The organism is Faecalibacterium sp. Marseille-P9312, assembly GCF_902497445.1.
Taxonomy (GTDB): domain Bacteria; phylum Bacillota; class Clostridia; order Oscillospirales; family Ruminococcaceae; genus Faecalibacterium; species Faecalibacterium longum.
The window spans coordinates 57672-114010 of the sequence record NZ_CABVEW010000008.1; the positions used below are offsets into that span (position 1 = coordinate 57672).

The 56339-nt window shown below is 57.0% G+C and carries 62 protein-coding genes, 3 tRNA genes and 2 pseudogenes (2 of these 67 cut by a window edge); 48 read left to right on the forward strand and 19 right to left on the reverse strand.

All coding sequences use genetic code 11. The features are described 5' to 3' along the window. Positions 1-232, forward strand: partial view of a LysR family transcriptional regulator gene (locus F3G95_RS07815; protein ID WP_149794515.1) — the 3' end only. 713 nt of this gene lie to the left of the window's left edge; only the last 232 of its 945 coding nucleotides appear in the window; the start codon falls outside the window, past its left edge; the stop codon is at positions 230-232. A gap of 102 nt (positions 233-334) precedes the next feature. Further along, the gene (locus F3G95_RS07820; protein ID WP_149794516.1) at positions 335-2812 is read left to right on the forward strand and encodes an ATP-binding cassette domain-containing protein; all 2478 of its coding nucleotides are present in this window, start codon (positions 335-337) and stop codon (positions 2810-2812) included. Between the two features lie 49 nt (positions 2813-2861). Here F3G95_RS07820 and F3G95_RS14055 read toward each other — a convergent pair whose 3' ends face one another. From F3G95_RS14055 to F3G95_RS07835, 4 genes are all read right to left on the reverse strand, one after another. After that, positions 2862-2987: a hypothetical protein gene (locus F3G95_RS14055; RefSeq protein ID WP_279240233.1), complete on the reverse strand. Its 126-nt coding sequence runs from the start codon at positions 2985-2987 to the stop codon at positions 2862-2864. Positions 2988-3027: 40 nt separating this feature from the next. Further along, entirely contained in the window at positions 3028-3873 is an 846-nt protein-coding gene (locus tag F3G95_RS07825) for a transporter substrate-binding domain-containing protein (protein WP_149794517.1), read from the reverse strand. 237 nt (positions 3874-4110) lie between these two features. Then, the gene (locus tag F3G95_RS07830) at positions 4111-4920 is read right to left on the reverse strand and encodes an amino acid ABC transporter ATP-binding protein (protein ID WP_149794518.1); all 810 of its coding nucleotides are present in this window, start codon (positions 4918-4920) and stop codon (positions 4111-4113) included. A gap of 18 nt (positions 4921-4938) precedes the next feature. Next, a complete protein-coding gene (locus F3G95_RS07835) occupies positions 4939-5622 on the reverse strand; it encodes an amino acid ABC transporter permease (RefSeq protein ID WP_149794519.1) in 684 nt (227 codons plus the stop codon). 338 nt (positions 5623-5960) lie between these two features. Between F3G95_RS07835 and F3G95_RS07840 the strand changes: the two genes are divergently transcribed. From F3G95_RS07840 to F3G95_RS07905, 14 genes are all read left to right on the forward strand, one after another. Continuing rightward, a complete protein-coding gene (locus tag F3G95_RS07840) occupies positions 5961-6986 on the forward strand; it encodes an NAD(P)H-dependent glycerol-3-phosphate dehydrogenase (RefSeq protein WP_149794520.1) in 1026 nt (341 codons plus the stop codon). An 18-nt stretch (positions 6987-7004) separates the two neighbouring features. Then, positions 7005-7790 (forward strand): zinc dependent phospholipase C family protein, encoded by a 786-nt coding sequence (locus F3G95_RS07845; protein ID WP_149794521.1) that lies wholly within the window; start codon positions 7005-7007, stop codon positions 7788-7790. A 12-nt stretch (positions 7791-7802) separates the two neighbouring features. Beyond that, the gene (locus tag F3G95_RS07850) at positions 7803-9056 is read left to right on the forward strand and encodes an MFS transporter (RefSeq protein ID WP_149794522.1); all 1254 of its coding nucleotides are present in this window, start codon (positions 7803-7805) and stop codon (positions 9054-9056) included. Between the two features lie 144 nt (positions 9057-9200). After that, positions 9201-11957: an insulinase family protein gene (locus F3G95_RS07855; protein WP_149794523.1), complete on the forward strand. Its 2757-nt coding sequence runs from the start codon at positions 9201-9203 to the stop codon at positions 11955-11957. Positions 11958-12185: 228 nt separating this feature from the next. Continuing rightward, a complete protein-coding gene (locus F3G95_RS07860; protein WP_149794524.1) occupies positions 12186-12470 on the forward strand; it encodes a chemotaxis protein in 285 nt (94 codons plus the stop codon). Next, complete coding sequence (locus F3G95_RS07865; RefSeq protein WP_149794525.1) at positions 12467-13915, forward strand: terminase family protein; 1449 nt, start codon at positions 12467-12469, stop codon at positions 13913-13915. Before F3G95_RS07860 ends, F3G95_RS07865 begins: the two co-directional genes overlap by 4 nt. Before the next feature lie 288 nt (positions 13916-14203). Continuing rightward, positions 14204-15976 (forward strand): hypothetical protein, encoded by a 1773-nt coding sequence (locus F3G95_RS07870; protein WP_149794526.1) that lies wholly within the window; start codon positions 14204-14206, stop codon positions 15974-15976. Further along, positions 15973-16920, forward strand: a complete 948-nt coding sequence (locus F3G95_RS07875) for a ribosomal-processing cysteine protease Prp (protein WP_149794527.1) — start codon at positions 15973-15975, stop codon at positions 16918-16920. The genes F3G95_RS07870 and F3G95_RS07875 overlap by 4 nt, the downstream gene beginning before the upstream one ends. Positions 16921-17014: 94 nt before the next feature. Beyond that, a complete protein-coding gene (locus tag F3G95_RS07880) occupies positions 17015-18034 on the forward strand; it encodes a N4-gp56 family major capsid protein (RefSeq protein ID WP_243130329.1) in 1020 nt (339 codons plus the stop codon). Between the two features lie 21 nt (positions 18035-18055). Continuing rightward, a complete protein-coding gene (locus F3G95_RS07885; RefSeq protein ID WP_015565805.1) occupies positions 18056-18271 on the forward strand; it encodes a hypothetical protein in 216 nt (71 codons plus the stop codon). 83 nt (positions 18272-18354) lie between these two features. Further along, a complete protein-coding gene (locus F3G95_RS07890; RefSeq protein ID WP_149794528.1) occupies positions 18355-18738 on the forward strand; it encodes a hypothetical protein in 384 nt (127 codons plus the stop codon). 12 nt (positions 18739-18750) lie between these two features. Next, the gene (locus tag F3G95_RS07895; RefSeq protein WP_149794529.1) at positions 18751-20634 is read left to right on the forward strand and encodes a hypothetical protein; all 1884 of its coding nucleotides are present in this window, start codon (positions 18751-18753) and stop codon (positions 20632-20634) included. 2 nt (positions 20635-20636) lie between these two features. After that, positions 20637-20825, forward strand: coding sequence for a hypothetical protein (locus tag F3G95_RS07900; protein WP_149794530.1), 189 nt, complete (start codon positions 20637-20639; stop codon positions 20823-20825). 13 nt (positions 20826-20838) lie between these two features. Then, positions 20839-22149, forward strand: a complete 1311-nt coding sequence (locus F3G95_RS07905; protein WP_149794531.1) for a cell envelope biogenesis protein TolA — start codon at positions 20839-20841, stop codon at positions 22147-22149. Positions 22150-22280: 131 nt separating this feature from the next. Here the strand turns inward: F3G95_RS07905 and F3G95_RS07910 are convergent. The 4 genes from F3G95_RS07910 to F3G95_RS07925 form a co-directional block, all read right to left on the reverse strand. After that, positions 22281-22357: transfer RNA gene (locus F3G95_RS07910), tRNA-His, on the reverse strand. A gap of 8 nt (positions 22358-22365) precedes the next feature. After that, a tRNA-Arg gene (locus tag F3G95_RS07915) sits at positions 22366-22439 on the reverse strand. Between the two features lie 135 nt (positions 22440-22574). Beyond that, positions 22575-23114, reverse strand: coding sequence for a phosphatase PAP2 family protein (locus F3G95_RS07920; protein ID WP_149794532.1), 540 nt, complete (start codon positions 23112-23114; stop codon positions 22575-22577). Between the two features lie 21 nt (positions 23115-23135). Next, positions 23136-23702 (reverse strand): DUF1643 domain-containing protein, encoded by a 567-nt coding sequence (locus F3G95_RS07925; RefSeq protein ID WP_149794533.1) that lies wholly within the window; start codon positions 23700-23702, stop codon positions 23136-23138. A gap of 168 nt (positions 23703-23870) precedes the next feature. Between F3G95_RS07925 and F3G95_RS07930 the strand changes: the two genes are divergently transcribed. The 3 genes from F3G95_RS07930 to F3G95_RS07940 are packed head-to-tail and all read left to right on the forward strand — an operon-like array spanning position 23871 to position 27997. After that, positions 23871-25793 (forward strand): BMP family ABC transporter substrate-binding protein, encoded by a 1923-nt coding sequence (locus F3G95_RS07930; RefSeq protein ID WP_149794534.1) that lies wholly within the window; start codon positions 23871-23873, stop codon positions 25791-25793. 43 nt (positions 25794-25836) lie between these two features. Beyond that, complete coding sequence (locus tag F3G95_RS07935) at positions 25837-26475, forward strand: metallophosphoesterase family protein (RefSeq protein ID WP_149794535.1); 639 nt, start codon at positions 25837-25839, stop codon at positions 26473-26475. 25 nt (positions 26476-26500) lie between these two features. Further along, entirely contained in the window at positions 26501-27997 is a 1497-nt protein-coding gene (locus tag F3G95_RS07940; RefSeq protein WP_149794536.1) for a carboxypeptidase M32, read from the forward strand. Between the two features lie 59 nt (positions 27998-28056). Here F3G95_RS07940 and F3G95_RS07945 read toward each other — a convergent pair whose 3' ends face one another. Together F3G95_RS07945 and F3G95_RS07950 are read right to left on the reverse strand one after the other, a co-directional pair. After that, on the reverse strand, positions 28057-28359 hold the full coding sequence (locus F3G95_RS07945) for a DUF6465 family protein (RefSeq protein WP_149794537.1): 303 nt from the start codon (positions 28357-28359) through the stop codon (positions 28057-28059). Between the two features lie 419 nt (positions 28360-28778). Beyond that, complete coding sequence (locus tag F3G95_RS07950) at positions 28779-29258, reverse strand: hypothetical protein (RefSeq protein ID WP_149794538.1); 480 nt, start codon at positions 29256-29258, stop codon at positions 28779-28781. A 347-nt stretch (positions 29259-29605) separates the two neighbouring features. Between F3G95_RS07950 and F3G95_RS07955 the strand changes: the two genes are divergently transcribed. Beyond that, positions 29606-29684 (forward strand) — tRNA-Leu (locus F3G95_RS07955). A gap of 64 nt (positions 29685-29748) precedes the next feature. Here the strand turns inward: F3G95_RS07955 and F3G95_RS07960 are convergent. The 9 genes from F3G95_RS07960 to F3G95_RS08000 all read right to left on the reverse strand — a co-directional run bounded on the left by F3G95_RS07960 (position 29749) and on the right by F3G95_RS08000 (position 36143). Further along, positions 29749-31245: a site-specific integrase gene (locus tag F3G95_RS07960; RefSeq protein WP_149794539.1), complete on the reverse strand. Its 1497-nt coding sequence runs from the start codon at positions 31243-31245 to the stop codon at positions 29749-29751. Positions 31246-31247: 2 nt separating this feature from the next. Beyond that, positions 31248-31613 carry a helix-turn-helix domain-containing protein gene (locus F3G95_RS07965; RefSeq protein WP_243130330.1) on the reverse strand — a complete coding sequence of 122 codons (366 nt, stop codon included), beginning with the start codon at positions 31611-31613 and terminating at the stop codon, positions 31248-31250. Between the two features lie 113 nt (positions 31614-31726). Then, a complete protein-coding gene (locus tag F3G95_RS07970) occupies positions 31727-32536 on the reverse strand; it encodes a DUF6551 family protein (RefSeq protein ID WP_149794540.1) in 810 nt (269 codons plus the stop codon). Beyond that, positions 32527-33201 carry a type II toxin-antitoxin system PemK/MazF family toxin gene (locus F3G95_RS07975; protein WP_098924522.1) on the reverse strand — a complete coding sequence of 225 codons (675 nt, stop codon included), beginning with the start codon at positions 33199-33201 and terminating at the stop codon, positions 32527-32529. Before F3G95_RS07975 ends, F3G95_RS07970 begins: the two co-directional genes overlap by 10 nt. 86 nt (positions 33202-33287) lie before the next feature. Beyond that, positions 33288-33515: a hypothetical protein gene (locus F3G95_RS07980; RefSeq protein WP_097775161.1), complete on the reverse strand. Its 228-nt coding sequence runs from the start codon at positions 33513-33515 to the stop codon at positions 33288-33290. A gap of 373 nt (positions 33516-33888) precedes the next feature. Then, complete coding sequence (locus tag F3G95_RS07985; protein WP_015565818.1) at positions 33889-34380, reverse strand: sigma-70 family RNA polymerase sigma factor; 492 nt, start codon at positions 34378-34380, stop codon at positions 33889-33891. A 533-nt stretch (positions 34381-34913) separates the two neighbouring features. Beyond that, the gene (locus tag F3G95_RS07990; protein ID WP_097784816.1) at positions 34914-35621 is read right to left on the reverse strand and encodes an ImmA/IrrE family metallo-endopeptidase; all 708 of its coding nucleotides are present in this window, start codon (positions 35619-35621) and stop codon (positions 34914-34916) included. Beyond that, the gene (locus tag F3G95_RS07995) at positions 35621-35902 is read right to left on the reverse strand and encodes a hypothetical protein (protein WP_097775158.1); all 282 of its coding nucleotides are present in this window, start codon (positions 35900-35902) and stop codon (positions 35621-35623) included. Before F3G95_RS07995 ends, F3G95_RS07990 begins: the two co-directional genes overlap by 1 nt. Before the next feature lie 43 nt (positions 35903-35945). Next, entirely contained in the window at positions 35946-36143 is a 198-nt protein-coding gene (locus F3G95_RS08000) for a hypothetical protein (protein ID WP_097775157.1), read from the reverse strand. Between the two features lie 209 nt (positions 36144-36352). On the opposite strand from F3G95_RS08000, the gene F3G95_RS08005 reads away from it, so the two are divergent. The 28 genes and pseudogenes from F3G95_RS08005 to F3G95_RS08130 form a co-directional block, all read left to right on the forward strand. Next, complete coding sequence (locus F3G95_RS08005) at positions 36353-37180, forward strand: LexA family transcriptional regulator (RefSeq protein ID WP_097776430.1); 828 nt, start codon at positions 36353-36355, stop codon at positions 37178-37180. Between the two features lie 19 nt (positions 37181-37199). Then, entirely contained in the window at positions 37200-37403 is a 204-nt protein-coding gene (locus F3G95_RS08010) for a helix-turn-helix transcriptional regulator (RefSeq protein ID WP_223383275.1), read from the forward strand. A 275-nt stretch (positions 37404-37678) separates the two neighbouring features. Further along, positions 37679-38014, forward strand: a complete 336-nt coding sequence (locus tag F3G95_RS08015) for a hypothetical protein (protein WP_015565819.1) — start codon at positions 37679-37681, stop codon at positions 38012-38014. A gap of 191 nt (positions 38015-38205) precedes the next feature. After that, entirely contained in the window at positions 38206-38994 is a 789-nt protein-coding gene (locus F3G95_RS08020; protein WP_149794541.1) for a DUF975 family protein, read from the forward strand. A 7-nt stretch (positions 38995-39001) separates the two neighbouring features. Next, positions 39002-39313, forward strand: a pseudogene (locus F3G95_RS08025) (SLOG family protein); the annotation flags it as partial. Between the two features lie 107 nt (positions 39314-39420). Next, positions 39421-39591 (forward strand): hypothetical protein, encoded by a 171-nt coding sequence (locus F3G95_RS13790; protein WP_008723379.1) that lies wholly within the window; start codon positions 39421-39423, stop codon positions 39589-39591. A 15-nt stretch (positions 39592-39606) separates the two neighbouring features. Beyond that, positions 39607-40722: a hypothetical protein gene (locus F3G95_RS08030; RefSeq protein WP_149794542.1), complete on the forward strand. Its 1116-nt coding sequence runs from the start codon at positions 39607-39609 to the stop codon at positions 40720-40722. A gap of 61 nt (positions 40723-40783) precedes the next feature. Then, entirely contained in the window at positions 40784-41062 is a 279-nt protein-coding gene (locus F3G95_RS08035) for a hypothetical protein (RefSeq protein WP_009298997.1), read from the forward strand. Positions 41063-41083: 21 nt separating this feature from the next. Then, on the forward strand, positions 41084-43099 hold the full coding sequence (locus F3G95_RS08040) for a DUF2185 domain-containing protein (protein WP_149794543.1): 2016 nt from the start codon (positions 41084-41086) through the stop codon (positions 43097-43099). Further along, the gene (locus F3G95_RS08045) at positions 43100-43333 is read left to right on the forward strand and encodes an immunity 17 family protein (RefSeq protein WP_002576934.1); all 234 of its coding nucleotides are present in this window, start codon (positions 43100-43102) and stop codon (positions 43331-43333) included. Between the two features lie 13 nt (positions 43334-43346). Next, positions 43347-43889 (forward strand): hypothetical protein, encoded by a 543-nt coding sequence (locus F3G95_RS08050; protein WP_148490655.1) that lies wholly within the window; start codon positions 43347-43349, stop codon positions 43887-43889. 31 nt (positions 43890-43920) lie between these two features. Then, positions 43921-44508 carry a hypothetical protein gene (locus tag F3G95_RS08055; RefSeq protein ID WP_148490656.1) on the forward strand — a complete coding sequence of 196 codons (588 nt, stop codon included), beginning with the start codon at positions 43921-43923 and terminating at the stop codon, positions 44506-44508. A gap of 12 nt (positions 44509-44520) precedes the next feature. After that, entirely contained in the window at positions 44521-44865 is a 345-nt protein-coding gene (locus F3G95_RS08060; protein ID WP_148490658.1) for a hypothetical protein, read from the forward strand. A gap of 7 nt (positions 44866-44872) precedes the next feature. Next, positions 44873-45952: an ankyrin repeat domain-containing protein gene (locus F3G95_RS08065; RefSeq protein ID WP_148490660.1), complete on the forward strand. Its 1080-nt coding sequence runs from the start codon at positions 44873-44875 to the stop codon at positions 45950-45952. Positions 45953-45956: 4 nt separating this feature from the next. Continuing rightward, positions 45957-46580 carry a hypothetical protein gene (locus tag F3G95_RS08070; RefSeq protein ID WP_149794544.1) on the forward strand — a complete coding sequence of 208 codons (624 nt, stop codon included), beginning with the start codon at positions 45957-45959 and terminating at the stop codon, positions 46578-46580. A 4-nt stretch (positions 46581-46584) separates the two neighbouring features. Continuing rightward, entirely contained in the window at positions 46585-47088 is a 504-nt protein-coding gene (locus F3G95_RS08075; RefSeq protein ID WP_149794545.1) for a DUF2004 domain-containing protein, read from the forward strand. A 36-nt stretch (positions 47089-47124) separates the two neighbouring features. Beyond that, on the forward strand, positions 47125-47451 hold the full coding sequence (locus tag F3G95_RS08080; protein WP_006877302.1) for a DUF5713 family protein: 327 nt from the start codon (positions 47125-47127) through the stop codon (positions 47449-47451). A 5-nt stretch (positions 47452-47456) separates the two neighbouring features. Continuing rightward, the gene (locus tag F3G95_RS08085) at positions 47457-48404 is read left to right on the forward strand and encodes a DUF4241 domain-containing protein (RefSeq protein WP_149794546.1); all 948 of its coding nucleotides are present in this window, start codon (positions 47457-47459) and stop codon (positions 48402-48404) included. A gap of 11 nt (positions 48405-48415) precedes the next feature. After that, a complete protein-coding gene (locus tag F3G95_RS08090; protein ID WP_097838502.1) occupies positions 48416-49375 on the forward strand; it encodes an NTF2 fold immunity protein in 960 nt (319 codons plus the stop codon). Between the two features lie 8 nt (positions 49376-49383). Then, positions 49384-49620 (forward strand): hypothetical protein, encoded by a 237-nt coding sequence (locus F3G95_RS08095; RefSeq protein ID WP_002576922.1) that lies wholly within the window; start codon positions 49384-49386, stop codon positions 49618-49620. A gap of 17 nt (positions 49621-49637) precedes the next feature. Further along, the gene (locus F3G95_RS08100) at positions 49638-50237 is read left to right on the forward strand and encodes a hypothetical protein (RefSeq protein WP_050005806.1); all 600 of its coding nucleotides are present in this window, start codon (positions 49638-49640) and stop codon (positions 50235-50237) included. Between the two features lie 2 nt (positions 50238-50239). Continuing rightward, on the forward strand, positions 50240-50485 hold the full coding sequence (locus tag F3G95_RS08105) for a hypothetical protein (RefSeq protein WP_173015261.1): 246 nt from the start codon (positions 50240-50242) through the stop codon (positions 50483-50485). Positions 50486-50495: 10 nt separating this feature from the next. Then, positions 50496-50909 (forward strand): annotated as a pseudogene (locus F3G95_RS13960) (immunity 51 family protein); the annotation flags it as partial. Next, complete coding sequence (locus F3G95_RS13965; protein ID WP_243130333.1) at positions 50895-51212, forward strand: hypothetical protein; 318 nt, start codon at positions 50895-50897, stop codon at positions 51210-51212. The pseudogene F3G95_RS13960 and the gene F3G95_RS13965, both read left to right, overlap by 15 nt. 15 nt (positions 51213-51227) lie before the next feature. Beyond that, the gene (locus F3G95_RS08115) at positions 51228-52178 is read left to right on the forward strand and encodes a hypothetical protein (protein ID WP_002588991.1); all 951 of its coding nucleotides are present in this window, start codon (positions 51228-51230) and stop codon (positions 52176-52178) included. Further along, positions 52175-52585 carry a hypothetical protein gene (locus F3G95_RS08120; RefSeq protein ID WP_149794548.1) on the forward strand — a complete coding sequence of 137 codons (411 nt, stop codon included), beginning with the start codon at positions 52175-52177 and terminating at the stop codon, positions 52583-52585. Before F3G95_RS08115 ends, F3G95_RS08120 begins: the two co-directional genes overlap by 4 nt. Before the next feature lie 11 nt (positions 52586-52596). Continuing rightward, positions 52597-53571: a hypothetical protein gene (locus tag F3G95_RS08125; RefSeq protein ID WP_149794549.1), complete on the forward strand. Its 975-nt coding sequence runs from the start codon at positions 52597-52599 to the stop codon at positions 53569-53571. Between the two features lie 42 nt (positions 53572-53613). After that, positions 53614-56339: the 5' portion of a DUF2185 domain-containing protein gene (locus F3G95_RS08130; RefSeq protein WP_149794550.1), read on the forward strand. 3970 nt of this gene lie beyond the right edge of the window; only the first 2726 of its 6696 coding nucleotides appear in the window; its start codon is at positions 53614-53616; its stop codon lies off the right edge, out of view.

Consider the following 56339-nt stretch of genomic DNA (forward strand, 5'->3'; position numbering starts at 1 on the left):
GGGCCTTGCCTTCGTGCCGGAACCAATGGCAAAAGAACGTCTGGCCCGCGGCGAGCTTGTCGAGCTGCATCTGCAGGAGATCATTCCCTCCCGCTCGATCTGCCTCGTCTACGACCATCACCGTCCGCTGAACACGGCGGCCCGGAAGTTCCAGCAGATGCTGACAAAAGCGGAGCCGGGCCAGACGGCAGCGCCGAAGCAGGCGGAGGGCGTCTCTTTCATATCCCAATAAAATGATTTGTCGTTGTCCCATACCGGAAAGCCGCGGCCTACAGAGGCCCGGGCCTCATCGAATTCATCTGGCGCAAAAAGGCCAAAGGGAAGGAAAAACAGAATGATAGACAAAATGCTCGTGCGCGGGGCAAAGGTACACAACCTGAAAAACATCGACGTGGACATCCCGCTGAACAAGATCGTGGGCATTGCGGGCGTGTCGGGGTCGGGTAAATCCTCGCTGGCGCTGGGGGTGCTGTATGCCGAAGGCTCCCGCCGGTATCTGGAGGCGCTGTCCACCTACACCCGCCGCCGGATGACCCAGGCCTCGAAAGCCTCGGTGGAAGAGGTGCTGTATGTCCCGGCGGCGCTGGCGCTGCACCAGAGGCCGGGCGTACCGGGCATCCGCAGCACCTTCGGCACCGGCACGGAATTGCTGAACAGCCTGCGGCTCATGTACTCCCGCCTCGCAAGCCACCGCTGCCCGAACGGGCATTACATCCCGCCGACGCTGGCTGTTGCGGCGGGCAGGGAGCTGGTCTGCCCGGAGTGCGGTGCGCATTTCTATGCGCCGTCGGCGGAGGAGCTGGCTTTCAACTCTCAAGGTGCCTGCCAGAAGTGCGGCGGCACAGGCAGCGTCCGGACGGTGGACATGGCGTCGCTGGTGCCGGACGACTCGCTGACCATCGACGGCGGCGCAGTGGCCCCGTGGAACAGCCTGATGTGGTCGCTGATGACAGACGTCTGCCGGGAGATGGGCGTGAGGACGGATGTGCCGTTCCGCGACCTGACCGAACAGGAAAAGGACATCGTCTACCACGGTCCGGCAGAGAAAAAGCATATCTTCTACCACGCCAGGAACTCGAATCAGGCCGGCGAGCTGGACTTTACCTATTACAACGCCGTCTACACCGTAGAAAATGCTCTTGCAAAGGTCAAGGATGACAAGGGCATGAAGCGGGTGGAAAAGTTCCTGCGGGAAGATGTCTGCCCCGAGTGTCACGGCTCACGGCTCTCAGCGGCGGCGCGTGCGCCGAAGCTGCGGGGCATCTCGCTGGACGAAGCCTGCCAGATGACGCTGGAAGCCCTCGTGGAGTGGGTGAAGGGCGTGCCGGGCAGCCTGCCGGAAGAGATGCGCCCGATGGCGGAGAGCATCTGTGAGGCATTCGAAAGTACCGCCAAGCGGCTGATGGATTTAGGTCTGGGTTATCTGACGCTTGACCGCTCGGCCTCGACCCTCTCCACCGGTGAGCGCCAGCGGATGCAGCTGGCCCGGGCCGTCCGCAACCGCACCACCGGCGTGCTCTATGTGCTGGATGAGCCGTCCATCGGCCTACATCCGTCGAACATCGTGGGCCTGACCGGCGTGATGCATGACCTCGTGGCCGACGGCAACTCGGTCATTCTGGTGGACCACGACACCCAGATCCTGAAAGAGGCCGACTGGGTGATCGAGATGGGGCCGGAAGCGGGAGCTAAGGGTGGACATGTCATTGCCGAAGGGACGATAGCTGATCTGGAGGCAAAGCCGGAGTCCCAGATCGGGCCGTTCCTCTCCGGAAAAGCTGAGACAAAGCTGCGCCGGTGTGCCGGGACGGGGGAGATGTTCGCAGAGGGGGGGATCCATCTCTCCACCGGCAGCATCCACACGGTCAAGCCTTTGGAGCTGGACATTCCCAAGGGGCGGCTCACCGTGGTAACGGGCGTGTCCGGCTCCGGAAAAACGACGATGGTGCTGGAAAGCCTCGTACCGGCGCTGGAAGCAAAGATAAACGGCAGCGCCCTCCCGGCACATATCCGGGAGATTCGCGCCGAGGGCATCGCGCACGTCAAGCTCATCGACGCGACGCCCATCGGCATCAATGTGCGCTCTACCGTGGCGACCTACGCAGGCGTCCACGATGAGCTGCGGAAGCTCTATGCCAGATCTCCGGACGCCAGGCAAAAGGGCTTCAAGGCCAGCGATTTTTCCTACAACACGGGCAGTCTGCGCTGCCCCGGCTGCGACGGCACCGGTGAGGTGAGCCTGGACGTGCAGTTCCTGCCGGACGTGAACATCGTCTGCCCCGACTGCCGGGGTTCCCGCTACGCGCGGGCGGCTTACGGCGTGAAGCTGATGAACAAGGCGGAGCAGGCCGTCTCCCTGCCGGAACTGATGGAGATGGACGTCAACTCCGCCCTTGGGTTCTGCGGCGGGATGAAGACAGTGAGCCAGCGCCTGCAGACATTGCAGCAGCTGGGTCTGGGCTACCTGACACTGGGCGAAGAGACGCCCAGCCTCTCCGGCGGCGAGGCCCAGCGCCTCAAGCTGGCCAGCGAGATCGGCCGCACCCAGACCGACTCGGTGTTCGTTTTCGATGAGCCCAGCATCGGCCTCCACCCGCTGGACGTGCAGGTGCTTCTGCGGGTGTTCCAAGCCCTGCTGGACAACGGCGCAACGGTCGTTGTCATCGAGCACGACCTCGATGTCATCCGCAACGCGGACTATGTCATCGACATGGGGCCGGGCGGCGGCGAGAGCGGCGGCCGCGTCGTGGCAGCAGGCACGCCGGAGGAGATCCGGGAAAATCCGGAGAGTATTACCGGAAGATATTTATAACAAAAAGGGGGCAGATGCTGCATGGCATCTGCCCCCTTCGTCGATATTCTTATTTGCTTTCCGGGACACCGCGCAGTTCGGCACGGATGGCACGGAAGTGCTCGGGAACATCTTCTTCCCGGATATTTTTGACGACTCCCAGAAGCTTTGCGGTCTCGCCTACGGGATAGACCATGATGCACTTCCGATGCTTCGCTGACGATCAAAACAAAAAGTTAATTCTCGGAAGAAATATCCTGACCGAAATATTTCTCGCTCAGCTCCTTGAGGGTGCCGTCAGCGCGCAGCTCGTCGATGGCGCTGTTGAGGGCGTCGAGGAAGGAAGAGTCTTCGCTCTTGACGATAGGGATCGCAACGTGAGAAGCATCTTCGGTCTGGGCGACCAGCTTGAAGTCGGCGTCCGGATGGACATTCAGGTAGTCGTAGAAGGAGACGTTGGCGTTCAGGGTGGCGTCGATGCGGCCAGCGGTCAGCAGCTGGATGGTCTCTTCCAGCGTGTCGATGCCCTGGACGGTCGCGCCGTAGCTCTCGGCCAGCTCCATGTAGGTGGAAGCGAGGCTGTTGGCCGTGGTCTTGCCGGCGAGGTCCTCGAAGCTCTTGATGTCCTCGTTATCCTTGCGGACGGCGAGGGCGGTGTGGATGTAGCCGTAGGGAGTGGTGAAGTCGTAGGTCTTGGCGCGCTCTTCGGTGACTTCGACGCCGTTGCAGACGAGGTCGTAGCGGCCAGCGTCCAGACCGGCGAACAGGCTGTCCCAGTCGCTCTCGACGTACTCGGGCTCGACGCCCAGCTTCTCGGCAATGGCACGGGAGACTTCGACGTCGTAGCCCACGAGGGTGTCGCTCTCATCGTGGAAGCTCCAGGGCTGCCATGCGCCTTCCAGCGCGATGACCAGCTTGCCGTTGGACTGGATGGTCTCCAGCTTGTTGGCGGCAGCAGCGGAAGCAGAAGCAGCGGTACTGGAAGCAGTGGAGGCGGAAGTGTTGGAAGAGCAGCCAGCCAGCGAGAGAACACCGGCAGCGGCCATGACGCTCATAAGAGAAATAAAGGTTCTGCGTTTCATAGGGGATGATCCTTTCTGTAGTAAAACAAACTTGGGAAAAGCAGGAGAAGGCTCTCCCTTTGGGAGAGCTGGCGCGTGAGCGCCTGAGAGGGCAAGGACGCTGATGTAGAAGCATAAGTGCGGCGATAGTATCGCTCTGACAAAGAGCCTGCATATCGCTGTGCGGTAACTCGGTCACAGGCGGCTTGCCCTCTCCGTCATTGCTTTGCAATGCCACCTCTCCCAAAGGGAGAGGCTTTAGGCTTCCGTATGGGAGATTTTCTGCAAAAACTCACGGGTCCTTGCCTCTTTGGGATGGGCGAAGAACTCCTGCGAGGGGGCTTCCTCGACCACGACGCCGTTTTCCATGAAGACGGTGCGGGACGAGACGTTGCGGGCAAAGCCCATCTCATGGGTGACGACCAGCATGGTCATGCCCTCCTGTGCCAGCTGCCGCATGACGGCCAGCACCTCGCCGGTCAATTCCGGGTCGAGGGCGCTGGTGGGCTCGTCGAAATAGATGATCTCGGGGCCGGAGGCAAGAGCGCGGGCGATGGCCACGCGCTGCTGCTGACCGCCCGACAGCTGACGGGGGTAGTAGTCGGCCCGGTCGGCGAGGCCGACTTTTTCCAGCATCTTCATGCCGACGGCATCAGCCTCCGCTTTGGGCATCCTCCGGGCGACGATGAGGCCCTCGGTGACGTTCTGCAGGGCCGTTTTGTTGCGGAAGAGGTCGTAGTTCTGGAAGACGAATGCCGTCTTGCGGCGCAGCCGCGCGATGCTGGCGCGGTCGGCGTGGGCGAGGTCGAAGGTCTCGCCGTCGAAGGTGAGCTGGCCTGCGTCCGCCGTCTCAAGAAAGTTGAGACAACGCAGCAGGGTGGTCTTGCCTGAGCCGGAAGGGCCGAGGATGGCCACGACGTCGCCCTTTTCCACCGTCAAATCGACGCCGCGCAGCACGTCCAGACTGCTGGTCGGCTTGGGGGGGCGGCCAAAGATGCCGGGATGGACGCCGGGCTTTGCGTAAGTATGGAAGGATTTGTGGACGCCGCGTATCTCTAACATTGCCATAACAGCCGCACTCCTTTCTTACTGGAAGCCGTGGGCGTTGAGCTGGCGCTCCAGCAGCCCTTGCAGCTTGGTGATGACGGTACAGAACAGCAGATACACCACAGCCACCTCACAGTAGATGGGCAGGAAGATGTAGGTGCGGGCGGCGACGCGCTGGCCGGCCATGAACAGCTCCGCTACCGTGATGTTGGAGGCCAGAGAGGTGTCCTTGATCATGCCGATGAGGGAGTTGGAGAGGGCAGGCACGGCGGTACGCAGGGCCTGCGGCAGCACGATGCGGCGCATGATCTGCCACCAGCTCATGCCGACGCAGCAGCCGGCTTCCAGCTGGCCCTGCGGCACGCTCTCGAGTGCGCCGCGCATGGTCTCGGCGCAGTATGCACCCTCGTTGAAGGCGAAGGCGATGACTGCCGCCGGGAAAGCGTCCAGCATGATGCCCACGCTGGGCAGGCCGTAAAAGATGATGAAAAGCTGCACCAGCAGCGGCGTGCCGCGGATGACCCAGATGTAGAACCGGGCCAGCTGGCTCAGCACCGGCACTTTGGCGTACTGCACCAGCGCCACGGCCACCGCCAGCACCATCGCCAGGGTGAACGAGACGAGGGTGAGGGGGATGGTCATGGTGAGGCCCGCCGAGAGGATGCGGGGAAGAGCCTCCCAGAGCACGCTGACGGTGCGGTTGGATAAGAGTGTTTCCAGCATGGATACTCCTTTTTCAAAATTTGAATAAACAGACAGGACAAGTGGGTGGACATATTATATACCTTAAAGCAGGGTCGAAGTCAAGAGGAAAAAATGAAAATCCTACAAAACCTACCAGAATACTATAACATGATTTGGAAATGAACGCAAATGGTTTCGAAAAATTGCATGGTATAGACGAAATGGACGAAAAACAGGTGCTGACTTTGTGCAGAACGGCAGAGTAGTTGACGCGGCAGAAGCTTTCGGGTACAATAGAGCTGTATAGACCTGTAAAGGTACAAACAGGCCGCACGCCCCGCCAGACGGGAGCGCGGCGGATACGGAGGACAAACGTGATGAAACGTATTGGTATTCTGGGCGCTGGCACCTGGGGCATGGCCCTTGCACGGATGCTGACTGTGAGCGGGAATGATGTGCTGGTGTGGTCGGCCATCGAGAAGGAGATCGACAACCTTTCCACCACCCGCAAGCATCCCAACCTGCCGCAGATGAAGATCCCCGACGAGCTGCGGTTCACCAAGAGCATCGAGGAAGTCTGCAAGGACAAGGACATCCTGCTGTTCGCAGTGCCGTCGGTGTTCGTCCGCTCCACGGCGGCAAAGGCCCGGCCCTATGTGGCCGACGGCCAGATCATCGTGGACGTGGCAAAGGGCATCGAGCCCGACACCCTGTACACCATGACCGAGATCCTGGCCGATGAGCTGGGCAAGGAGGGCGGCCCGAAGGGCGTGCGCCTTGTGGCCCTGTCCGGCCCCACCCACGCCGAGGAAGTGGCCATCGACCTGCCCACCACCATCGTGTCGGCCAGCAAGGATATGGAGGCCGCTGCCTATGTGCAGGAGGTCTTCACCAACAATGTCATGCGCGTCTACACCAACGAGGACATCAAGGGTGTAGAGCTGAGCGGCGCCATGAAGAACGTCATCGCGCTGGGCGTCGGCATCTCCACCGGCCTCGGCTACGGCGATAATGCCCGCGCTGCCCTCATCACCCGCGGCATCGCCGAGATCGCCCGTCTGGGCGTGGCGATGGGCTGCAATGTCCACACTTTCGCAGGTCTGGCCGGCATCGGCGACCTCATCGTGACGGCTACCAGTATGCACAGCCGCAACAACCGCGCCGGTATCCTCATCGGCAAGGGCGAGACCCCGGAAAATGCCGTCAAGGAAGTCGGCATGGTGGTCGAGGGCATGAACGCCCTGCCCGCTGCGCTGGAACTGGCCGAGCGGTATCAGGTGGAAATGCCCATCGTCCAGACCGTCAACGCCATCGTCAACAAGGGCATGAGTGCGGCAGAGGCTGTCAGGTCCCTGATGGAGCGCGGCCTGAAGAACGAGCTGCCGCAGGGCTACGAAAAATAAACGAAAAGGGGCGGTATCATGCCTTCTACCTACGCACACCGCCGCTTTGGTGCGGATGTTCTGGCCCTGCTGCCGGACGGTCTGCGCGCGACGCTGGAACAGCACCGGGAGCTTTACGACATGGGTCTCCACGGGCCGGACCTGATGTTTTATTACAAGGCCCTGCAGTCGAACCCGGTGAACCGTCTGGGCAACGCCATGCACGAGCAGAAGGGCGAGGTGTTTTTCACCCGCGCCCGCACCGTGGTGGAAAATGCAGCGGATAAAAGCGCCGCACTGGCTTATGCGCTGGGCTTTGTCTGCCACTTCGCGCTGGACAGCACCTGTCACCCTTATGTGGAGGCCTATGTCCGGGAGAGCGGTGTGGGACACTGCGAGATCGAGACGGAGTTTGACAACGCCCTGATGCGGGAAGACGGCCTCGACCCCATAAAGTTCTTCACGGCCAGCCATATCAAGCCCAGCCGGGAGCGGGCCGAGGTCATCGCGCCCTTCTACGAGGGCGTCACGGTGGACGAGACGCTGGCGGCGATGAAGGGGATGATAACGGTGCATCATCTTTTGCAGGCGGCGAACCCCGTCAAGCGCTGGGTGGTGCTGACCGGGATGCGCGTCGCGGGCAAGTATGAGTTCATGCACGGCCTTGTAGCAAACCCGCAGCCGAACCCCAAATGCGTCCAGAGCAGCCAGAAGCTCGAAGAGCTGTATAAAACGGCTGTGCCGCTGGCGGTAAGGCTCATCGAAGAGTATGCAGAGAACAAGCCGCTTGGGGCGGAGTATCAGCATACGTTTGGGGAGAACTGAGAGGAGCACCGGATGGAAAAGAGCGGTAAATTCCGCCTGACGAGCTTGGAGCGGAACTGGATCCTGTACGACGTGGGCAACTCGGCCTTTGTGCTGATGGTGGCCACCCTTATCCCCATTTTCTTCAACGCGCTGGCAGAAGCCGGGGGCCTGAGCTCGGTGGAGTATCTGGCTTACTGGGGCTATGCCAGCTCGGCTGTGACCGTCATCACGGCTGTTTTGAGCCCCATTTTGGGAACAGTGGCCGATACGAAGGGCTTCAAGAAGCCTATCTTCATACTCTGCGTCTTCGTGGGCATCGTGGGCTGCTGCGCCATGGGCGCGGCGTCGGCGTGGCTGCCGTTTCTGGTCATCTTCGTCATTGCGAAGGTGGGCTTTTCGGGCAGCCTGGTGTTCTACGACTCGATGCTCAGCGACGTGACCACTCCCGAGCGGATGGACGAAGTGTCCAGCCGGGGCTATGCGTGGGGATACATCGGCAGCTGCGTGCCCTTCGTGGTCTGTCTCGGCCTTGTGCTGGGGGCGGGGAGCATCGGCATCAGCCAGATGACGGCGCTGAATCTGGCACTCCTGCTGACGGCGGCGTGGTGGCTGCTCACGACCCTGCCGCTGCTGAAAAGTTATAAACAGCTCCACTATGTGGAGGTGGAAAAGCACGCTGTCCGGCAGAGTTTTGCCCGCATCGGCCATACCCTGCGGCATCTGCCGGAGGATAAGCAGGTGTTCTGGTTTTTGCTGGCGTTCTTCTGCTACATCGACGGCGTGTACACCATTATCGACATGGCGACGGCCTACGGCACGGCGCTGGGTCTGGACACCACCGGCCTTTTGCTGGCACTTCTTGTGACCCAGATCGTGGCGTTCCCGTCGGCCCTCATCTTTGGGCGGCTGTCGAACAAGTACCCCTCGGCAAAGCTCATCCCGGTGTGCATCGCGGCCTACGCGGGCATCGCGGTGTTTGCGTTTTTCCTGACCCGGCAGTGGCAGTTCTGGGTGCTGGCCGTCATCGTGGGCATGTTCCAGGGCGGCGTACAGGCGCTCAGCCGCTCCCACTTTGCAAAGATCATCCCGCCGGAAAAGTCGGGCGAATACTTTGGCCTCTTCGACATCTGCGGCAAGGGCGCATCCTTCCTCGGCACCATGATCGTCAGCGTGGGAAGCCAGCTCACCGGCAGCGCCAATGTGGGCGTCGGCTCCCTCATCGTGCTGTTCATCGTGGGATTCGTGCTGTTCAGGGTGTCGTGCCGTCAGGGTGAGACAGTGTAAATCGTTTTGACCTCTGCTTTGTCTTCGGACAGGGCAGAGTTTTTTGTTTACCAGCGAGTTATGATTCACAAACCATTCATTGTGTTTTGGCGGGTAGGATGATACAATAGAATCAAAATCCAGAAAATACAAAGGAGCAAGACCATGAAACAATATCCCGGCTACACCCTCGTCAAGCACGAGGACTGCCCCGAACAGCACGGAACGCTGACCGTGCTGACCCATGACGTCAGCGGGGCGGCTGTCCTGCTGGTGGAAAACGACGACGACAACAAGGCCTTCGGCATCGGCTTCGGCACCTTCCCCTCCGACGACACCGGCGTGTTCCACATCCTCGAGCACTCGGTGCTGGCAGGCAGCGAGAAGTACCCGGTGAAGTCGCCGTTTTTGCAGCTGCTCAAGAGCAGCATGGCGTCCTTCCTGAACGCCATGACCTTCCCGGACAAGACGGTGTATCCCTTCGCTACCCCCAACGAGACGGACTTCAAGAACCTGATGGACGTCTATCTCAACGCGGTGTTCTGCCCGCTGGCCATGGTGGACAAGGGCGTGTTCGAGCAGGAGGGCTGGCACCGGGACGAAGACGGCACGGTGAGCGGCGTCGTCTACAACGAGATGCAGGGGGCGCTGGCGACGCCGGACGCACAGCTGCAGAACGCTCTGAGCCGGGCAATGTTCCCGGATACGGCTTACGGCTTCGTCTCCGGCGGCGACCCGGCGTCCATTCCGGCGCTGACCTATGAGAAGTATGTGCGGGTCTACCGCCGCCACTACAGTGCCGACAACTGCTGCATCACCCTCTACGGCAAGATGGACATGGCCGAGAAGCTGGCCTTCCTCGACGAGCAGTATCTGAGCCGTATGCCCAAGAGCGCCAGCCGCCCCCGCCTGACGGTGCAGGACGAGCAGGTCGGTGCGAAGCGGAATATCCCGTACTATACCGAGAAGCCGGAGCCGGACGAGGCTCAGTGTGCGCTGGCGTGGTACACCGGTGCGTTCAGCGACCGGGAGCGCCAGCTGGGCGTGGAGATCCTGCTGGACGCCCTGCTGGGGACGAACCAGGCGCCTCTGAAAGCCGCCCTGCTGGAAGAAAAACTGGGCGCGGACATCGACGTGGGCTTCGATGACAGCACGCTGCAGCCGACCCTGGAGCTTGTGCTGCGGGGCGCGACGGAAGAGTCAGCGGGCAAATTTGCCGCCGCCGTGCGCAAGGCCGTGGACGGCATCCTCGAAAAGGGCATCCCCGAGGAGCTTCTGATGGCAAGCCTCAACTCCACCGAGTTCGCTTCCCTTGAGCGGCCAGGCAGTATCCCGGACGGCGTGCTGGACGCCATCAATGCATCTACAGGCTGGCTCCACACCGGCGACCCGGTCCTGCTGCTCCACACGAACGCTCTGTTCGCTTCCCTGCGTGAGAAGCTGGAACAGGGCTGGTTCAATGAGCTGCTGCGGGAGCTGTTCGCGCCTGCGCCGGTGGAGATCATCCAGGTGCCGACCCTGCCCAGGAAAGAGGAAGAGGGGCGCGCCGCCCGCACCGACGGCAAGCTGGTGCTGGACCATCCGCTGACAGCCGCCGACCTCGGCGAGGGCAAAAAGCAGACCCCGGGCAGCAAGGAGCTGCTGACGGGTGCAGAACTGCTGCACCACCCCTCGGCAGGCAATACCTACCTGTACCTTTACTATGATCTGGGCGGCATGGCACCGGAAGACATGTCCTGCCTGCATCTGCTCACGGATGTCATGGATGAGCTGGACACCGAAAAGCACACGGCCCGGGAACTGAACACTCTGCGGAACACCTGGCTGGGAAGCAGTGGTGCGTGGATGGACTGCTGGACGGGACGGCAGGAAGGCCGACCCTGCCACGCCAAGCTCATCGTGGGGATGAGTATGCTGGAACGCAGCCTCGAAAAGGCTGTGGAGCTGGGCAGCGAGTGGCTGTATGAGACAACGTTCAGCGGCCCGCAGGCCGAAGCTGCGATGGAGCGGGTGGCAAGCCAGCAGAAGCTGCTCATGGAGCAGAAGTTCCTGCGGGAGGGCCACGCCTTCGCCGCCATGCGGGCGGCGGCACATTTCTCGGTGGAATCCGCACTGAGTGAGCGCTGCAACGGCGTGAGCTACTACCACTATCTCTGTGAGCTGCTGGAAAAGGCCGACTGGACCGCTCTGGGCAAAAAGATGGAAGAGCTGTGGAAAAGCGTGCTGAAAAAGAACGCCCTGACCGTCAGCCTCCACGGCAGCGACGCGGCGCTGGATACCCTGAAAAAGCTTCTGCCGGGCAGTGCCTTCGCGGCAGAAAAGCGCGGAGAGGCAAAGCCCTACACGGAGGAGCTGACAGCTCCGGTGAACGAGGCCTTCATCATCGACGGCGGCGTGAACTACGATGTGCTGGTCTGGCCCATGGAGCGGCGGTTGGAGCGGAAGGTGCTGGCCCGGGTGATGAGCTACGAGTATCTGTGGCACAACATCCGCGAGGTGGGCGGCGCGTATGGTACCGGCATGGTGACCCAGAACGACGGCACCGAATATCTCTACACCTACCGCGACCCGCACCTGAAAGAAAGCTATGAGACTTTCGCAAAGGGGCCGACAGAACTGGCAGGCCGCGACTACACCGAGAAGGACATGAACGAGTTCATCGTGGGCGCAGCAGCAAAGCTGGACACCCCGCGCAAGCCCCGGGAAGAGGCTGCGTCTACCGACTGCAAATATTTCTGCGGCATCACCGACGAGATGACTGCCGCCGAGCGCAAGAGCCTGTGCAGTGTGGATGCTGCCGCCCTCAAGGCCGAGGCGGCGGACCTGTCGGCCCGGATGGAGAAGGGCGTGAGGGTGGTCTTCGGCAGCAAGGAGGCTGTGGAGGCCGCAAAGGAGCTGTTTGACCGGGTGGAGACCCTGTAAAAATACGCAGAGAGTCTCCCGGAGACTTTGCGCAGAAAATTGAGTGAAAGATCCCCTGTCTGTGGAAAAGAACACAGGCAGGGGATTTTTGCTGCTCTGAGATATTACTTACAGGATAAAATATGCGGTAAAATACGAACTTGATGGAAAAAAGTATGTACTCCTGCGGCGGAGAAAAGTGTGGTATCCTTTTGCCAGCGACAGAACGAAAGGAAGTGAGAACGCGGGATGGGGCAGGAAAAGCAGGCTGCGGCCAAGGGGCTGGAAAGTCTCCGGAAAGCCACCGACACCCTGAGCACCATGCTGGCGCAGGAGGTGAAAGATTTGAACGCCCGCCAGCGCACGGCCCGCAGAGAGAACAGCACCGACCCCGGCATCATGAAGGGACTGAAAGAAGCGACTGCCGTGCTGAAAGATCTGGCGGGCGTGTCGAAGACCCTGAACGACCAGGGCGTGGACGCAGAAGGGCGGGAATGCGGTGTGGTGCTGCTGCCGCCGGTGGAGGATGTATGACGACAGAAAACAAGAATGCGGGCGTCGTGTGGAGGCCTCAGCCGAGGCAGATGGAATTTATGCGGAGGCCGGAGCCGGAAGCACTTTACGGCGGCGCGGCAGGCGGCGGTAAGAGCGACGCCCTCGTCATCGAGGCGCTGCGGCAGGTACATATCCCGCACTACCGGGCGCTCATCCTCCGCAAGACCTATCCGCAGCTTTCCGACCTCGTGGACAAGAGTCAAAGCTATTACCGCCGGGCCTTCCCGGAGGCGCAGTACAACGCCACGAGCCATGTGTGGGTCTTCCCCAGCGGGGCAAAAATTTACTTCGGCTCGATGCAGTACACCAAAGACCGGACGAACTATCAGGGCAAAGCCTTCGATTTCATCGGGTTCGACGAGCTGACCCACTTCGAGTGGGAGGAGTACAGCTACATGATGAGCCGCAACCGCCCCACCGGCCCCGGCACCCGGGTGTATCTGCGGGCCACCACCAACCCCGGCGGGGTGGGCCACGGCTGGGTGAAGGCGCGGTTCATCACGCCCGCCCCGCCCGGCACCCCCATCGTGGAGGAATACCCGGTGCGGATGCCGGACGGCACCGAAAAGGTGCTGCGGCGGGCGCGGGGGTTCATCCCGTCCAGCATCTTCGATAACCCAGCCCTTCTGGGAAATGACCCGGACTATCTGGCCAGCCTTGCGGCCATGCCGGAGGCCGAAAAGCAGGCGCTGCTCTACGGCAGCTGGGACAGCTTTTCGGGGCAGGTGTTCACCGAGTGGCGGAACGACCCGAACCACTACCAAGACCAGCGCTGGACCCACGTCATCGCGCCGTTCACCATCCCGAAGCACTGGAAAATCTACCGGGGATACGATTTCGGCTTTTCGAAGCCGTTCTCGGTGGGGTGGTACGCGGCGGACGAGGAAGGGCGGCTCTACCGCATCAAGGAGCTGTACGGCTGCACCGGACGCCCCAACGAGGGTCTGCGCATCGACCCGGTGGAGCAGGCACGGCGCATCCGGGAGGCCGAGCAGAACGACCCGGTGCTCCGGGGCAGAGTCATTCAGGGCATCGCCGACCCGGCCATCTTCGACGAGAGCCGGGGCGAGAGCATCGCCGCCATGATGGAGCGAGGGCCGAACTTTCTGCACTGGATGCCCGGCGACCACACCCGTCTGGCGGGCAAGATGCAGATGCACTACCGGCTGAATTTTGACGGTGAGGGCAGGCCGATGCTGCAGGTGTTCAATACCTGCAAGCACTTCATCCGCACCATCCCGAACCTTGTGTACGACGAGAGCAATGTGGAGGACATCGACACCCGGCAGGAAGACCACATCTACGATGAGTGCCGCTATGTGCTGATGGAAAATCCCATCTCGCCGCCCCGGCATACATCGGCCCCGCCGGTGCTGGATGACCCGCTGGAGCTGCATCGGAAGGCGAAATTTCTGAGGGTGTAAAGGCTCTCCCTTTGGGAGAGCTGGCGAGCGAATGCGAGACTGAGAGGGCGAGGATGCTGACGGCGAAGTACAGACCCGACGATAGTATCACTCTGACAAAGGGGCTGCCTATCACTGTGCGGCGGCTCTCGGGAGACAGGCTTTCCCTCTCCGTCACCTGCGGTGACACCTCTCCCAAAGGGAGAGGCATTGGCAGGCCGGTCAACTTTGTGTGAGACGGAAAAAGCCCGATGGGGCGTGAAAGACAAAGCCCTGCAACAGAGGGCAGGAAGGAGAAAAACGAATACTATGGATGAAGCAACAAAACTGCCCATCGGGCCGGAAGAGGTGGCTGAGGCTGCGCAGATCTTGCAGCGGTACAAGGCGGGCAAGGCCGCGCTGGACAAGCGCCTGGTGGACAACGAACTGTGGTTCCGGATGGGACACTGGAAGAACTACCAGAACCCCATGATGGAGGGCAAACCCCAGCCGTCCAGCGGCTGGTTGTTCAACTCCATCGCCAACAAGCATGCCGACGCGATGGACAACTACCCCAGTCCCAACGTCCTGCCCCGTGCCGAGGACGACGAGGCAGCGGCACAGGCGCTTTCCAGCGTGCTGCCCGTGGTGCTGGAACAGGCGGACTATGAGCAGGTGTACAGCGACACCTGGTGGCGCAAGCTCAAGCAGGGGACCGGAGTCAAAGGCGTGTTCTGGGATTCGGAGCAGCGGGGCGGTGTGGGCGAGATCGCCATCCGACCCATGAACCTGCTGATGCTCTACTGGGAGCCGGGCGTGGACGATATTCAGGCGTCGCCCCACTTTTTCTCGCTGAGTCTGACCGACACGGCTCAGCTGGAAAGCCGCTGGCCCCAGCTGGCCGGACACACTGCCAGCGTGCTGGACGTGCCGCATTACATCCACGACGGCGGCCTTGATACCAGCGACAAGAGCGTCGTGGTGGACTGGTACTACAAAAAGCTTTCCCCCGAGGGCAGGAGCATCCTGCACTACTGCAAGTTCTGCAATGGCGTGGTGCTCTACGCCAGCGAGAACGACCCGGCGCTGGCCGAAAGAGGCTTCTACGACCACGGCAAGTATCCCTTTGTGTTCGACGCGCTGTTCATGGAAGAGGACAGCCCGGCGGGCTTCGGGTACATCGATGTGATGAAGGAGTGCCAGACCGCCATCGACAAGATGAACCACGCCATGGACGAGAACGTCCTGCTCTCGTCCCGCCAGCGGTATGTGCTGAGCGACACGGCGGGCGTCAATGAGGAAGAGCTGACGGACCTGTCGCGGGACATCATCCATGTGGTGGGGCGGCTGAACGACGACAGCTTCCGGCCGTTGCAGACGGCGGGTCTGCAGGGCAACAGCCTGAGCTACCGCAACAGCCGCATCGAGGAGCTGAAGGAGATCAGCGGAAACCGCGACATGACCCAGGGCGGCACCGCAGGCGGCGTGACGGCAGCTTCGGCCATCGCGGCCTTGCAGGAGGCGGGTTCGAAGCTCAGCCGGGATATGCTCAAGAGCGCTTACAGGGCATTTGCCAAAGAGTGCTGCCTTATCATTGAGCTGATGAGGCAGTTCTACGACGAGGAGCGCATCTTCCGCATCACCGGCAAGAGCGGCGAGAGCGAGTTCGTCCGCTTTTCGGGCCAGGTGCTCCGCGCCCAGCCTGCAAGAGTCGTGGGCGGCGTGGAGCTGGGCAGTCATGAGCCGGTGTTCGACATCGTGGTGAGTGCGGAGAAAAAGTCCACCTTCTCCCGCCTGTCGCAGAACGAGACGGCCAAGGAGTGCTATCAGCTGGGCTTTTTCGCCCCGGCCAACGCCGACGCCGCGCTGGCGGCGCTGGAAATGATGGACTTTGAGGGCATCGAAAAGGTTCGCCAGCGGGTGCGCCAGAACGGCACCCTCGCCCAGCAGCTGGCACAGATGCAGGCCCAGATGGCCCAGCTGACGGGTCTGCTGGAAGTGCAGAAAAAGTCCGAAGCCCCCAAGCTCAGCGGCCCGGCACAGGAGCTGAGCACGGCCGCGATGGCGAGGGCGATGAAGACGCAGAAAGGAGAAATGAGATGATAAAAGTAAACTACACCGAGCTGGACGGCCCGGCAGGCCCCACCTGCCGGCTGGAAGCTTCGGGCCACGCGGGCTATGCCCCCGCCGGGCAGGACATCGTGTGTGCGGGGGCCAGCACCCTGATGCAGACCCTCTGCGCCCTGCTGGCGGGCGAGGAAGGCACCAGGAGCGGCGTGTGGGACGAGCCGGACGGCCCGCGTCTGGCCGTGACGGCGGCAGCACCCCAGAAACCGTGGGTGGAGGGGGCGTTCGAATTTGCAAAGGCGGGCTTTGCCCTGCTGGCAGAACGCTACCCGGACAATGTCCGCTTCGCCGATTTGAGCGGACGGGGAGAACAGTCGATGGTGGATCTGCAGCTCTTTGCCTCGGAGGGCGGCGATGCCGCCGCCCCCTCCGCTCCTGCCCTCAGCCATGCACAGGCTCAGCAGGCCATCGCCTCCGGGACTATGAAGGCGGATGAGGGCCGGGAAGCTTCGGATGTGCCGACACCGGCGGCAGTGCAGGAGCCGGAAGAGCGTCCTGCACCGCCCGAACGCCCTGCGCCGCTGCCGCCCGTCCCGGGCCTGAGAGAGGGCGCGAACACCGTCCGCGCCCTCCACGCCCGCTGGGCGGCGGAAGAGGCGATGCTTCGCCGGGACGTGCCGGATTTTTCGCTCAAGCAGGAGCTGGCGAACCCCGAGATGCGCCGCCTGATGGAGCTGCCCGGGATGCGGATGGGTGACGCCTATCGTCTGGCCCACTACAACGACGCTCTGCGTCAGACCGCCCAGACCGTGGAGCAGGGCGTCGTGGAGCGCATCCGCCAGCGTTCGGCCCGCCCGGCGGAAAACGGTACCAGCCCCGGCGGTGCGGCCATCACCCGGGCCGATGTGGCCAGCATGACCCGCGCCCAGCGTGAGGCACTGGAACGCCGTGCGATGCACGGGGTGAAGATCAGTTTTTAACCTCTCACCGCGTCGGTCTGACTTCGTCAGCGCCTCGCGAAGCTCCCCTAATAGGGGAGCCAAGAATCGATGAATAACAGAAAGGACAAATGACATGAAAAGCTACAACCTGAAGATGAACCTCCAGCTCTTTGCCGACCCTTCTGCCAGCCTGCAGAACACCACCGGCACCATGACCAACGAGATGAAGACCTTCTACGAGAAGCGCCTTATCGACCAGGCAGAGCCCCGTCTGGTGCATGACCAGTTCGCGGACTACTATCCCGTACCCCAGAACGGCGGCAAGACCATTGAGTTCCGCAAGTACGACAGCCTGCCCAAGGCCGATACCCCGCTGACCGAGGGCGTGACTCCCAACGGCCAGACCCTGAACGTGACCACCATCACCAGCGACCTGCACCAGTACGGCGGCTGGACTCCGCTCACCGATGTGCTGCAGATGACGGCCATCGACAACAATGTGGTACAGGCCACCCGCGTTCTGGCAAGCCAGGCGGGCCGCACCATGGACAGCATCACCCGCGATGTGCTGGCCGGCGGCACCAACGTCATCTATGCGCCGAAGCTTTCCGCAGACGGCACCGAGACTGCCGTCACCAGCCGCAAGGCGCTGGACAAGAGCTGCACCCTGACCCCGAAGCTGTTCTTCCAGGCGGCGGCACAGCTGGGCGCGATGAACGCTGACCCCATCGGCGACAGCTACATCGCCATCATCCATCCCTACGCCGCCTACGACCTCAAGACCTGCAAGGAGTTCATCGAGGCCCACAAGTACGCCGACCCCGACACCATGTACCGCGGCGAGATCGGCAAGCTGGGCAACATCCGCTTCATCGAGACCAGCGAGGCAAAGATCTGGAAGGACGCTACCTGTCCGGTGGGTCTGGCCGTCTTCGGCACCCTCGTGCTGGGCGCCCACGCCTACGGCGTCACCGAGCTGGAGGGCGGCGGCCTGGAGCACATCGTCAAGCAGCTGGGCTACGGCGACGATCCGCTGAACCAGCGCGCCTCTGTGGGCTGGAAGGGTATGCGCGCCGCCGAGCGTCTGGTGGAGCAGTACATGGTGCGCATCGAGAGCGTGTCCAGCTATTCCACCACTGCGGCGGCAAACTGAGCCAGCCGGAAAGGAGAAGCTATGGCAGAAAAGAAGAATGTCCGCATCCGGCTGTTCAAGGACAACAGCCGGTACAAGGGCGATCTGTTCGTGAGCGTCAACGGCGTGAACTACAAGATCCGCCGGGGCGTGGAGGTGGAAGTGCCGCCTGAGGTGGCCGAGGTGCTGGAACACAGCCAGCAGCAGGACGAGTACACCGCCGCCCGCATCGCTGCGGCAGAGACTGCGGCCCAGTAAAATAAGACAACGCGGCCCGACAGAAACGGCGGAGAAGGCCGCTTCTGCCGGGCCTTTTTGGAAAAAGCGAAAGGAGGCTTTTTATGACGGTAGGAGAAGCGATGGAACGGGCCGAAGAGCTGCGCCCGGGCAGCCGTGTCGCGGCCCGCACCCGGCAGCGCTGGCTGTGCGAGGTGGACGGGATGCTGCGGGAGAAATTTTTCCGGCCCAGCAGCGCCGACAGCCGGGAGGGCGTGGGCGCGGACATTGCGTGGGACAACGGTCTGCGGGATGACGACGTGCTGCTGGTGCCGCCGCCCTTCGACAGCCTGTACCCGCACTATCTGTGCGCCATGACGGACGCCGCGCTGGGCGAGAACGACCGGTACGCCGGTGAGCAGGCCCAGTACAACAGCATCTTAGCCGAACTGGCCGCGTGGCTGCGGCGGAAGAATCTGCCCGCCCGGGGCTGCAGCTGGCGCTGGTAAGGAGGGAGAAAGATGATACTTTCGAACCGGAACGGCCTGAAAAACACCCGGAATATGCTGCGGGTGTTCGGCGGGCTGAACGAGACGTACAGCTGCACCGAGGCAGAGTACAGCGCGGGCATCAACTTTTCGGCCCGGAATTTCCCGGCCCTGAGCACCCGTCTGCCCCGGCGGAAGCTGCGGGAGGAAGCAGACCTGAACGGGATGTATCACCTGAACGGCCTGTTGACCGTCTGCGGCAGAGACCTCGTCTACACGCCGGACGACACGGATGAGATGGAAGTGACCCTGAAAGACGCCGTGGAGAACGGAAAGAAAACGCTGGTGGGCATCGGGACGAAGATCCTGATCTTCCCGGACAAGCTGGCTTTCGACACTGCCAGCCGGAAGGTGAGCGCTCTGGGCGCGGTGTGGTCGGGCAAAAATACCAGCGTGGAGTTTGCACCCTGCGACGCGGAAGGCAAGGTCTACGAGGTGAGCGGCTGCGGCCCTGCTGAACCCGACAAGCCGACGGACGGTCAGCTTTTCCTGCGGGTGGAAGACCCGGAAAAGCCATGGAGCAGCGAGAGCACGCTGGAAGTATATAGTAAGGCGTCCGGCAACTGGTCGGCGGTGGTGCTGGACTACTGCCGCATCTCGGCAAAGGGGGTGGGGACAGACTTTGCGGCAGAGGACACTGTGACCCTCACCGGCTCTGCAGCGGAGCAGGCCGGGCAGTGGAACGAGCTGGACGGCGACCGCATCGTCTACGACGCCGGCGCAGATACTCTGCGCGTCAAGGCCGACCCGGGCGGCGAGTGGTTCTATGGCCGTCTGACCCGCACCGGCGCAGCGGTAAGATGGGTGAGTCTGGACGGCAGCGTCAGCCGGGAGTTCGTCTCGGCAGAGGTGGTGGAGCTGGAACGCCGGGTGCCGGACATGGACTACCTGACCGAGTGCGACAACCGGGTGTGGGGATGCTCCAACAAGGAAAACGTCATCTACGCCTGCAAGCTGGGCGACCCCACCAACTGGTTCTCCTACCGGGGCATTGCCGCCGACAGCTATGCCGTGACCGTGGGCAGCGACGGGGCATTTACCGGCGCGGCTACCTGTATGGGATACGCGCTTTTCTTCAAGGAAAACACCCTTCACAAGCTTTACGGCTCCAAGCCCTCGGATTTCCAGCTCAGCAGCCTGCGCTGCCGGGGCGTGGCAAAGGGCGCTGCCCGGAGCCTCTGCGTCATCAACGAGACGCTTTATTATCTCTCGCCCGACGGCGTGATGGCCTGGGACGGCAGCATCCCCACCAAAGTCTCGACGGCCCTCGACCCGGCCCGGCTGCGGAACGTGAAGTCGGCGCTGGGCGGCGCGCTGGACGGGCGGTATTATCTGCACCTCGTGCGGGGCAGCGGCGAAGCCCAGGCCGTGCGGCTGCTGGTCTACGACACCGAACGGGGGCTCTGGCAGGAGGAAGATGTCTGCTCCTACGAGATGGCCGGAAGCGGCGGGCAGCTCTATCTCTGGGACGGAAAGGCCATCTGGGCCGCAGATGCAGACCGGGAGGAGAACTGGCAGCAGGCGGGCGGCATCGAGGACGGCGTGAGCTTCGAGCTCGTCAGCGGGAACATCGGGCTGGACGGCCCGGAAGAGCTGTATCTCTCCCGGCTGACGCTCCGGCTCGAGGCCGAGGTGAAGAGCTGCATCGAGGTGGCTGTGAGTTACGACAGCGGAGCGTGGGAGACACTGGCCCAGCTGACCGCCGACGGGCGGCGCTGCATCGATGTTCCGTTTGTGCCGAGGCGGTGCGGGAGCCTGCGGCTCCGGCTGAAGGGCAGAGGCCAGCTCACCCTGCGCAGCCTGACCCGGACGAGCGCCGCCGCGAAGGGCGGCATTCTGGCACAGGAGGTGAACTGAACATGGCAAGTGTCACGGGACTTTCGAAGATCGGACTGCCCCATCTGAGCGAGAACATGGACGCGGAGGATGCCCGCGCCATCCGCAACTACTTATACCAGATGCAGGAGCAATTACAATATGTGCTCTGCAATCTGGACGTGGAAAATATGTCGGAGCCGCTGCGCGCCCGGCTGAACAGCATCCAGTGAGAAAGGAGAATTTATGAGCACCGAGAAAAAGAAAGAACAGCAGCTGCTGGAAGATGTGACTGCCCAGCCTGCAGTCCAGTCCTCCTACAGAACGGCGGGACTGAACAGCCGTAAAGAGGTGGAGAATGCACTGACAAATGCGGTGTACACCCCCGGACAGAGCGTCATCGACGCAGCAGCGGACCTGAGAAACTGGCAGCAGAACCGGCCGGGCAAGTATGAGAGCGCCTATCAGGGCCGCATCGAAGACCTCATCGGTCAGCTGCTGGAGCGGAACAGCTTTCAGTACAGCTATGCACAGGACCCGCTCTACCGCCAGTATGCCCAGCAGTACACCCAGAACGCCCGCAACGCCAGCGCGGACGCCGCCGCACAGGCTGCAGCCCTCACCGGCGGCTACGGCTCCAGCTATGCGGCCAGTGTGGCCCAGCAGGCGTACCAGCAGCAGATGGGCGCGCTGAACGACGCCCTGCCGTCCCTCTACCGGCTGGCGTTGGACACCTACAACAGTGAGGGCGACGATGTCGTGACCCGGATCGACCAGCTCAACACGCAGGAGCAGAACGCACAGGCGCAGTATAACGCGGAGCTGTCGGACTATTACAGTCAGCTCGACCGGAAGGGCAGCGCCTACAATGCTGCCTACGAGCAGGACTATGGCCGCTATCAGGACTATCTGGGCCGGCTGGACACCCTGTACGGCTACTATTCCAATCAGGAGCAGCAGGCCATCGCCAAGCGCAAGCAGGCGTTCAATGGTGTGCTGAGCATTCTGGGCGTTATCGGCGACGCGGTGCAGTTGGCCATCACCGGGACCACCGGCATCGGCTCGCTGGTGGGTACGCTGGCCAACACCGGGTATAATATGTATGCCAAAGACCGCGCCTACGCGGCCGAGCGTGCTGACGCTGCGTGGGACCAGCAGATGCAGGAGACCCAGCGGCAGGACAGCCTTGCCCAGCAGAAGTACAAGAACGAGCAGGCGGAGCGGCAGTATCAGGACACCCTGCGCCAGCAGGAGTTCAACAACAATGCGACCAGCGAAAAGCTGAATATCGCCAAGGGCGAATGGGCGCTCAAGCAGTCCAAGGCAGCCCAGAGCGCCCAGCAGGCTGCGGCAAACGCCGGGGCAAAGAGTGCGGGCAGTTCGGGAGGCCCGGGCAGCGGGTCAGTGCTGTCGTCCGGAGGCAGCACCATCGTACCTTACAGCGCCGCCCGTCTCTACCGGCAGGGCAGGAGCGATACGGCTATCCGCAGCGAACTGCTGAAGGAGGGCTACTCCAACGATGAGATCGCCAATATCCTGAAGCAGCTGGGAAGCTGAGAAAGAAAAATGCCAGAGTGCAGAGCACCTTTCGGTGCTCTGCACTCTGGCATTTCACGCTATTTATTTGTTCGGGTCCCACTGACTCTCCACAAAAGAAAAAGTCCGCTGCATTGCAGCGGACTTTTTAGTGGGGTGCCCAGTGGGACTCGAACCCACGGTCTCCAGATCCACAATCTGGCGCGTTAACCGACTACGCTATGGGCACCACATCAATGCGCCCGAAGGGACTCGAACCCCCGGCCCACTGCTTAGAAGGCAGTTGCTCTATCCACCTGAGCTACGGGCGCACGTTGTTATCCCATTGGGTTCTGATATGGTTTGCAGCTGTGAGTCGAAGCACGCTGCGAGAAGTATAATACCATAGCTCCGGGGTTCTGTCAAGAGAAATCTGAAACTTTTTTGCGCTTTTTGCAAAAGGCTTCTCACAGCAGCCACATCCCCACAAAGCCGAACGTAAGCCCGAAGGCTGCGCCTGCCAGCACATCCCGGACGAAGTGCGCCCCAGAAAGCACCCGCAGCAGACAGATGAGGGCGGCGATGGCCAGCATCACGACGCCGACGGCAGGGTAGAAGTAGAGCCACACCATCCCGAGGACGGCGGCACTGAGTGCGTGGCGGGAAGGGCAGGAATTGCCGTGGGTCTCCTTAGATACCAGCGGCACGAAGCCCGGCTGCTCATAAGGGCGGGGAAAGTTGAGCCTCGCCCGCAGGATAGTCCCCAGCCCGAACGCCAGACCCGGAACGAGAATGGCCCGGGCAATGACCTGCATAAAATCAAGAGCGCCGCCGCCCCGTCCGATGGTGAGCATCGTGAACCACCGGAGATTGAGCAGCACCAGAAGCACCGGATAGCAGACGAAAGGCACGAGGGGGAGCCAGCGGTTGAGCAGGATGATGCCCTCCCGCAGGGCGGGATGTCCTTCGAGCCAGTCTGTCAGTCTTTTATATCGTTCCGGTGTCATGCTGTTCCCTCCCTGAGAGATTCATTCAAAACAGGTGTTGAGGTAGTTTTCTACATCGAAAGGCTCCGGCGTGGAGTCCTTGCGCAGGTAGAGGGGATGGTGGGGGTGGCCCTTTTTGCTGCGGGGGCCGAAGGTCACCCAGGGGATGTCCTTTTCCCGCGTCAGGGCAACCATCTCCCGCATCAGGCCGGGCAGATAGTCCCGCTTTTCAATCAGAGTACCCCATGCGGCCCACATGGTGGGCTCGGTCTGGGCCAGCACGGCCTGCAGCCAGCGGAGGTTTTCGTCGCAGAGGGCGCGGTCGGGCGTTTTGTCCATGTCGTTGGGGTTGGTGGCCCGCTGGGGGTAGACGTTGAACATGATCCAGCTGTCGAAGCCGTTGGCGTTGGCCAGACGCTCGACGCTCTTCAGAGTGGGGTCCAGCGCGCCGGGCTGGGCGGTGCTGGGGTTGATGCCGATGCACACCAGCGGGCGGCGGCCCACCCGCCCCAGCACATAGCGGTAGGGCTGGTAGGTGTGGGGCTCGTAGTACCACAGACCGCCGGGATATTCGTCGGCTTCCAGCCGGGGAAGAGTTTCACAAAGCATAGTTTACCTCACAAGAAACGTGTGTTTCTTTTATCGTACCTTAAAATTTGTGCGAAAGCAACACCTTGCGGCGAGAAAGTCTCCCATAATTTCGATTTTCATGCTATACTATCCCTTAGAGGAAAGTATCCCTCTTCGCTTGCTGAAAAAGCAGAAGGAGTTTTGTTTATGATAGAAGATTACCGCAGCGCCCAGCGTGCGGGCCAGCGCGCCTACCGGGCCAATGTGGCCCGGGGGCAGTCGCCCTATCTCGCGGTGCTGGACGACATCCTCACTGATGTGGACATCGTGGCGCAGGAGCCTCTGGGTCTGGTGGACATCCCGGCCGAGAGCATCGTGGGTACCAAGACCGCCGGACGCCACACCGCCTTTGCCTCCAATTTCATGCCTCTTCTGGACGACGACACCGAGTTTGCAGTCAAGTGGTCGAACCTCTGTGACGCCCATCTGGAAGAGGGCATCCACACCCCTATTATTGCCTTCGAATACCTGAACAAATTCTATGTGCAGGAGGGCAATAAGCGTGTTTCCGTCCTCAAATACTATGAGGCCGTGAAAATTCCCGGCACCGTCACCCGGCTCATCCCGGCAAAGAACGACACGCTGGAGAATAAGCTCTATTACGAGTTCCTTGATTTTTACAAGTTTTCCCACATCAACTACGTCAGCTTCTCCCGGTTGGGGGGCTATGCAAAGCTGCAGGCGCTGGCCTGCAAGGCCACGGGCGAGGCGTGGACGGACGACGACCGGCTGAATTTCTCGTCCCTCTACACCATGTTCAGCCAGCAGTTCTATGCGCTGGGCGGCGGCTCACTGGGCCTGACGCCGGGCGACGCACTTTTGGTGTACCTGTCGGTGTACCGTTATGCCGATGCCTGCGAGTCCACCCCGACCAAGGTGCGGGAGAATCTGGCCCGCCTCTGGGACGAGGTGAAAATTCTGGCAGAGCCCCACGCTGTGGAACTGCTGCTGGAGCCGAAGCAAAGCTCGGAGCCGCTGCTGAGCAAGCTGAACATTTTCAGCTCCCGCCCCAGCGAGCTGCGGGTGGTGTTCCTCCACGAGCACAACGCCCAGACCAGCGCATGGGTGCGCGGACAGGACAAGGGCCGTGCCGCGCTGGTGAAAGCTTTCCCGGATAAGCTCTATGTCAGCTGCCGGGAGAATATCAACCCCGAGGTGGACGCAGAGCAGGTGTTGGAAGAGGTAGCCCACGACCACGCGGACATCGTCTTCACCACCAGCGCCCGGATGCACACCGCCTGCCTGAAGGTCGCGGCCCAGCACCCCAAGACCCGCTTTTTGAACTGTTCCCTCAGTGCGCCCCATCCGCTGGTGCGCACCTACTACCCCCGCACCTATGAGGTGACCTATCTGCTGGGAATGCTGGCGGGCATCGTCTCCCACAGCGACAAGGTGGGCTATGTGGCTGCAAACCCGGTGTATGGTGTGCCTGCGGCCATCAATGCCTTTGCCCAGGGCGTGCGTGCCGTCCGGCCCGACAGCCGGGTGGTGCTGCGCTGGGCCTGCCTGTGCGATGCGGCACACCCGCAGGATTTCTCGGACAGGAAAGACGTCGAAGTCTTCTACAGTCAGGACTTCCGGGAGCCGGAAGGAACCTACCGCGATTACGGCCTCTGCCGCCGCCTGCCCGACGGCGTTCTGCAGCCGCTGGGCCTGCCGGAGTGGCGGTGGGGCGTGTTCTTCACCGAGATCGTCCGCTCCGTGTTCGCCGGGACATGGGACAGTGCCCCCGGCGGCAGGGCAATCAACTACTGGTGGGGACTCAAGAGCGGTGCCGAGCGGGTGGAATACCCCACCCGGCTGAACGACGGCACCATGCAGCTGCTCAAGATGGCAGAGCGCCAGCTCTGCGATGGGGAGATACATGTTTTCCCGACCGAGAGCTACAGTCAGGGCCATGCCCTTCACCATGCGGCTTCCGGCATCTATACGCCCAAGGAACTGATGGAGATGGACTGGCTGGAAGAGTGCGTAGAGGGCGAACTGCCCAGCTACGACGAACTGGACGCCAAGACCCGCAGCCTTTTGAACGTCAATGGTCTGGACATCGTAAAGGGAACGCCGCAGTAACAGGCAAAGCCCCAAGGATAGAAAAGAATGGAGCAAAAACATCGTGAAAATACTTGCGATCTCGGATGTGCCGTCCAAACTGCTCTGGGACGAGAGTGTCCACAAGCGGCTGGAAGGCATCGACCTTATCCTCTCCTGCGGTGATCTGCCGAAAAAATATCTCGAATACCTCACGAACTTCACCACCGTCCCCATCCTGTACGTCCACGGCAACCACGACGGCAGTTACAAGGAATCGGAGCCGGGTGGCTGCATCTGTGTGGACGATGCGGTCTATATCTGGAAGGGGCTGCGCATCATGGGTCTGGGCGGGTGCAATCGGTACAACAGGGATGACACCTTCCAGTACACCGAGGCTGAAATGCGGTGGCGCGCCCGGAAGCTCTGGCTCGCGGCCCGGCGGGCGGGCGGTATTGACATCCTGCTGACCCATGCCCCGGCATCCGGCCTCAACGACGGCACCGACAAGGCCCACAAGGGATTTCAGGTGTTCAACGATCTGATGGACCAGTATCAGCCCAAGTGGTTCATCCACGGGCATATGCACCTGAATTATGGGGCAAACCTGCCCCGTGTCTGCACCCGGGGCGGCACGACGGTCATCAACGCCACCGAGCGGTACGAGTTTGAGATACCCGACCCCGTTCAGGTGCCGAAGCGGAAGCTGTTCGGTTGGGGATAAAAATCAAAGAAAAAGGAGAACGACAATGGAGATAGAACGCGCCTTGCAGCAGCTGGAATTGCTGCAAAAGAAGCTGTACGCCTACCACTGTGCGGACAGCTCCCTTTATCTGGACGCCGTGACCACCGCGCCCAGCGATACCTCCGAGGGCAGGGGCGTGGCCATGAGCATTCTTGCCGGGGAGAGCCAGAAGCTGATGACCTGCCCCGAGACGAAAGCGCTGCTGGATGAGCTGAGCGCCCGGGCCGGGGAGCTGGACCTCGTCCACCGCCGCGAAGTGGAGGAGCTGCGCCGCAGCTGTGAGCAGCTGACCCGCATCCCGGCGGACGAATATATGGCCTACAAAGAGCTGTGCAACCGGGCGGACGACGTCTGGCACAAGGCCAAGGCACAGGACGATTTCGCCCTGTTCTGCCCCGTCTTGCAGGAGCTTGTAGACTACAACCGCCGCTTTGCCGGTTATTATGACGCCTCGAAAGCGCCCTATGATGCTCTGCTGAACGAGTATGAGCGCGGCGTGGATAGGAAGATGCTGGACAGCTTCTTTGCGACGCTGCGGGAGGGGCTGGTGCCGCTCATCCACAAAATCGGCGAGAAGCCGCAGATCGACGACAGCTTCCTGCATCAGGAGTACCCGGCAGCACAGCAGAAGGCCTTCGCCGACTATCTGATGGAGGTGATGGGTCTCGACCGCAGCCATTGTGGTCTGGGCGAGACGGAGCATCCCTTCACGCTGGAATTCAACAATAAGGATGTCCGCATCACCACCAACTACGACGAGCACAATGTGGCATCCTCGATGTACTCTGTCCTCCACGAGGGCGGCCATGCTCTGTATGAACTGGGCATCCGGGATGACCTGCAGTACACCTGTCTTGCGGGCGGCGTCTCAATGGGCGTCCACGAGAGCCAGTCCCGTTTCTATGAGAACCTCATTGGCCGGTCGCGGCCCTTCGTGGAAGCAATCTATCCCAAGGTGCAGGAGTTCTTTCCCCGGCAGCTGGGCGGCGTGAGCGCAGAGCAGTTTTACCGCGCTGTCAATAAGGCTCAGCCCAGCCTCATCCGCACCGAGGCCGACGAGCTGACCTACTGCCTCCACGTCATGGTACGGTATGAGATCGAAAAGCAGCTCATCGGCGGCACGCTGGAAGCAAAAGATGTGCCGGCTGTCTGGGCGAAGCTTTATAAGGAATATCTGGGCATCGAGGTGCCGAATGACCGGGATGGCTGTTTACAGGACAGCCACTGGTCGGGCGGCGCGTTCGGCTACTTCCCATCTTACGCGCTGGGCAGTGCCTACGGCGCTCAGATGCTCCGCCGGATGGAGCAGGACGTGGACGTCTGGGGCGCAGCGGCCCGGGGCGACCTCACACCCATCACGGCGTGGCTGCGGGAAAAGGTCCACCAGTACGGCGGGCTGATGGAGCCTGCCGACGTGGTGAAGAACGCCTGCGGCGATTTCAGTGCTGAGGATTATATCCAGTACCTTACCCGAAAGTACACCGAACTGTACGGCTTATAAAAAAGAAAAGGCGTCTGCACAAATGACTGTGCAGACGCCTTTGTTCGTGTTGAGGAACATCACAGCTCCAGCTTGCCGGAGACTTTGTTGATGACATAGTAGGCCATACCCTCTTCAGGCTTGACGTAGACCTTGCAGGACTGGACGCCCACCTTATGGGTGGCGCGGTAGTCGGCCTTTGCGCGCTCGATGACATCGGTGATGTTGTACTGGTTGGTGCCGAACTCGACATAAACCTCCGGGGAGAGCGGGGGACGGCCGCGCCGCTGTGCAGCACCAGAAGATTTGCGCTTCTTCGGCTCTGCCGCAGGAGTCTCAGGAGCAGCGGCCGCTGCGGGGACAGCAGACTTTTTCTCAGACATAGCTTATACCTTCTTTCCTGTATTCCACTGCAAATTGGAAACGTGGATGATTTCCGGGCCGGAAGCTGTATTACCGGTCAGTCCGACCGCTTTCTGTTCGTGCCAACGATTGGAAGCACTATACTTATATAATAGTTATTTCTTTGACGTTTGTAAAGTGTTTTTTGGAAAAAGCATCCCCATATTTCTGCGCCCGGAGCGCTATCGCAAGTCAAGAAATTAGCGCAACACTCAAACAGCATATTTGCGATATGCAATTCAACGTTGTTGCTGTTGCATTAAAAAGTTGAATTGCTATAAATTCTGACAAAAAGGGGGAAAGAATGCCTTGGAAAAAAGAAACTGTCCGGATTTGTGTGCGGCGCAGCGGAGAGAAAAGAAATGCAGCGCGCGGGGAAAAGCAGAAATTTCCGGGGAATTTACCCGGCACAGCAGTCCTCGGCCCGCTTCACGACGGGGGCGAGAAGTTCCTCGTCCCAGTCTTCGGCGAGGACAAAAAGGGCCTGATCAATGACCTCCTGCGCGCGGGTGTCCGGGCGGCCCTGTGCCAGCCGGAATATTGCTGCCAGCAGCCGCAGTTTGAGGGTGCGGATGTTCTCCGGCGCGGCCCAGAGCCGGGCGAGGTCGTAGTTGTCGGTGTTGCCGCAGCGCATGGTGCAGATGGCGCAGTTGGGGGCGACGCGGTGCTTTTCCGTCTCGACGATGTGGTACATCCGGCGCAGTGCGTCTTCGGCAGCGTCCGGGTCTGCAGCCAGCCGGAGACCGGAGGTCAGCACACGGTCAGTGTCCTCGGTCTTCGGCTCGTTGACGGTGGAGCGGGCCAGCCCCACCAGCGCCCCTAACAGTGCGTCGCGCTGGTGCTGGGCGTCGGTAACAGGGGCAGAAAGAAACTGATTCATAGAGAGTACTCCTTTGGGTATGATGTTGTCTCTCTCAGTATACACGCCCGCGGCCCAAAAGGGGAGAGGAAATTTGCAGAAATTTGATGAGTTGTGAGCTGCATCTTGATTTTGGGAGAAAAATCCGCTATAATAACTATGTTAGCTGTAAAATAGAATACGCCGGTGTGTCGGAATGGCAGACGAGGGGGACTCAAAATCCGTTTCGTGTTTTTTCGTGTCCGTGCGAGAAATTCACGAGTGTTCGTTGAATTTTGAAAGCTTGTCGAAGCAGGATTTCTTACATCCCTCCTGAGCATCCCTCCAATCTTCAGAAACCGGTACTAATGTCCCAAAATTGAATATAAGCCGATGTGGCGGAATGGCAGACGCAAACGACTCAAAATCGTTCGGGAAACCATGTGGGTTCGAGTCCCACCATCGGCACTCCATCATAAAACAGCTTAGAATCGAAAGATTTTGGGCTGTTTTTCTTTTTCTGCTCAGTTTCTTATACTTTGGTGTTTTCTGGGAAGATATTGACGATTGCATTCGCCGAGGACACCTTACTGGAGAAATCCAGATGTGTATAAATGTTGCTTGTTGTGCTGATGTCACTGTGACCGAGCCACTCCTGAATCTCCTTCAGGCTCACGCCATTGGCATAGAGCAGACTGGCACAACTATGGCGCAGATCGTGAAAGCGGATACGCTTCATCTGGTGTGCGACCAGAAAATCCGGGAAATGCTGACTCAGAAAGTCGGGCCTAATCCGCTTTCCCATCGGGTCTACATAGATATAGTCAAGATAATCGGTGCAATAGCTTTTGCCGCAGACCTTCCGATTCTGCTCCTGCTCCTTTTTCATTTTATTGAGCATCTGCTCACAGGCAGGGATTAGGGGAAGTGTCCGGCAGCTCGACTTTGTTTTTGTCTTATCTCGTGCGATTTCCGTTACCGTTCCGTTGACCTTTGCGGTCACAACCGTATGCTGAATGCTGATTTTCTTGTTCTCGAAGTCAATGGCATCCCATTTCAAACCAACAATTTCACTGCGCCGCAGCCCATAGAATGCAGCCATGATGACGCCAAACTCCGAAGGGTCACCTTGAATCACCTTGAAAAGTTGCTCCAGTTCTTCACCGCTGTAAATCTCCGACTTGAACTTTTCCTTACGAGGACGTTCAACGCGATCTGCCGGGTTGGAACGGATCATGCCGATTTGAAAAGCATACTGTAAGCATTTGCGGATGTTGGCGTGATAGTGAATGACGGTGTTTGCCGTAAGGCCACAATCCAACTCATGCTGGTAGAAGTCTTGGATGTATTTGGGATGCTGTTCCATATCCTGCAATGTATAGTGGAGCGGTTCAAAATATGGGACGATCTTGTGAACGATTGCTCTTTCATAGCTGGTATAGGTTGTGATTTCCACTCGTGACTTCATCATTTTCAACCAGTCCGTGATGAAGTCGGTGAAAAGTACCGGGGAGTTATCAAGGCAGGGGTCAACTTCTTTGATGGGACTGACCTTCAGCCAATTATTGTCAACGGCATATTGTAGGGCATCGGTCAACTCCTTGTGCCAATCCAGAAGCTGCTGTACACTGGCCTCCTCCTGCTGACGCTCATAGCGGAAGAACGTTTCCAGATCGCGCGGAGAGAGTGCTTTCAAAGACAGCCTCTTCTTTTCAAAGTATGGGACAACTACCCTTCCCAGATCATAAGCATATCTGCCATAGGTTTCGGGCGGAAGGCTCATCACGCTTTCTCGAAGCCAGCGGTTCAGATATTCCGATACCGGCAGGTCGGAAACCTGCTGCATCGTTTCAGGGTTAAACTCTTTTTGTGTTTTACGCAACAGAGATTCAGCTCTTTTTTTGTTTCCTTTAACAGGAAGTCCTGTGCTGATGGATTTGGTTCTGCGCTTTCCATCTGTGTCTTTCCAGCTCAGAATCATCTGATACATACCGTTTTGTTCTCTTAAATGTCCGGCCACATTTGTCATAGTTATGCTCCTTTCTGTTCGCAGCCAAACGTCCTTTGCTTAGGCATCATAAGTTTAGAAGATTCTGGAGTGTTTTGCAAGGATGGCGCAAGGGAGTTTGAAAGGTGCATCCCTCCAAGTTGCCGATCATGATCGAGCAGGTACTCTACCACGCAGAGTTTTGGTATCTTATAGCTGCGTCCTACACGCGCCGAGTGAATCTTATTCTGCTTGACCAGCAGATACGCATTCTTCCGGCAGATGCCAAGCATTTCCTGAAGATGCTCCACCGTCACCACATCCGGGTAGTCCTTGAACATCGTCAGATACCTCTCCGTCTTTCGGTCAGGCTCTTCCTGAATCAAAGTGCAGGCTGCGATCTCGCTCATTCCTGTCCTCTCTTTCTAGTTCAATATGTCAATTATTCAAAAGAAAATACTATATGTAAAGTGCGATGGTCTTTTTCGGGGACCATCGCACTTGCCAAAGGAGATATTTGAGCTTAGAACTTCATCGGCAGTGCGTCTTTCCTGCACTTGCCGTTGTAGGTGGTGTAGATGGGGTAAACGTACCGCCGCCAGCCCGGAAGCTTGGCGGGGTTATCCCGGCTGACACGGTAGAGCTCCATGGGATGGACGCCGCTCAGCGCACGGACAAGCCGCTCCTCGCTGTACTGCCCATGATACAGCTGCACAAAGTACATCACGCCCCGCAGGACAGCCGCCCGGAAGGAATCCGGTCTGCCCTCCCACGCCGCCACGATGTGCCGCAAAGCTTCGCAGTAGATCTCTTCGCCCAGCTGGTCGTACAGCTTCAGCGCCGTGCCCACGCAGCCGATGCGGTAGTCGCTCAGCTGCATACTGTCGTAGTTGAGGGAAAGCCCCGCCCGGTTAGTGGCTGCGACAAACGCCTTGGAAGGCGCATCGCCGCCCACCACCTTGGCGCGCAGCTTGATGCCCGCCGACAGGGGTGCGGCGTGACCGTTCTGCTCGGCAAAGAGCAGGGCTTCCTGCTCCATCGTCAGACCAGTGTAGACCTTGCAGAGGATCGGGCGGTCCTCGCCGCCGTTAAGGAGGATGCAGCCCTCGATGGTGTGCTGCCCGTCCATCACATAGTACCTGCCGTTGCGGAAGCTGACCTTCGGCTCGTTAACGATGTACTCGTTGAAGTCCCTTGCAATCAGCTCCACCCGCTTGCGCTCTACGCCCCGCTGGTAGATCTCGCGGGGATAGATCAGCTTGCTGCTGTGGATGACCATGAGCTGGTACGGCGGGTTGATACCAATGAAAGTATTGTTGTCGTTCAGGCGCATCGCATTTCCTCCTTGATTCTCCAAATGTACTTCTCGGCTTCCTCTAAGATCTCAGCCACCTGCTGCTTACGCTTCGGGACGGTGAGCAGGCTGGGATTGAAGGTGAAGCTGTATTCGAGCCGCTGGATCATGGCATGAACCGCGGATTGCAACTCGGTGTACAGCATCATTTCCTCGATGCTTCCGGCGTTCTCAAAGGACGACCGGATGGGCGTATAGGGGTAAACAGGCGGTTTGCCGTCCACCACCTCAGGCGGCGCGTAAACCGCCGTAGAGCGTCGGATAGGCTCTATCTGCTGGATGCTGCCCATCGGGTTCAGCGCAAGGCTGATGCGAACTGCATCATCCACCCGGCGCATCTCCTCTGGGGTCAGATGCCCCAGATACTTCAGTGCCCGGCTCTTGTCGATGGTGAAGATCTGCTCTGCCTGCACAACGGACGGCATATTCAACCCTGCGTTTTCCAACAGGCAGTGGGTCGGCTGGTTTACTTTCTTTTCCGCCTTGCTTGTCATGGTCGCAACGATCAGGGTCGGAGAGTGATAATTGCCCACGTCATTCTGAAGAATGACCGCTGGGCGGTCACCGTGCTGTTCCGAGCCGGTGCTCGCCCCGAAATGAGTGAAGAAGATGTCTCCGCGTTGGAATTTCCAGTTTTGCTGCAAAATTGTACCTCCATGTTGTTATGTGCAAAGCCCGCCGCCGGATGTTCCGCAGCGGGCTTTGTTCAAGGTATGGTGGTATGGTTGGGTCAGCGGTGCATGACCACATAATCGTAGCCGCGCCGCATCTGGCAGACGGTGCAGGTGTCCATGCTCCGGTCTGGGCTGGGTACAAGCGCAATCTTGAACGCCTTTGCATCCACAAAGTGCCGCAGACAGGTACCGCAGAGGGTTCGGATGGACTTGACCATCTCAGGGGTCAGCTCCATCTCCTCGTAGATCTCCTGCTCGCGCACCGTGGGGTTCAACTCGTCCATAAAAGTGTCCTCCTATGTATCGAAAGTGGATATTCGGGTAAAGAATAAATAAGAATACGTAAAAAACGGGAACTGCCGGATGCGTGGAACGTACCCGACAGTTCCCGGATCAATATGATTAAAGGTCTCGCATATTCGCCCTCGGCTCCCTGCGAGTGGGGCATGAACATCTGGCAGCGGACTTGTACCGCTTCATTGGCATTTCAGCCACCCCGTCTGCTTTGTGACCGGGCCGCGAATTACGGAAGTATCATTATCGGAGTACCAGATGACGGAACTATTCAGTTTTCAAGGTCCCTGAGGTCGGACGTTTCGCCCTGCGGCAGGTGCCGCTTGGGAAATTGTCCTCTCACTTGGTAGCCGACGAGAAAGGTCAATTCGTAGCATTGAAATTGAAGTTTTTCAAAAATTTAGTAATTCTCTTGATTTTGATACTAATAGTGGGACGAGATACGCCGTAGACTTTAGAAATTTCAGTGATGTCGTATCCCTCGTAAGCGTACATGGTGATGATTTCCAAATCTTCGGTTTTCAAAGTTTCGAGTGCAGTAAGCAACTGCTCGTTCTCAATCTCACCAATCCATGCAAAACGGCTTTTAGTTTCGTGGTAAGTATCTGTCACGGTAATCGCATCCTGATAGCGTAGCATCAAAGGCGACGCTTCTTCCTCAGAGCTTTCATACGCAGGAGCGGTGAATTCCTGCGTCCGCTCGATAAAGGTACGCTCCGAATTGAATTGCTGACGGTCATAATCGTACATCTTCTGGATGGCCTCTTTCGTCATTCCCGCAGCTGCGTACTCGATGCGCAACTTTTCCCAGTGTGCTTCAAACTTCTTCAACTCATAGCCTTTATTAAAAGACATCGTAAACCTCCAAATTTTCGATAAGTCGTAAAAAGTCGAAAATTTGGAAGGCTACGGATATTTCGCCGCTTGGGGCATCCATGAAAAACGGACAAACATAAAGCCTGCTCCTTTTTACGGGAGCAGGCTACCTGAAGGCTAAAAAAATAGCCGGACAACCAACTAACAGAGCGGTTCTAAAGCAGAATCACTCTATCAGCTGTTGCCCGGCTATTTGGTGCGCGTTTCATACATTGCCTTGCGGCAATGGCCCGTTGCTCGGTGACGAACAGTCCATATTCAGGGTGCAATGCACCCGATTTTTGAAATTGTGGTTTGTCTAAAAAAGTCAGCGTCTGCGGTAGGCTAAGTCAACTGTTGCTATGTTACCGCACTTGAGGCACTTTATGCTGATAGAGCCTGAACAGCTCTCGTTTTTTTGGTAGAGCTTGTGTCCGCAAACCGGACAAAACCTCCAGCCAATGCTGAATTGTGCCTGCTGTATATTGTTCAGCGGTTTACTCTTAAAAGAGCGATTATTTGACCAAGTCATATTATTCTCCAAATCGAATGACGTCCAATGGATGGCAGTGGATGGGTTTTCCGTTGATGACCTGCATCTGCTGTAATCTGATCCTGATCGCAGACCACGATACCCCGATCCGTGCAGCCATCTCCAGAATTCTTTCATAGTTCGGGTCCGATGCGGATTTGTACAGGATTCCATTTGGCAGGCACAGCGCTGCACGTTCTATTTCGGCGTTGACCAGAAATGTTGGCATCAGCAGCTCCGCTGCAAGGGTATTCGCCTGCCATTCTTCCCATGAGGGCTGTCCGTTTCGTTCCCGATAGGCAATGTGCCCACGGCACTTGACTGCTTTTCCGTAGTCGTTCGGAAACAGGTCAGCCAGTATATGGTGCGCCGCTTCATGCGCTATCGTGAAATTCCGGCATCCGGTGCAGCTGTCTGACGCAAGGGCGGAATCGATTACAACGTCCTTCGGCATGAACACCTCCACAAGCTTTGTCCCGTCCCCCAAGGTTACGGTAAAACCGCATTTCTGGAAAACAGTCAGTCCTAGAATACTTCCATCGCTGCATAGCGGCAGCATTTTCACATTCAGCCCAAGAACAGAACTTGCGAGCCGTTCAGGGTCAATGGGTTCTGGGTCATCTTTACTGATCCCGAAACGGGTATAGTACTGGTCGATATACTTACCCGCTATGTGCGAAAGATCTGCGCGGGATAAGTATCTTGCCATTACGAAGCACAGCTTTCCGGCACGGAGCAGTAGGCTTCCACGAACCACTTGCCCCGTTCAAGCCAAAGATTCCGCTTCTGACCGCAGATCAGGCAGGTGAAGCAGTGACCTTTTCCGCCTAGGCGTGATGTCCCATGTTTGACTGCCAAGACACGATCAATTCCATAAGTGTGAGCCTTGTCATAGTTTATGGCAAGAGGGCGGATCTTACCGTCAGGAGTAAAACGAACGTCCACTTCGACGTATCTTTTCTCACGGCGAAGGTTGTAATCACCACACATCAGAATTCCTCTTTTTTGCGGATTTATCAAAACACGGCGTGCATTACTTGCGAATCATACTGCGTGCCACGAGCTGTTTTTCGTTCAACAGCGGAACGGACACTGTATGTTTTTTCCACTCATCCATAGAGCAGGTCACTGCTTTGCACAGACGGCATTTTGTCCAGCCACCGGTTTCATCAAGATCCACATCATAATTCATGGTTCCGCACATTGGACATCTTACATTTTCTTTTCTCATAGTATCACCTCGCAAAAAAACGCCAAACAAACACAATCCCATACGAAAATAACATCAAAAGGCTGTTATTTGTGGATTTGGTTTGATTATACACCCACTTTATGGAGATGTCAATTACGCATTTGTCGCCATTTTAGAGATTTCCTGTTGATTTCTTATATTTTCTATACTATAATAGAGCTACCGGATCACAAAGGAGTGTTCTTGTTATGAAAAAGAAAACCACGCTCACCAAAATGCACATAGCCCCATCCACAGTGCGCTATGATGCAGTCGCTGCGAGGGATAGCAATGAGGTTGGTCAGATTCTCGCAGGCACACGAAAAAGGAATGGCTATTCACTTGTAACTTTCTCTGAACTTCTCCGTCACTATGGCGTCGATGTCAGTGATAAAGGAATCAGCAAATGGGAAAAAGGCTATACCACTCCTAGCATCTACCAACTAGTTGCAATCTGCTACGCATTGAACATCAAGGAGGGTCCTTCCTACTTTACAAAGAACTTCCAGAAACCCGCCCTTCTAAATGACATCGGGCAAAAAAAAGTCGCTGAGTACGAAATGGACTTGATTGCATCCCGGCGCTACCAGCCAGACGCAGAAGAGCCCGCGGAAATCGACTACATAATGATGCCTGTATCAGAGTTGCCAGTATCGGCAGGTCTAGGAGCTTTTCTTGAGGGTGAAATGTTCCAGCAGATACAAGTGCCTGCCAGTAGCGTTCCGGCTGGTGCCGAGTTCGGGATATATGTTAGCGGTGATAGTATGGAGCCACGCTATCATAACGGACAGATTGTATGGGTGAAGCGCTGCGAAGAACTTGAGTGCGGGGATATCGGGATATTCGTATATGATGACTGTGGATATCTGAAAAAATACGATGAACATACCCCAGACAAATCCCAAGCAGAGTTCCTTACCGACAGCTATGGCGTGGTGCATAACCAACCGGTTTTGGTTTCTCTTAACACCAAATATTCGCCGATCCTTATATCTCCAGAGCAAAGATTCGAGGTTGTTGGAAAAGTTTTGAACTAAAAAGATGGGAGGAGTTTTTGTGGATACGATCAAGCGTGTTCAGGATTTGATGCAAGTGCGTGATATGAATCTATGTGTATTGGCAAAGAAATGCGGAATATCGTACTCCACGATTCAAACCACCGCCCGTCGGGGAGGGCAGTTAAGCGTAGAGACGATTGAAAGAATTTGTCAGGGTTTAGGAATTACATTAAAAGACTTCTTCGATTCCTCCTACCTGTAAATATAGGGGCAGCAAAAAAGCCGTTCGCCACGCTGGAAAATCTGCGTGGTGAACGGCTTTAATACTGCTTCTATTTATCCTTTGGTAATCTCCAGATAAACACTAATCTCCATGATTGTTACCATTGAAGGAATACATTTGCGACGATCTTCGGGCATACCGAATAAGATTTGCATTGGCAGTTGAAGACGGCTCATGTTACCTATTGCAATTCTGACTATTTGGAAATATACTTGTAAGTATCAAATTATTTCACTTTATGGGAGGAAATTATTATGGCAAGACCCAAGGGAAGCAAGAATAAGGCTCGTACTGTAAAGGCCAGCGTTGATTATGTAGCAGTCATTGCAGAAAAGGCCGCAAAAAAAGAGAAAATCGAATCTGAGGTTGCTACGTTGACTGCAAATCTCGATGATCTGAAGACGCAGCTGAAAGCCAAGAAAGCAGAATTGAAAGCCGCCACCAAGGAACTTGCCAAAGCCGAAAACAAAAAAGCTGCCGCCGAAGCAAAAGCAGCAGAAGAAGCAAAGAAGGGCGAAGCAGAAGATGTGCTGAAGAAGCTGCTTGCCAGCGGTATGACGGCTGAAGAAATCCTTGCAAAGCTCCAGTAATGCAATATGATGAACTGGACAAGCTGCTGAAGTAAAGGAAGGGGCTGTTGCACAAGGATAAAACCGGTGTAACAGCCTCTTTTTCATTCATGCTGCAATTTTTTCAGCTTTTCAAACGTATCTAAATTAAAGTGGCATATCATCTTCCTATTTCACAAATCCTTGCCGTTTTCAGACAGGAGGTTGCTTTTATGAAAGTATCTGCCGACTATCGTATGCTCGCTCTCGATGCCCTGCGCGGAAAATGGAAAACTGCTGTTTTGACAGGTATTGCCGCCAGTGCGCTCGGTGCTACCATTGTGAGCAGTTCCAACAGTGCCGTATCCAATTCCAATCAGGCAAAGGACATCCATTTTGAACTGTTCTCCCAGCCCAACGGCGGTCGGCTGCTTGCTGTTCTGCTTGCCGGCATTGTTCTGTGGGCAGTCCTCCAACTGATCGTGGGCGGTGCAGCTCGACTGGGATATGCTCGTTTTAATCTGAACCTTGTAGATGGAAAGGATGCAGCCATCTCGGATCTGTTCTCTCAGAAAGACCGTCTGTGGGATGGCTTCTGCATGAACTTCCTGCAGGGTCTGTACACCGCCCTCTGGACACTGCTGTTGGTGATTCCGGGAATCGTGAAAACATACAGCTATGCGATGACACCTTACATCATGACAGAGCATCCTTCGCTGACTGCAAACGAAGCGATCACAGAATCCCGGAGGATCATGGATGGCAACAAATGGCGGCTGTTCTGTCTGGATTTCAGCTTCATTGGCTGGGAGCTGCTCTGTGCGCTGCCACTGTATGCCGAGGGTTTTCTGGTTCTCAAATATTTCACCGGTTCAGAGGCTCTGGCGATTTCTCTTGTTCTTCTGCTGACAATTCCATTGAGCATTGGCTTCTTTTTTGTACACCCCTATGAGGAAGCTGCATGGGCTACTTTCTACCGCGATATTACCGCAGCACCTACCGAACCGGATGAAGCATATTGACTTTTATATTAAAATTATCGTTGTAGTTCCCTTCATCGGCTATGACTCTAAATGGCCGGATCAGAGTAAACATAGATTGAAAAAGCTGATCCAAAACGCAAACGATTCTATTGTTATTTCACACTCTGCGGATGTTTCCAGTTATAAAAAAAGAAATTATTATATGGTCGATCATGCAGAGTACCTTATCGGTGTGTTTGATAATCAGAAAAAGCTGCGCTCAGGTACAGCACAGACAGTCAACTATGCCTTGCATCAGGGAAAAGTAATCACTCTGATCCATCCAGACACTATGGAGATAACAGCCCCTGCGCCTTAACAAATTCACAAAAATTTTTCATTAGCATTTCCAACAAAATATTTTCATTGAAGGGGTGCTGTGATATAATAAGATATAAAACTACGCTCAGAACAAATGGTGCCGCTATGAACAAATATATTGGACAGCAATTTGCTGCTTTAAGATACGAAAAAAATATTTTGGTTGTTGAAGAAACTACATCTGCTGGTGGATGCGGCTCCTTCAACGCGGCTTCTTCATGTCCTGCGTCAGCCTGTCTTTATGACAGTGCGGCGTGGGGCTTTTTTATTGCCTGAAAGGAGTATGAGAACATGAGTCTGAAATATACCTGCCCCAGCTGTGGAACCCCATTGGGTTATGAGGGATTGTGTTGGAAATGTAAGTGCGAGCAAGAACGGCAAGCTGCTCTGGCCTGGATGCCGGAACAAATTGTCGAAAAACAAAGAAACTTGATACAGAACATCCAGAGGCTGGCTGATATGGAGGACCCAGAGTTCGCCGACTTTTGGCAGCTGCTTGGCTACCATGATGCCATCACCCCGGAGATTCAGCGAGTGGCACTGGCCGCAGAGGTGTTCTGGCCCTGTGAGATCTATTATCATGCTCCCGCCGATGTGCGGGATGGTCTGATCCATGCGCTGTTGTCCGCAGAATATTCCAGCGCGGCCTCCAACCTGATGAGTTGCCTTGCTATGCAAGGAGATGACAAGGCAATGGAGACTCTGCTGGAGCTGGAGCGAAATCCCCGGCCCTGGCGCAAGGGCCTCTATGTAGACCCATCCAGCTATGCGCAGATCGGAGGCTGGACCTTCGACAAGGAGGGCCAGAAAATCCAGCTCAACTTCGATACCTGCTATCCTATGGTCAAAGGAACCACCAGCGAGAAATCTCCCGTCCGCATTGGCCGGGCACGGGAGGACACATGCCCCCACTGTGGCGGACGCATGGTGGACATGCTGGTGCTGGATGGCCGGGATGAGCGGCTGAAATTTCTGGGGTTGGATGGTATTCTGACTGCCACCTGCTGCCCCAGCTGCGTGGGATTCCTCAAAGGCCCCGCCTTCAACCGGTTCGCTCTGGATGGCGGCGTGGAGGTCTTTCCCTCCGAACTCTTTGACGGCACGGAGAAGACGGATTGCTATGTCAGTCCCGAGGAGTACAAGGCCCTCACGGAAAATCCCTTTGTGCTGGGCGAAGCGCCTGTGCCCCTGTTTTACGGTGCGGCCTGCCAGGATGTGAATACCATCGGCGGCTTTGCCAATTGGGTGCAGGACGCGGAATATACTACCTGTCCTCACTGCGGCAAGCCCATGAAGTATCTGGCCCAAATCCAGTGGGATACGGTGTTTGACTGTGCGGAGGGCACGCTCTATGTGGAGTTCTGCTCGGACTGCCAGATCGTATCCATGCAGCACCAGCAGACCTGAAAAAGTCGCACAGTATGAAAAGAGAAATACCAGCAGGTATTTGCGTAAGGAGGCGTCCACTATGTGCGAGCACTGCCGAAACATTCAAACATGGAGAAAATTTGACGCCCCAAAGGACTATCTGGCCTGTATTGCTTACATTCAGCAGTTGGTGTCGGAGGGGGAATTTGAACTGATGCAAGAGGAATCCACCTGCCCACTGGAGAAGGTAAAGACAGAGGATGGCTGGGCAGACGAAATTATGGCTCACATGATTCGGTGCAAGCACTGTGGTCAGATCTTCACCTGTGTGGTCAACACCTGGCGAGGCAGCGGACACTTCAAAAAAGGCAAAGGATGACACAGAAAAGGCGGTGAAACGATGAATCAGACAGAAGAAACAAAACTGCTGGAGCAGATTGAGAAGTGGAATGATGCGGACGAGTTCTCACGATGTATTGAGGCCATCGAGGCTATCCCGGAACAGGAGCGGGGCTATTTGCTGACCGTCAAGCTGAGTCGGGCTTACAGCAATCTGGCGGCTCTGGGAGATCATGGAGAGCATGGGACCGACGGTGAAGTGGACGGGGATCTCATCCGACACGCCATTGAGCTGCTGGAGTCCGTCCGCACCCAGGGTGAGAACGATCCCTACTGGAACGCCCGGATGGGCTACTCCTGCCTGATGGCATACGGCTCCGCAACCACCGCTTATGAATACGCAAAATGCTGGCTGTCCCTGGCCCCGGATGACCCGGATGCCCAAGAGCTGGTGCGGGATTGTGAGAAATATCTGGAGGAGGAAAATTCCTTGGAACTGGATTGGAAAGAGCGGGAGGAGATCATCCGGTGGGAGACCATCCCCCCTGCCGACGATGACATCCTCGGCCATGTGAAAGTACATATCGACCAGTATTTCGGTGTCTATACCCAACTCCTCACGGACGACAGCGATCCGGATCACCCTCTGGAGATCGCCGTCATCCTGCCTCGACCGGAACATGACTACTACACCCTGGTCACTGTGGGTCTGAGCCGGCATCGGATGGATTTCTCGGAGGAGCGTCGGGAGGAAAAACTGGAACGGGCGGAGCTACTCATCAATCTGCCCCGAGACTGGAAGCTGACAAAGGCGGACTGCCGGGAGGAGCGGTGGAGCTGGCCCATCCGGATGATGCTGGCCACCGCCCACTTCGCCATGGAGGACCCGGAGGTAGGGCTGGAATCCAGGACTACACTGGATGAGGGTGAGGATGGCATCCCCTTCGCGGAGAACACGGAGCTGCGGGGTGAGATCCTGCTCTATCCCGGTGTGTTTGGGACGGACTCCTTTTTCTGCCGCCTACCGGACGGGGACGAAGTCAACTTCTATCAGGTGATCCCCCTCTATCGGGAGGAGATCCAATACAAGTTGGAGCACGGCTCGGATTCCCTGCTGGACCTCTGCCCAGACGAGAGCCTGGAGGTCATCAATCCACACCGGCTGAATGTGGTCACCGACCGAGAGAAAATCAGCTACGACCCAGCGGAGATGGACAACGCCGCAGACCAGATCAAGAAGATCCAGGAGCTTCACCTGCCAGTGGACGAATTGGACGCCTGCAATCTGATGGCTTTCTATCTGGGGTGGGCTATCAAACGGGGCCAGATGAGTAACCCGTTCCTCTCCCAGTATCGGGAGATAGTGGAGGCGGTCCGGGCCGGAAAGGGGCCGGATCTGCGGGTGTTCATCCTGGACAAGCTGGATGGGAAAATGTCTACTCAGTTCTTTGACCGGAGAGGCTCAGGCTTTGCCCAGTGGTACGCCCAGGACAACCGCTCTAACCCCTATATCTACCGCCGGGACTGCCGGAATATCGTCTTGGCTGGGCTCAAAGACCGCGTCTGGAACAGCTCTACGGAAGAAGAAGCGGCCTACCTGCTTCTTCCATATACCGAAAAGAACCGTCAGAGTGTGGAGCATCTGCTGGATGAGCGGTTTCAGCAGTATCTGGAAGCGGAATTTGTAGATGACCCCGAGGAGCGGGTGGCGCGGGCAGCGGAAGGAAAACCGGCTGTCATTCCTGACTGGGACGGTCCCCTGTTCTGCTACGCTTCCGACCGCGTCGCCCAGGATGGGTGCAAGGTGCAGATTATGGACCGGCTGTTCCCTGAGCGTGAGGATATGGGTTGGGAGAGCGGTTGGGCCTTCTACTCCGGGGACGAGGGCGATGTGTACGGTGAAGGGGATGAATACTACGAGTCGCACTGCGGCTTCTATGATATTCGGGACATCTGCCGCATCGATCCAGACATTATCCCGCTCCTGAACCTGCCCTATGGTACCATGCAGATGCGTGGAGAAGATGGAGCGTGGTATGAGGTGATACGCGACGACGAAGGCGAGGAGGAAACCTAAATGAACAGCGAACAGATCACAGCATTTTTGCAAGAGCATTGGTACATTGCTTCGGTGCTCATCGGAGCCGTGATTTTAATTGGGGCGATCCGCAACTGGAACTGGCTCTGCGACCCCACTGGTACGCGGGATGCCCACCGCCACAGCAGAGGATACCGGCGTGTGGTTTTCTTCCTGCTGGGCGTTCTTCTGATTGTAGTGAGTATCTGGGGATTTGTGCTGAAATTGAAATAGAAGGAGAAAGATTATGATGACTGAGAAATATCCCACCTGGCTCACCGGCCATGTGAAGGAGTGGGCGCAGAAACGCCTGTCCACCGTGACATTGTGTTCTACCACTGGCAATGAACTGCTGGAGGTTTGGTATTACGGAGATCTGCTCACAGTAAAGGGAGAACCCCAATCCTATATTGTAGATGGCGATGCGGCTCCCGGACTGGTGGCAGCCCGTGACCCGGAGAGCGGCGAGGAGTTCGTCATCTTCGACGGCGGGCGACATGGCTATGACAATATGTTCTGCGATGAATATAATCCAGCCGAACTGGAGGATCGTCCCCTCAAACGGTACGAAATCCCTGCTTCCAAGCTGGTGCTGGAGCTGGGTTACAGTATCGACTATGAGGACGAAAAAGAGGACTTCGAACCGGATGAAGCGGATACCGTGGAACTGCTCAACGGTGAACGGATGCTGTGGGAACAGGTCAAGCGGGACGGTATCGACTACATTGCGCTTTACTATGTGAATGAGAAAGGAATACAAGTCCAGATTTTGGACGCGGAATTGGCATGAGTTTTGTGCTGGCTCAGGAGGTGGAACTGCAATGTCAATCACTGCTTATAAAATAGAAGCCATCGGTCATGACCGAACCGGCGAAGACTATGGCTATGTAAATATTATGTACCGCTATGGCAACAAGCAGTCCTGTCCTCGGCCAGATCAATGTGAAAAGATGGAGGTCATGTGGGCGGATGAGAGCGTCTACGGGCCGCCTGCTCCTGGCAGCAAGGTGGGCGACTTTATACAGACATGGCTGATGGGCTCCTGGGACTGTGGAGTATTTACCCACCGGGAGATTGCCCAGCGGCTGATGGATACCTTCACCGGTCTGAAGATCAAGGAACTGGCGTGGTTTGAGAACCCCAGGGAAAAGACTCTGAAAAATGGTAAACCGCGTGCGCGCCGGGCCAAGTGGCTGCCGGAGCGGGAGGTGGATCTGGTGTATCTCTACTCCGACCACTATCTTGACGCAAGAAATCCGACTCCCGTCCAAACCGACTTTTTCACCGTTACAAGGACGGACGCCTGGGGCGTGAGCACCTGGTTCATGTGTACCCCAGAGGCCGCCGGGAAGCTGATCGTCATGGATTACGACAATCTGGCCATCAAGGAGACTACCATTGTGGGATAGAGGTGATACAGCATGATTGGAACAGATGAAAACTGGGCGGTTCTCCATGTGGAGGTCATTTTCTGGAGTGGCAAACGAAAAACACCTCCCAGCCTGGTCAGTGGAAAATATTGTCCCCATTTTGCGGTCACCGGAACCACGGAATATCTGGGTGTGTGCTTTCTGGATGGAACGGAGCGTTGTGCATTTGGTGAACCGGCTTTTGGAAATGCCCAGCCCCTCTATCCAGATACCATTGACTATGCTCCGCTGGAAAACAATGCGGAATTTTTGATCTATGAGGGAGCTAATGCCGTTGGTAAGGGCCGGGTGCTGGGCCGGACGATACCATATAAAGTAAAGCCACAACGAAAGTAGGTGCCTTATGTACCAAATTGCATATATTGGCCGCTGGGAGACCCTCCCAGAGACGGCTGTCGCTATTTATGAACACGATATTCCCAAACTGGAGGCGCTGCTCCAAGGCGGTCTGGATCTGGGTGCTCCCATCCAACTCAGCGAATACATCAAGCTGATGCCGCTGGAGATCGCAGTTTTTCGGAACGATGTGCCCATGATTCACTTCCTGCTGGAGCATGGAGCTGATCCCGGTCGGGCAGAGGAACAGCCCCTGCTGCTCACCGCCGCCCGCTGTTGTGGGCCGGAGGTGGTGGCGCTCTTTGCTGAACAGACCGCAATACTCTCCCCGAAGCAGAAAGAGCGGGCCATCCAGGAAGTACGCTGGGGCAAGCGCCCGGAGAATATCCAGGTGCTGGAGCAAGCTGGGATCACAGTGGACAAGTTTGGCGGCGAGGCATTCCGGGCCGCTGTGTCCGAGGGCAACACCAAACTTGCCCGACTGCTTCTGGAAAAAGGGGCAGACATCAATTACCACAAGCCAGACATGGTGTTTCCGAACGCCCCCACCGCTGTCACCGAAGCGGCTCGGCATAAGAATCTCCCCATGGTGCGCTGGCTCATTGAGCAAGGAGCCGACATCACCATTGCTGACAAATACGGCGACCGGCCTTACACCGTGGCGGTGCAGAACAAGAATCAGGAGCTGGCCGACTACCTGAAAGCCTTGGAACCGGCGGAATGGCACAACGAGCAGGAGAAGCTCCGGCAGCTTATGCCCTACAAGCTGCCTGCCAAGCTGGTGGAATACTTGAAGACCGGCCCCCTGCGGCTGGAGTTCCCGGATCAGGAATGGGTGAAGTGGGCGGAGCTCTACTCCTTCATGGATGTGCAGGAGATGACCTGGAAACGGAAGAAGCTGCTCTCCCTGATGGTGCAGATGGACAACTACAGCGACTATCTGCTGCTGTGGAGCCCCAGGGACAAAAAGCTGTGGTATCTGGACATCGAGCACGAGGAGTTCCACCCTCTGGCCAAATGGGATGACTTCATCGCAGATCCCGGCCGGTATCTGAACGGGATGATCGAGGGCGAGTTTGAGGAGTAAAGCCATGACATCAATAGACTTTCTGAACAAGGTACATAAAAGCCTGGACTCGCAGGAATATAACCTCTCTTATTCTCCGGCCAAGTCCAAGAATTATATGCTGTACTGCAACGGCAACTTCATCGGTGGCCTGTTCGATGAGGAGCTGTGCTTCGTCTACGCCGACAGTGTGAGTGAACTGCTGGGGCAGCCGGAACCCGTTTGCCACGGCTACTCCAGCACCGCCCAGCACAGGATGCTGGTGATCCCGGAGGAACATTGGGCGAAGGCGCTGAAACTTCTCTATGCCGAGAAATTTGATTGGAGCCGTTTGGTGTACGACATCACATACACCAGCATCGGCGCGGCTGTAGTGGAGGACTTCTACGACGAGAATGTGGTATTCCTGCGCTTCTGCTTTGAAAAGGAACTGCTGAAAAAGAACCCTCTGGACCGGCAGGGCCGTATCCTGCGGATGGTCTATATCAATCAGAATCTGACAGAAGCAGGCAAATATCTATTCCCCAGACTGATGCAGAAGTTCCTCGTTTTTACAGATTGCAAAGGAAAAACCAGTCTGGAAACTATGCTGAAACGGTGGTACACCGCGCTGGAGAAGGAGTACCGCAACCAGATAACAGGAGGATAACATTATGAAGCTGAACTGTAAACGCATTGATTTTACATATACACCCGGCGAGGAAATCTTCAACTTTCCCGGGGAATCGGGACTACCCTTTATCTTCGATGTAGAGGAAGAACTGACCGGCGATCCTGCTGCCATGGATGCGGTGGGAGAAATGCTGGATGAGGCGGAGAAATTGGCGGAGACGGCCAAAGCCGCCATCAAAGCAGCACTGGCGGACGAGGATAGCCGCTACCATAGCGTTGTGACATTTTTCATGGAGTTCCACCGGGACGATGTAGGCCCGGATATTGCGGCGGAACTTTTTCCGGGAACCGACCCAGCCAAACTGTCCTTTGCTGAGATGGTTGACTTTTTGAAGCTCAAGCGGTTCGGCAGTCTGGTGGATAGCGAGATGAACCAGCAAGTTTTCATTCTGGATCTGTCCTTTAACCCGGAGATTACCGACGAACTGATGGTAATCTACTTTGATTTGAACAAGGAGATTTTCTGTATCACACATGAGAGCTGAGCGTGACTGACATACACGAGGAAAGGAGCAATCCCTATGAAAGCATTTGACCCCAATTATAAACTGCTGGACGAGATGTATCAGGACGATTACTATCCTGCTTCTCTGGTGGACAAGGTCAAGGACGAGCTTCAGAAGGTCATCGACCTGCTGGAGAACGGCGAAACCGACCCCGAAGTGGTACAGGAAACGCTGGACGAGGCGGTCTGCGGCATCAATGATCTCCAGGAGGAGTTTGACGAGAACGACAGCGAGATCGAAACGGTGGCACGGGAATGCATTGCGGCAACTGTGGCCTACATTCTGGAGTGGTTCAACATCCCCATCGACACCGAGGAGGCTATCCGGGAACGGGACTGGTGAGCCCTATGACAGAAAAAGAACTGGCCGTTTGTGATGAGTGCGGCAGCCTGTTTTTCAAAGGCTCCTCACAGATGATGGGGCTGTGCCCGGAATGTGCCCATATTCTCTATGGCTACCCGAATTGTGACCATCATTTTCAGGATGGCCGGTGTGTGAACTGCTACTGGGATGGCTCAAAGAGCGTGTACATCAAGAAACTGAATCAACAGGAGGAAACTGATATGCCTACAACTGAATGGCTGAACAAATACGAAGCAATCAAGGATAGACTGACCTGTAAAGATGACTTAGAGGCCCATTTCACAGAGAAAGTGATTGGGAACATGGGCGTGGATGTGCTGGACATCGGCGCCGTCCATTTCCCCACCGGGCAGATCTTTGCCTGTGATCCGCTGGTGGAGCTGGAGGACACTCTGCCGTTCCTTCAAACGATCCCCGCCGGAAATTATCCCGTGAAAATCTGCGTGGTGCCCAGCGAACAGTACGGCGACCGCTACGCCTGCGTCAAGGTGGAGGTCAGCCAGGAAAAGCCTGTCCGCTATGAGTTGGGCATGACCGGCAAAGAGGATCTGGACGAGGAACTGGGTGAGGACGAGTATTTCGGCTTTGGCGTAGACGCCGGGATGGGCTGCGTTGCGGACATCCAGACCCAGGCGGCCTTCAAGACATACTGGGCCAAGCGGCTGGAGGAAGACCCGGACATCGACCCCTACAACGACCTGTTCTGTGATCTTCTGGAGGAAAACGCCAAAGCCCACCCTAAATATCAGGGAGACTACGGCGACTGGCTCAACTGGACGGTGCCGGACACGGACTGCAATCTGCCCATCTTTGCTTCCGGCTGGGGGGACGGCTACTATCCGGTCTACTTCGGCTATGATGCAAAGGGCGAAGTCTGCGCCGTGTATGTGCGGTTCATCGACATTGAAGCCAGTTACAAAGAGCAGGAATAAGGAGGCGCGCTATGGAATTGCCAAAACGGGCACGAACAGCGGATTGGGAAAACGGTGTCCTAACTTTAGATGGAGAAAAGAAATTTGATATTCCGGAGCTGACCACAGAGATCATGGAGCAGCTGGCCGGTTACACCCTGGTGGGCTTCCATGTGAAAAGCTATCCGGTGACGGATGAACTGCTTGCCCCTTTTGCCGGACATAAAAGCATGGCCAACTTCGGCGTGGAGGACGGTGCGCTCACTGACGCCTGTTTCCCCGTTTTTTCCGCTATGCCCAAGCTGCGTTATCTGCTGCTGGACGGTAACGCCGCCATCCACGGCAGCAGTCTGTCCGCTCTGCAAGGCTGCAAGCTGGACCTTCTGACGCTCAACCGTACCGGGCTGGATGATGCCGGTCTGCTCCAGGCGGCCTCCATCCCCAAGCTCTCCCACATCCAGATCGACCATACCGCCGTTACCTATGAGGGCCTGCTGGCCATCGCTGGCAACAACCGCATCGAGCCAGTGGCCCATGTGCAATTCACCCAGGAGCAGATGGAACACTTCTTCCAGCTCCAGCGGGAAAAGGCCAAAAAGCCCGTCCAGCTGGATGAGCAGGCGGCGGCGGAATGCCGCAGGGTGCTGTCCGCTTTCTTTGCCGAGATGACGCAGTGGGAGCAGTACATGGAGCAGGCCGGGTTTGAAGGTGCTGAGGCAGTGCCCCGCCTGCTGACGATCTGGGAGAAATATGTGAGCGAAAAGCCCCGTCCGGGCTATCGACCTCTGGGCCTCTCATACAGCGCCCAGGGCACCTACAACGGGGAAGAATTCCTTGACGCAGAGCAGATCACCAAAAACAAGCTCTACATCTACACCAGGGAGAAAAACACCGGCTTTGACCGCCGCTTTCTTATGAAGCGTGTGGGCGAAGGCTGGAAGATTGATGCGGTGCAGGAGCGGCTGAACGGCTGGCAGCGCACGGAAGTGTGAGGCATCACATGGCTTGGGAATATGAAACCTTTGGCCCGGACGGTCAATGCAAATTGTTCGGTGTGAACATCTTTGACTACGACTGGCAAACCACCGGCAAGCGGGTAAAAATCAAAGACCCCATCTATCACCAAGACCATACCTTCGAGGTCTGGCAGGTAGAGATTGATGGGCAGATCCACCGCTTTGCTGCTGGAGAGTTCTCCAACTGCGTATGGGGATTTTATTTAGAGAAAGACGGATGAAAGGAGTGTGTGGGCGCATGAGCCGAATCGTCGATAAACCCTACTTTACATACAGTGCATACAACGCCCTGACCTCCGGCATTCAGGTGAAATGCCCCAAGTGCCACGGCGCGGGTGTGGTGACAGCGGATGAGGATAACGCCTATTTCCGCTGTTTGAGTTGCGGCCATCAGGAGACCCGCGACCGGACGATCTACCGCTATGATGTCCATAACCAGTGCAAAAACTGCGGCAGATACTATCGGGTGGATATTGAAGATGAGGCAAAGCAGCAGTTTTCCGTTCTCCATGTGGCCTGTCCCTATTGTGGAACAACCATGTCAGGAGAAGTTCATAAAACAGCGGAGGCGTTTTCATATATTGGCGAAATCAGGGATGGGCGAGAACCTTATTTCAGGTTGGAACTATGGTTTTTGACCTCCTTCCAGGGTAAGTCGGTCTGGGCACTCAACCGGGAACATCTTGCCTATTTGATCGGCTATCTCAGCGCCGACCTGCGGGAAAAGCCGCCGGGAAGAGCGAAAATGACCCAGGCTGACCATCTCCCCACCTTCATGAAAACCGCAAAGAACCGGGAGCGGATCGTGAAGCTGCTGAGGCAAATGCAGGAGAAATGAGGATGGAACAGAAAGTAATTTACAACGGCCAAATTCTTACGCTGACTCACTTTTGGGCAACGGGAGAACCCTGCCTGTGGATTACCGACCCGCAGCAGATCGGGATGCCCAAAATGGAGTTTGTGGGCGGATACCCAAATGAATACTGCATTTTCCTGAAGAATCTGACGGAAACAGAACTGTCACAGATCACATCTCTGGACGGCGCTCCACTGGATGTAAAAGAAGAACGAAACGACATCGAATGAGGAGAACACTATGAAAGACCTTTGCCAATACGGAAACCGACCGGAGGACGAATGGGAAATCTTGCCCTGGATACCCGATCCGCGTCCGCCCTTCAAAATCTGGGTAAAGCCGGAGCAGATCGCGCCATTCTTTCTCATTCCCCACCACCCCTATGCCATCTCCCTTCTGCTGAAGATCAGTGACGGGTTCCGGACAGAAGAATTCTGCCGGCTGGGACTGACCGGCAGCAGCGGAGACTGGGAACGGCTGGTCCGGGGCGTGATCCGGGAGTTTGAGAAAAATAACAGCGGCATGGATCTGTTTCACTTCGACTCCGACGAGGATGTGTTCTGCGTCTATTCCCAATACATCGACGATTTGATGATGCTGGCCAAAATGATCCGGGCGGCCTGTGCTGATGAAAAAACGATGCGGACTTATCTTGGCAAGACCGAGTACATCAAGCTCTTTTGGGAGGGCGCACCGGAGGGAGAACCACCGGTCATCCTCTATGAAGTGGATACCGAAAATGAGCGGCTGGCCCTCCGCTCCATCGACATCTTTGCGAATGGCCGCACCCGTAACATCCCTGACCTTTACGACGGCGCCATCGAGATCACGCCGATCCCCACCGTGGAGGAATTGAACGCCCATGTCTGGGGCGAGGAATTCCACGCCTGCATCATAGAGCAGGCGGAATTTGAGGCCATCTGGGAAACTCACACCTATGATGGAGCGTTAAAGTAGCCAGGAGGAGACACTATGAACAAACCTATAAAAGCCAAAAATCTGCCGTTGTTCTCCATCATTGACCTGAACCAGCTGCGCCGGGAAAACCATCTGGAGGGCACAGAAGTGACAGACTTTTTCACGGAAAGGGATGGAAAAGTCTATCTTCTCATGGAACAGCCGTCCGAAACACAGGGTAAGGACTGGCTCAGCACTCCTTCCACCTATACCGCAGTGGAAATCCAGCTGGATTGGGCGGAACAGCGGGTGCTGGAAACGACGCTGTTTCCTCTTGGCCTCTTGAAGTTCCAGTTCCATTATTTGCGGCCCGCAGGTGACCACTTCCTCCTGCTGGGGGCAAGATGCGCCTATCGGGAAAACGGCCCCGACCAGAACGCCTGGATCGTCAGCCGGGACGGAGCTGTGCTGTCCCGTTTCTGCCTGGGGGATGGCATTCAAGACTGTGTGGTAAAAAAAGATGGCACCATCATTACCAGCTACTTTGACGAAGGTGTATTTGGTAATTACGGTTGGGATGAACCTCTGGGTGCTTGCGGCCTGATTGCATGGACATCGGAGGGAACTCCTCTCTGGAAGAATGAGAACTATTCCATCTATGACTGCTACGCCATCAGCCTGGACGAAGAAGAAAACCTGTGGTTTTATTATTACGATGAATTCCGGCTGGTGCGGACGAACTTCAAAGAGGACTTTGTATTTGAACTGCCAATCGAAGGAAGCGGAGCTTTTTCTGTTGCCCCGTCCGGCAATACCTTCCTGTTTCAAGGCGGATACCAGCAACGGGATAAATTCTACTTCCTTACCGCTCATGGTGATCACCTTGGGAAAAAACAGGAGGCTATTCCCACCTGTGACGGAAACAAGGTCGCTGTGGAGCAGTGCAGCCTGCTTCGCAGCCGGATGTTGTTCCTTGGAAAAGATGGTGTGCTCTATGGAGGTATTTGGGGGAGCGATGGCCAATGAAACAGTCTGATATTTATACCGAGGCTCTGATCTGTCTGCGGTCGATTTTACAGACAGACCACCCGGAATTCCAAAACTGGATCGACTGGTTGGAGCGGGACATTCAGGACTGGAACCAGCGGCGGGAGGTTGCCCACCATCTTCGGGCATACGGAGGTATGGGCTCGTTCAACGACCTGCCCAGTATGCGTGGAAATCACGACTATATTTTCGACTTTCTCAAGTCCGTGTGCTATGCCTTCGGCCATCTTTATGGCAAACGGGAAGGCATTTCTCCGGAGGCATTGATGGAGGAGTGCCTGCACGATGTAGAGCAGGCAGCCTATCACCCCCATAAGGCACTGAACCAAGCCATTGCCCAGCACTTGATGCAGGGCGATTTACAGGAAAACCTGGATAGGCTGTAGGAGGACTTGTTATGAACAAAAGACTATTACGCACCCAACTCAATCAAATGGAAAACATCGAGAAGCAGGTGCTGATGGAGAGCCTGGCTGCCCGTTATGATATGACCTTTCTCGGTCTACATACTTTTGACCGCTGGGGCCAGAGCTGCACCACCGGCATCTTCAAGAAAGATGGTCGGGAGTTCGTCTTTGTCCCCGGCGATACCGTCACCCTGGGCTGGGAGCAGTTTGCCGTGGGATTGAATCAGGAGAGCTGGGAGGAATTGGAGTATCTGTTCCGAGAATGGGAAATGGAGCGGGACCCGGAGGAGATGATTCGGGAAAGCATGGCTCCTGTTCGGCAGGCGGCCATTGGACCCATGCTGGTGGGCCGGGAGCTGGAGGAAATTAACTGGGAGCCAGTCAAAATGGATGATCCCAGACTGACTGTCCACCCTGACTGGCTGAAGGAATTCCGTGATTTTGCCTGGAGTGACAGCAGCAGTCTTACCTTGCATCAGTCGGCCCGCATTGAGCGGACGGAAAAGGGCTTTCAGATCTGTATCTATAACCACACAGACTACGATGCGCTTCTTGCCATGCTGGAAAACAGGGGCTTCTCCCTGCCCACGGCGGACGAGTGGGCCTACCTGTGTGGCGGCGGGTGTCGGACCCTGTTTCCATGGGGAGATGGGTTAGACTACTCCATGCGTCTGCACTGGTTTGAGAACATGGATGAGGATGAGAACCGGCCCTATGACATGGAGGAGCCCAACTTCTTCGGCCTGTCCATCGCCTACGATCCCTATATGCGGGAAGTGGTGCAGGCTGATAGGCTTACCACCTGCGGCGGTGACGGTGGATGCAATATCTGCGGTGGGCTGGGCCCATTTCTCGGTTTCCTACCCTGTTCGCCCCACTGTAAGCCAGAAGTGCAGGAGGACAAGGAACTAAACGGAGATTATGACTTTTATCGGCCTATCATTCGGTTGGAGAACTATGATTGACAATAGAAGCTTGATACGAAATAAAGAAAGAGAGGTGCCGACATGGGAGCATGGGGCATAAAAGCATTAGAGCGTGACGAAGGGTTGGATGTACTGGACATCCTCAAAAATGAATATGTACCGGAGCATCCGGTAATGGATCTGGGCGAGATGATCGAACTGATGAAAGAGGAAGTCATGCTGGGATCTGACTTCTCACAAATCGACTTCCTCTTTGACAATACTGCGATGGCTCTGGCGGAGCTGTATTTCCAATGGAAGGATAACAGCAAACTGGACTACGATCATGAAGAAGCTATATGGGATAAAGTCACCGGTTTCACAGCATCCAAAGAAGCCCTTGCTTTCCTGCTGCGGCAGCTCACCGACATCAAAAACGAGGTGCCGGACGAGGACGGCATCCGTGAGATTGTGGATCTTTGGAAGAACGAGGACAGCGGTGAGATCGCTCCTGCGTGGTTGGAACACTTGAATCAGCTCATTGATCGACTGGATTCAGAACAGGAGGCACGACAAATGTATATCAAAAAATACTGGGGCAACTTTATTGGCGGTTCCGATGACAGTCTGAACCTTGTGGCATTTTTGGAAGACCAGAAGAAAGAGGAGATCCCCCTCAGCGAGATATTTGCCAAGATTGGGCTGGACAAACAAAACTGGGACTTCCGCCAGACCGTGGAGTATCTGGAGTTTACACACTCCGATGGCGTGGAGATGGACTTCCACTTCGCCATTGATGTGGTCACTGATCTGGCCGCCATCCTGCTGGAGTGCAGCGTCAGCGGCAGTGTAAACCTTCAGGATCTGGACGAGTACAACACCCCTGCCCGCCGCATCCGCATCACCGTCACGCCAGAGGAGCATGACGCCATGAACAAGGCACTGGCGGATTTTGCCCAGAATCCGCTGGAATACGACATCAGCGAGATGATGGGTGAGGATGAGATTACAGATATGGCTTATCAGGTGGAGATGCTGCGGAAAGAGCTGTACGAAGCCTCCGGCCGTAATCGGAACTACCATGTAAAGGCGGAAGATGTAAAAGATCTGCTCCCCGACTGGGAGGGTGCCGATGGCTGTATCGCCACCAACCGTATCACGGTGGAGGGCTACAAGGTCGGCTACTGTTACCGGGAGAAGCCGGACGGCGGCTGGGACAGTGGCTGGCGCTTCACTGCTGGTGATGAGAGCGAGGCGTACATGGACGATCCCAACAATGCCGGGATCTACAAGCTGAACACGATCTGCAATGACGATCCCGACATCATCCCTTTGCTGAACACCCCCGCTCCCTGCGCCTTTGAGCGGGATGAAAATGGCGTGTTCCAGCAGATCAAAGACTGGAAACCAGATGAGGACGAGGAGGACCCTGATATGGATATTTTGAAGCAGTGCCAGAAGTGGCATGAGGAGGACAAACACCAGAAAATCGTTGACGCACTGGAGGCAATCTCTGCCGAGGAGCGTACCCCGGAAATGGATATGGAGCTGGCCCGCGCCTACAACAATCTGGCGGACTCCAGCGAGCCGGAGGGAAGGAAGCTGCTTCACCAGGCACTGGAACTGATGCAGTCCCATGAGGAGGAACTGGGAGATACTTATTCCTGGAATTTCCGTATGGGGTATGCCTATTATTATCTGGATCAGGAGGGCCGGGCTCTGCGGCATTTTGAAAAAGCTCTGGAACTGCATCCCGGTGATGATCCTAAGCTCAACACCCGACAGGACATGGAGGAACTAATTGACTCGTGCAAAAAGGGTATTTCTCTGCCGCAGTTCTGGGAGTGCTTCCGGGAACGGACAGAGAACTGGTGGGAAACCTTTGCCGAGATGGAAGCAGAGCTGCGCCAGATGATGGACGAGGACAAAGATCACACCCGCGGTGCGGAGATCGTGGCCCAAATGGAGGAAACCCTGAATTTGGTTTTTGACGAGATTTCCTTCGAGATGGGCTTCAACGGCGAAAAGCATGAGCTGATCCTCACCCCGGAGGGGGATAAGGTCAAACTGTTTGAGCTGGTCTACTTCCAGAAGCACGCCCCCAAGGAGGTGCTGGAGCACTGGAATATCCTTGTGGGCCGTCAGCCTTTCCAGAACATCGGCCTGCGTACTGAGGAGGATGGCTGGGAGATTTCCGGGGATGATGTGCAGATCTGGCTGGAGGAGCAGGGTGAAAACAGCTTCGCCATCTCCGCCTACTGTGAAAAGCTGCTGCCTATGCTCCGGGAGGAAGAAGGCCGGGCCTGGTGGATGCTCACCACCTTCACCGACCAAGTGCTGGGCGAGATCCCCCACATGAGATACATAGACAGCTTTGATGTGCTGGAGGAACCCAAGGCAGAGCCGTCCTTTCTCCTGTCCCAGCTGCCCGACAAACTGCGGGAGCAGGGCCTGGAGCTCTCCACCGACCCGGAAGCCTATCTGGAGAGCTACCTTGGTTACAAAATGGAACCCAAACAGGACCCGGACGCCGATTGGCGGCTGGATGTAATGGCCGGTTCCACCTGCTGTGTGCCGCTCATCAACGGCTATCTGAATGCCGACAATGATTTTATGGACGATCTCCATGCCGACGGCGCGGTGGCGGGCTTCTTCTGCTATCCCCTGGATACCCTGCGGGAGGAGGAAGGCAGTCAGAAAATTTTCGACTTCCGGGACAAACTGGAGGAAGTGCTCACCGGCGGGGATGGTTCGGAAGTGCTCACTCTCACCGGCGGGGCTACCGGCCTCTACTGTGGCTATGTGGACTTCATCGCCTGGGACATCCA

Coding starts and splice junctions, on each gene's coding strand:
- F3G95_RS07820 (WP_149794516.1), top strand. CDS start 335: ATGATAGACAAAATGCTCGTGCGCGGGGCAAAGGTACACAACCTGAAA.
- F3G95_RS14055 (WP_279240233.1), bottom strand. CDS start 2,987: ATGGTCTATCCCGTAGGCGAGACCGCAAAGCTTCTGGGAGTCGTCAAA.
- F3G95_RS07825 (WP_149794517.1), bottom strand. CDS start 3,873: ATGAAACGCAGAACCTTTATTTCTCTTATGAGCGTCATGGCCGCTGCC.
- F3G95_RS07830 (WP_149794518.1), bottom strand. CDS start 4,920: ATGGCAATGTTAGAGATACGCGGCGTCCACAAATCCTTCCATACTTAC.
- F3G95_RS07835 (WP_149794519.1), bottom strand. CDS start 5,622: ATGCTGGAAACACTCTTATCCAACCGCACCGTCAGCGTGCTCTGGGAG.
- F3G95_RS07840 (WP_149794520.1), top strand. CDS start 5,961: ATGAAACGTATTGGTATTCTGGGCGCTGGCACCTGGGGCATGGCCCTT.
- F3G95_RS07845 (WP_149794521.1), top strand. CDS start 7,005: ATGCCTTCTACCTACGCACACCGCCGCTTTGGTGCGGATGTTCTGGCC.
- F3G95_RS07850 (WP_149794522.1), top strand. CDS start 7,803: ATGGAAAAGAGCGGTAAATTCCGCCTGACGAGCTTGGAGCGGAACTGG.
- F3G95_RS07855 (WP_149794523.1), top strand. CDS start 9,201: ATGAAACAATATCCCGGCTACACCCTCGTCAAGCACGAGGACTGCCCC.
- F3G95_RS07860 (WP_149794524.1), top strand. CDS start 12,186: ATGGGGCAGGAAAAGCAGGCTGCGGCCAAGGGGCTGGAAAGTCTCCGG.
- F3G95_RS07865 (WP_149794525.1), top strand. CDS start 12,467: ATGACGACAGAAAACAAGAATGCGGGCGTCGTGTGGAGGCCTCAGCCG.
- F3G95_RS07870 (WP_149794526.1), top strand. CDS start 14,204: ATGGATGAAGCAACAAAACTGCCCATCGGGCCGGAAGAGGTGGCTGAG.
- F3G95_RS07875 (WP_149794527.1), top strand. CDS start 15,973: ATGATAAAAGTAAACTACACCGAGCTGGACGGCCCGGCAGGCCCCACC.
- F3G95_RS07880 (WP_243130329.1), top strand. CDS start 17,015: ATGAAAAGCTACAACCTGAAGATGAACCTCCAGCTCTTTGCCGACCCT.
- F3G95_RS07885 (WP_015565805.1), top strand. CDS start 18,056: ATGGCAGAAAAGAAGAATGTCCGCATCCGGCTGTTCAAGGACAACAGC.
- F3G95_RS07890 (WP_149794528.1), top strand. CDS start 18,355: ATGACGGTAGGAGAAGCGATGGAACGGGCCGAAGAGCTGCGCCCGGGC.
- F3G95_RS07895 (WP_149794529.1), top strand. CDS start 18,751: ATGATACTTTCGAACCGGAACGGCCTGAAAAACACCCGGAATATGCTG.
- F3G95_RS07900 (WP_149794530.1), top strand. CDS start 20,637: ATGGCAAGTGTCACGGGACTTTCGAAGATCGGACTGCCCCATCTGAGC.
- F3G95_RS07905 (WP_149794531.1), top strand. CDS start 20,839: ATGAGCACCGAGAAAAAGAAAGAACAGCAGCTGCTGGAAGATGTGACT.
- F3G95_RS07920 (WP_149794532.1), bottom strand. CDS start 23,114: ATGACACCGGAACGATATAAAAGACTGACAGACTGGCTCGAAGGACAT.
- F3G95_RS07925 (WP_149794533.1), bottom strand. CDS start 23,702: ATGCTTTGTGAAACTCTTCCCCGGCTGGAAGCCGACGAATATCCCGGC.
- F3G95_RS07930 (WP_149794534.1), top strand. CDS start 23,871: ATGATAGAAGATTACCGCAGCGCCCAGCGTGCGGGCCAGCGCGCCTAC.
- F3G95_RS07940 (WP_149794536.1), top strand. CDS start 26,501: ATGGAGATAGAACGCGCCTTGCAGCAGCTGGAATTGCTGCAAAAGAAG.
- F3G95_RS07945 (WP_149794537.1), bottom strand. CDS start 28,359: ATGTCTGAGAAAAAGTCTGCTGTCCCCGCAGCGGCCGCTGCTCCTGAG.
- F3G95_RS07950 (WP_149794538.1), bottom strand. CDS start 29,258: ATGAATCAGTTTCTTTCTGCCCCTGTTACCGACGCCCAGCACCAGCGC.
- F3G95_RS07960 (WP_149794539.1), bottom strand. CDS start 31,245: ATGACAAATGTGGCCGGACATTTAAGAGAACAAAACGGTATGTATCAG.
- F3G95_RS07965 (WP_243130330.1), bottom strand. CDS start 31,613: ATGAGCGAGATCGCAGCCTGCACTTTGATTCAGGAAGAGCCTGACCGA.
- F3G95_RS07970 (WP_149794540.1), bottom strand. CDS start 32,536: ATGCGCCTGAACGACAACAATACTTTCATTGGTATCAACCCGCCGTAC.
- F3G95_RS07980 (WP_097775161.1), bottom strand. CDS start 33,515: ATGGACGAGTTGAACCCCACGGTGCGCGAGCAGGAGATCTACGAGGAG.
- F3G95_RS07985 (WP_015565818.1), bottom strand. CDS start 34,380: ATGTCTTTTAATAAAGGCTATGAGTTGAAGAAGTTTGAAGCACACTGG.
- F3G95_RS07990 (WP_097784816.1), bottom strand. CDS start 35,621: ATGGCAAGATACTTATCCCGCGCAGATCTTTCGCACATAGCGGGTAAG.
- F3G95_RS07995 (WP_097775158.1), bottom strand. CDS start 35,902: ATGTGTGGTGATTACAACCTTCGCCGTGAGAAAAGATACGTCGAAGTG.
- F3G95_RS08000 (WP_097775157.1), bottom strand. CDS start 36,143: ATGAGAAAAGAAAATGTAAGATGTCCAATGTGCGGAACCATGAATTAT.
- F3G95_RS08005 (WP_097776430.1), top strand. CDS start 36,353: ATGAAAAAGAAAACCACGCTCACCAAAATGCACATAGCCCCATCCACA.
- F3G95_RS08015 (WP_015565819.1), top strand. CDS start 37,679: ATGGCAAGACCCAAGGGAAGCAAGAATAAGGCTCGTACTGTAAAGGCC.
- F3G95_RS08020 (WP_149794541.1), top strand. CDS start 38,206: ATGAAAGTATCTGCCGACTATCGTATGCTCGCTCTCGATGCCCTGCGC.
- F3G95_RS13790 (WP_008723379.1), top strand. CDS start 39,421: ATGAACAAATATATTGGACAGCAATTTGCTGCTTTAAGATACGAAAAA.
- F3G95_RS08030 (WP_149794542.1), top strand. CDS start 39,607: ATGAGTCTGAAATATACCTGCCCCAGCTGTGGAACCCCATTGGGTTAT.
- F3G95_RS08035 (WP_009298997.1), top strand. CDS start 40,784: ATGTGCGAGCACTGCCGAAACATTCAAACATGGAGAAAATTTGACGCC.
- F3G95_RS08040 (WP_149794543.1), top strand. CDS start 41,084: ATGAATCAGACAGAAGAAACAAAACTGCTGGAGCAGATTGAGAAGTGG.
- F3G95_RS08045 (WP_002576934.1), top strand. CDS start 43,100: ATGAACAGCGAACAGATCACAGCATTTTTGCAAGAGCATTGGTACATT.
- F3G95_RS08050 (WP_148490655.1), top strand. CDS start 43,347: ATGATGACTGAGAAATATCCCACCTGGCTCACCGGCCATGTGAAGGAG.
- F3G95_RS08055 (WP_148490656.1), top strand. CDS start 43,921: ATGTCAATCACTGCTTATAAAATAGAAGCCATCGGTCATGACCGAACC.
- F3G95_RS08060 (WP_148490658.1), top strand. CDS start 44,521: ATGATTGGAACAGATGAAAACTGGGCGGTTCTCCATGTGGAGGTCATT.
- F3G95_RS08065 (WP_148490660.1), top strand. CDS start 44,873: ATGTACCAAATTGCATATATTGGCCGCTGGGAGACCCTCCCAGAGACG.
- F3G95_RS08070 (WP_149794544.1), top strand. CDS start 45,957: ATGACATCAATAGACTTTCTGAACAAGGTACATAAAAGCCTGGACTCG.
- F3G95_RS08075 (WP_149794545.1), top strand. CDS start 46,585: ATGAAGCTGAACTGTAAACGCATTGATTTTACATATACACCCGGCGAG.
- F3G95_RS08080 (WP_006877302.1), top strand. CDS start 47,125: ATGAAAGCATTTGACCCCAATTATAAACTGCTGGACGAGATGTATCAG.
- F3G95_RS08085 (WP_149794546.1), top strand. CDS start 47,457: ATGACAGAAAAAGAACTGGCCGTTTGTGATGAGTGCGGCAGCCTGTTT.
- F3G95_RS08090 (WP_097838502.1), top strand. CDS start 48,416: ATGGAATTGCCAAAACGGGCACGAACAGCGGATTGGGAAAACGGTGTC.
- F3G95_RS08095 (WP_002576922.1), top strand. CDS start 49,384: ATGGCTTGGGAATATGAAACCTTTGGCCCGGACGGTCAATGCAAATTG.
- F3G95_RS08100 (WP_050005806.1), top strand. CDS start 49,638: ATGAGCCGAATCGTCGATAAACCCTACTTTACATACAGTGCATACAAC.
- F3G95_RS08105 (WP_173015261.1), top strand. CDS start 50,240: ATGGAACAGAAAGTAATTTACAACGGCCAAATTCTTACGCTGACTCAC.
- F3G95_RS13965 (WP_243130333.1), top strand. CDS start 50,895: ATGCGGACTTATCTTGGCAAGACCGAGTACATCAAGCTCTTTTGGGAG.
- F3G95_RS08115 (WP_002588991.1), top strand. CDS start 51,228: ATGAACAAACCTATAAAAGCCAAAAATCTGCCGTTGTTCTCCATCATT.
- F3G95_RS08120 (WP_149794548.1), top strand. CDS start 52,175: ATGAAACAGTCTGATATTTATACCGAGGCTCTGATCTGTCTGCGGTCG.
- F3G95_RS08125 (WP_149794549.1), top strand. CDS start 52,597: ATGAACAAAAGACTATTACGCACCCAACTCAATCAAATGGAAAACATC.